Raw genomic sequence first — 56,666 nt, forward strand, 5'->3', positions numbered from 1 at the left:
GCCAGGCGGCGTCGCTGCCCAGCTCAAAGTGCTCACCGACATCGGCGGGTAAGGCCTCGCTCTGGCGCAGGGCGATCTGCAGGCCGGTCTGTTCCAAGCGCTTGCGCAAGCGGTTTTCGCTTGGGCCATCGCGGATGATTCGCAGGTTGCTGCTCGGGCCTTGCCGCAGCAGCAGGTCTTTGGCCGGTTTGCCGAAAGTGCGCACACCTTGATAGTCGAAGGCCAGGGCGGCGCGGTGCAGGGTTTGCTCGTGCATGCGGCCCTTGCGCCCGTCGAAGTGCATGCGCACCTGGCTGCCGAGAATCAGCAGCGGCTGCGGTTGCAGGCCTTCCAGGCGTTGTTCGGTAATGGTCGGCCCGCTGTTGGCGGTGGTGCTGCCGGGGTTGGCGGCCAGGGCGCTGTTGAGGGTCGAGCGGGGCGGCGGCAGGCCGGCCTGTTGCTGCGCCTCAAGGGTCAGCAGGGCGGCGACCACATGCTTGCAGTTGAACCTGACCGGGCAGCTGCACCGACCATCGACGCGCCAGCTGTCGGTTTGCGCATGCAGCTGAATATGCTGGCGATAGACCCGCCCGGCCGAGCCATCGCAGCAAGCCGAGAGGGTGCAGTTGTCGAGGCTCAGCAAGCGGCTGCGAGCTTGTTTGGCATAGCTCAAACCGCGCTGCCAATCGCCACTGCCGATGGTCGCGCACCAGTCCGCCTGGCGCAGCTGGAGAATATCCAGGGCCATCAGGGCTGCCTCATGGGGGCGTGCGCGAATGTGCTCATGACACTGCTGGCTGGCTGCAAAGCCGTCAATATTGCCACAGCAGCCTTTGAATTAGGCTATTTCCCGGTGATGTGTTGCCGGCGGTTTTTCGTAGGGTGGGTTAGCGGCGCGGGCGGTGGTTGCTTGCATCACCGCGCAAGCCGGACGCCGCGTAACCCACCATGCGGTTTGCCGGTCGAGCGCCATGGTGGGTTACGGCGCGGTCGGGTTTTGCGTTGTTGGCAGGTCGTGGTTCGCGCCTAACCCATTGCCCTACGCATGCCCGACTAATGCCAAGCGATACTGCCCAGGGGTGGCCTGAAAGCTGGCGCGAAAGCGGTTGCTGAAGTGGCTGGCGCTGGCAAAACCGCAGGCCAGGGCGATCTCGCCAACCGCCAGACGGCTGTGCCGCAGCAGTTGGGCGCCGCGCTGCAGGCGGCGGCTGAGTACATAGCGGTGCGGCGCCACCCCGAAACTTAAGCTGAACATGCGGGCGAAGTGATAGGGCGACAAGGCCACCGATTGCGCCAGCTGATCGATGCTCAGCGGCTGGTCGAGGTGCTGCTCGATGTAGTCGATCAGGCCCTTGCGCTGGTGCGCCGCCAGGCCGCCTTTCACCTGCAGGTCAAAGCGTCGGCCGCTGTGGCTGAGTAAGCTGTGGTCGAGTATGGCGTTGGCCAGGCTGGAACACAGCAGGCGTTCGGCCGGCTCGCGCCAGTCCAGCTGGGTGAGGGCGCGAAACCGCGCGCTTTGCAGCGGCTCGTCGATAAAGGTCCGCTCGCGCAGCTGTAACTCGCGGGGTTCTTTGTCGAGCAAGCGCAGCGCGCTGAGGGCGAACTGCTCGACGTCAAAATACAGGTGCATAAAGCGCAGCTCACCGTTCACCACCCAAGCCGACTGGTGTTCGGCGGGCAGGATGCAGAGCTTGTCGGGGGCGCCTTTGAGGCCTGGTTGATCACGCCTGAAAGTGCCCAAACCGCCGCCCAAATAGCAGCCGATGGTGTGATGGCCGGGGGTGCTGTAGCCGGTGGCGTCATGGGCGTTGGACCAGATGGCCGCAGCAATTCCATCGCCCATGGCCGCGCTGCGCTCGAGCTGGGCGCGCGAACGGCTGAGGGTTTGGAACACTTGGTAGTCGGCAAGCTCGGACATGCGGGTTCTTCGGTGACGTGGTGCTAAGCGCTAATGCTACGCCGCGCACCTGTTGATGCCAGCCCTGGGCGCAAAATAAGCGCAAGTTTATGCAAGTGCCCGGCAAGCGGTCGGGCCAGACTGCTGCTCTGTGTTAGGGAGCCTGAGCATGAACCTGTCGTTGTATGTGCTGACCGTACTGATTTGGGGTACCACCTGGATCGCCATCAAGCTGCAAATTGGCGAGGTAGCCCTGGCCGCGTCCATCACCTATCGCTTTGCCTTGGCGGCACTGGTGCTGTTTGCCGTGTTGCTGCTGAGCCGGCGTTTGCAGCGCCTCGACCGCCGCGCGCAACTGCTGTGCATGGCCCAGGGCTTGTGCCTGTTCAGCCTGAATTTTCTGTGTTTCTACACGGCCAGCCAGTGGATTCCCAGCGGCCTGATCGCCGTGGTGTTTTCCACCGCCACCCTGTGGAATGCCCTGAGTGCGCGCCTGGTGTTTCGCCGTCAGTTGGCCGCCAATGTACTGGCCGGTGGCGGCTTGGGGCTATTGGGGCTGGCCTTGTTATTTTGGCCGGAGCTGGCGGGCCACAGCGCCAGCCCTGAGACCTGGTTGGGCTTGGCCCTGGCGCTGCTCGGCACCCTGTGTTTTGCCGCTGGCAATCTGCTCTCCAGCCTGCAGCAACAGGCCGGCTTTCGCCCGCTGAGCACCAATGCCTGGGGCATGTTCTATGGCGCGTTGCTGCTGGGTGGTTATTGCCTGGTCAGTGGCACGCCGCTGAACTTTGAGTGGAACCAGCGCTACGTCGGCTCGCTGTTGTATCTGGCCATTCCCGGTTCGGTGATCGGTTTTACCGCCTACCTGACCCTGGTCGGCCGCCTCGGCCAGGAGCGCGCCGCCTATTGCACCGTGCTGTTCCCGCTGGTGGCGCTGAATATCTCGGCAGTGCTGGAAGGCTACCAATGGACGCCGCTGGCGCTGGGCGGCCTGGTGCTGGTGATGCTGGGGAATCTGCTGGTGTTTCGTCAGCCCAAGAATCTGTCCAAGGCCTACTACGCTCGGTGATGCTGGGTTCAAGGTGGCTCTGTATCCGGCACATGTTGCAAAGGACGTAACCTCTCGAGAAAGGGTTAGCCTTGACACGTGTGTTCTCTGCACCGGCCAATCGCGGATAAATCCGCTCCTACAGGGTTGGCCAGCCGATGAAGTTTCTCCTGGCAGCGGGTTTGTGTAGGAGCGGATTTATCCGCGAAGCAAGCGTCAGTACACGGACAATCGTGCAGGGTCACAACCGTTGTTTTTCCCATATACATCCGGGTTGCAAGCCAGAGACTACCGGGCTTGCGCTTTGCAACACATCACTGGGACATAGCCTACCAAAAAGCGCTGTTCAAGCCGTTTGCGTCAGTAGCCGGTTGGCGTAGTCCTGCGCCGGTAATGGCCGGGAGAAGTAGTAGCCCTGCAGCTCATCGCACGCCAGGCGTTGCAGCAGTTCGGCCTGTTCGCAGGTTTCCACCCCTTCGGCGATGACCGACAAATTCAGACTGTGGCCGATGCCGATGATGGCGCTGACCAGCGGTGCGTCGTGGTCGGCGGCGCTGAGTTTGCTGACGAAAGAGCGATCAATCTTCAGCTGGTCGACCGGAAACCGGTGCAGGTAGGACAGCGACGAATAGCCGGTGCCAAAGTCGTCCAGGCTGATTTTGATCCCCAGTTGGCGCAGGCCGATGAGGTTCAGATACACGGTTTCGCTCTCTTGCAGCAGCAAACCTTCGGTCACTTCCAGCTGCAGCAAATTAGCCGGCAGCGCGAACTCATCCAACAGGGCTTGCAGCTCGGCGAGCAACAACTCCCGGCCAAAATGCCCGGACGACAAATTGACCGCCACCGGCAGCGCCGGCACCTCGGCATCCAGCCACTGGCGCAGTTGGCTGCAGGCTTGGCGCAGCACGTATTGGTCGATACCGAGCATCAGGTTGCGCTGCTCGGCAAAGGGGATGAATTTATCCGGTGGCACCTGCCCCTGACCTTCGCGGTTCCAGCGGATCAGCGCTTCGGCGCCGATGATCCGTTGGCTGTCTGCCGCCACCTTGGGTTGGTAGTACAGTTCGAACTCCTGTTGTTCGGCGGCATGCCGCAGCGCCACTTCCAGGCGCATGACCTCGGCGGCAATCTCGCCCATGTCGGCGGTGTAGCACTGATAGTTATTGCGCCCGCGCGACTTGGCGCGGTACATGGCGATGTCGGCATTGCGCAACAGAGTCTCGGCGTCGAGGCCGTCGTCGGGGTACAGGCTGATGCCGATGCTCGGGCTGATGGTGAAGCTGGCGCCTTCGATGTGCAGGGGGGCGGCCATGGCTTGAATGATCTTGTCGGCGACCCGGATGGCCGACTCGCAGCCCTCGATTTGCGGCAGCAGCAAGACAAACTCATCGCCGCCCAGGCGCGCCACGGTGTCGGATTTACGCACCAGGTTTTGCAGGGTATTGCCGACAAATTTCAACAACTCATCGCCGACGATGTGGCCGAGGGTGTCGTTGATTTGCTTGAAGTGGTCGAGGTCGATAAACAGCAGAGCGCTCATCTGCGACTTGCGGGAATTGCTCAAAAGCACCTGCTGCAGACGGTCGGTCAACAGCATACGGTTGGCCAGGCCGGTGAGTGAGTCGTGGGTGGCCATGTGCAAAATACGTTGTTCAGCCAGCTTGCGTTCGGTGATGTCGATCTGCACACCGGTCAGGCGGGTGGGGTTGCCATTTCGATCGAAACCAATGTGACAAATGCACGACAGGAAATGCACCTCGCCATTGGCCCAGACCAGGCCATATTCAATTTCATAACGTGACAGCGGCCCATTGATGCCTTCACGGATAGCGTGCAGTACCCGTTTGCGGTCATCTGGTACGACCATGTCTAACCAGGCTCGCTCTGAGGCCTTGATGCTGAAAGGTTCAAGACCATAGAGGCGAAAGGTTTGCGCATCCCAGTAGGCTTGTTGGTTGCTGTGATCCCACTCCCAAACCCCTAGGCCGGCGACCTCGGTGGCAATCGACAGGCGATCCGACAAGCGCAGGCGCGCGGCTTCGGCGGTTTGGCGGTGTTGAACTTCCAGCTCCAGCTCACTGGCGCGGGCGGTGAGGGCTAAATCGCGGGCGCGGAGTTTTTCCACCATATGGGCAAAGTTGTTGGCCAGTTCGCCCAGTTCATCGCGCCGCTCGCTGGGTAATTTAACGTTCAGTTCGCCGGCGGCAATTGACTGCACGGCACTCTGTAATAGCCTCAACGGCTTGGCTACTTGGCGGCGAATAATCCAGGCCAGCAGCAGCAGTTCGATGGCCAGCCCGGCCAGGCCTGCGAGTAAAATAGAACCAGCCGAAGCAAAGGCTTTTTCGGCCAGTAAGGCCTTGGGGTAAACGCTGATCGAGTACCAGTTGGGGCCCTCGATGCGGCCAATCCCTAAGTAGTAATCACCGTCGCTGGATTCCGCCACGGAGGGCCAGCTGGTGCTGGCATAGGCTAGTTTTGCCGCGTCTTGCAGCAGTGGGTCGGCGAGTTTTGCAAGCTGCAGGCTGCCTTCGGAACTGCGGATTTTCTCCATTAGCTGCGGGTGGACCAATAAGCGGTTTTTCTCGTCGATGATCAGGTTAAAACTGCCGTTGCTCTGTTGCTCGCTGGTGCGCTTTACCAGCGCTTCAATCGAAATATCTTGCGAGACAGTGCCGACCCACTGACTGGCCTGATCGGCTGGGGTGATGGTGGAGAGCATCCAGATCGCGGCTTTATCGTCGAAATACACCTCGGTCCAGCTATTCAATCGTTGTGGATTGTTCTCCGGGGAAGAGTTGCGCACCGGCGGGTAATCAAAGTTATTGCTGTTGCTGTTGGACTCTTGGCCCCAGTTGACCGAGGGCGAGTACATGATCAGGGCGATGCCCGGCAGGTCGATATAGGCCGAGTAATAGCGCATGGTCATCGGCGCGCCCCATTCGCGCAGCAGCTTGAAGGCCACCAGCACCTGGCGGCGGATCTCGGTGGTTAGCGTCACTTGGCTGCGGATGTAAATCGAGGGCAGATGCTTGTAGTCGTCGAGTTCCGGGCGGACCCGAATCAGCCCGTCGGGGTAGCGCACAAACCAGTGTTCAAACTCGGCGCGGGGATCTTGCTCGGCGGTTTGCTTGAGGCGCAACAGGTATTCGTCGCGCAATAAATAGGTGTTTTGCTGGGCTTGTACGAAGGTCTCGGAGTCCAGCGCGGTGCGCGCCGAGACCTGATTGCTCAGTGCCTCCAGTGCCTGTTTACGCATGCTACTGATGCTGTACTGGTAGCTCAGCAAGGTTACCGCAATGATCGCCAGGGCAATCACCAGGCCGATCTGCACCTGAATGCGGCGGGCCAGGCTCATGGCGGTGCGGTTAAAAAACTTCGGCATGCATGGCCTCTCGGCGCGGTCAGTAGTCAGAGGGCAAGTTGCTTGCCGCTGTCGATAACCTAGCAGAGATCAGGCCAGTTTGTGCAGGCGACCAAGGTGAGCCCGCCGGCTTAGAGCATTCGGCGCCAGCATGGCGCTGGCGCCCACAGTTTAAAACCTAACGCTTGAACTCAAGGGTTTCGCCATCCTGCGGGATGCGTAAACGCGCGGCGATGCCGGCTTTGATCGCTGCGGCTTGCAGCTCGCTGCGGGTTACCGGGCAATGGCTGAGGGCTTCCAAGTGGTTGGCAACCACTATGCCCTTGGCCAGGCGGGCGAACTCGATGACCTCCTCGACGCCCATGATGATGTCGCCGCCGATATCGAGACTGGCATCACCGGCGGGGATCACCGACACATCCGGTTGCTGGCTGACGACAAAGTCGCGAATGGCGGCGGTCATGATGGTATCGCCGGACAGGTACAGGCTTGGCTCGCCGGGCATAGCAATCAGGTAGCCGACGCCGTGCTCCATGATTTTGCCGACCAAGCCTTCGCCATGGGTGCAGCGCACCGTTTTAATCGTGCCCGCGAAAAATGCGCTGGGGTTGTGATGATCCTCCGGCAACGGCTGCACATTCAGTCCGCGCTCGGCTAAATACGCCGCGTCGTGAGGGGTGCAAATAACCGGGATTTGCCGTTCGCGCAGCCATTTCTTTGCCGCCCGGTCGAGATGGTCGAAGTGGCCTTTCTGACAATGGGTGATCAAGCAGTGGGTCACCAGCGCCAGCTCATTTTCGGCCAGTGCCGGTAGCTCAACCGTTGGGTTGCGTTGCCGCCGACCATTGAATAGCCCCAGTGGTGGCAGAGCATCTTTGCGCGCCAACATGGGGTCGACCAAGATCCGGTAATCACCGATGTGCAGGATTAGGGTTGCATTGCGCAGTTGCGTGATTTTCATGCCATGCCTCGTTCATCATCAAAGTTCATCCCGCCTCGGCTCGAGGCTGGGGGCGAGTTTCACGGCGAATCATGGGCTGCAAAGACTCGCATGGGTGCTGGCGAAATCGACACTTATCATGGCAATATCGCCAGCCGAGCCAATTGCCGAAGCAAAGGTTAAAAATGACCATTAGGCGTATCGCGATTCTGGCCTACGACGGCTGCATGGGCACCGAAGTGTTCGCGGTGGTCGATGTGCTGCTGATCGCCAGCCACATTGCCCGCGAGTTTAACCATCCCGAGTCCGCCCCCTTTGCGTTGGAGGTGGTCGGCCTCGGCGGGCGCAGCGTTACCTGTGCGGGCGGGATTACCGTGGGGGTGAAAAAGCCCAGCGGCAAATACGATCTGCTGATCATTCCCGGTCCGCAAATCAGCGGCCGTGGGCAGTGGACCGCCACGCTTGCGCTGTTGGCGCGCGAGATTGGCTTTATTCAGAAGACCTTTGCCCGCGGTACACCCGTAGCCGCGGTCTGTATTGGCAGTTTTTTACTCGGCGAAGCGGGGCTGATTGCCGGGCGCAATGTCACCACCGCATGGTTGTTTGCGCCAGAGCTGGTCAGTCGCTACCCAACCGCCAAGGTCAGCCAGGAGGCGATTTTGCTTGAGGACGGCGCGGTGATTACCACGGGTGCGGTTAGCTCGGCTTTCGACTTGGCGCTGCATATCGTCAAGCGCCGCCTGGGCGCGCAAGTGGCCAGCGCCACGGCGCGGATTACCCTGTTGCAAAATTCGCGGCTCAGCCAAGCGCCCTATGTAGACGCCACGCTGATGCCCAAAAGCCTGCCGTCGTTTGCGCAAAGTGTCGCCCAGTGGCTGAGCGAGCGCTTGGCTGCGAGCTACGACCTGGAGCTGTTGGCGCAGGCCTTTCACGTCAGCTCGCGCACCCTGCTGCGGCGGGTCAAGGCCGAAACCGGGCAGTCGCCGCTGGCCTTGCTGCAGACGGCACGGGTGGAGAAAGCCAAGCAGTTATTAACCAATAGCACCTGGAGCATCGCGCGTATTACCGATGAAATCGGCTACCGCGACGTTGCCACCTTCACCCGTTTATTTGTCCGCCACGTCGGCGAAACCCCGGCCAAGTATCGGCGCCGTTGAGGCGTGCGCTGCGCGCCTCAAAATAGGCTATGTAGCCGTTATGTGTTGCAAGGGAGCTCACCTTTCGCGATAGGGAATTAGTCTTGATGCTTGTGCTGCCTGCACCGACCAATCGCGGATAAATCCGCTCCTACAGGGAGGCCGTCGATAAAATTATTGCAGGTGCCGGGCTTGTGTAGGAGCGGACTTGTCCGCGAAGCAAGCGCGGCACCTGCAATCCTGCAGGGCCACAGCCGTTCTTTTTCCCACCTTCATCTGGATCACAAAGCAGAGGCTACGGGGCTTGCACTTTGCAACACATAACTGGGACATAACCTCAAAACAATCCCAGCTGCCCGCCGATTAAGGTGGCGAAGTCGTCGCCCACGAACGGCAGGATGGCGTCCGCCACCGGCTGCAGTTGGCGCGTCAGGTAATGCTCGTAGTCGATGGCGGCCGTGCGCACCTCTAACGGCTCCGGGCCGGCGAGGGTGATCACGTAGCTGATCCAGCCGCCGTTCTGATACTGGCGCGGCCGGCCGTGGCGGTCGTTGTAGTCGTCGGCCAGGCGCGCGGCGCGCACATGGGGCGGCACGTTGCGCTGGTAGTCGGCAAGCGTGCGGCGCAGGCGCTTGCGGTAGATCAATAAGTCATCCAGCTCGCCGGCCAGGGTGCGGCTGACGAACTGGCGGATATAGGCCTGGTAAGGCTGACGCTGGAAAATCAGCAGGTACAGCTCGCGCTGAAACTGCTGGGCCAGTGGCGACCAGTCGCTGCGCACCGTTTCCAGGCCCTTGTAGACCATCTCCTGGCTGCCGTTGGGGCGGTTGACCAGGCCGGCGTAGCGCTTCTTGCTGCCTTGCTCGGCGCCGCGAATGGTCGGCATTAGAAAGCGGCAATAGTGGGTCTCGAACTGCAATTCCAGGGCGCTGTCCAGGCCGTACTCGGCCCGCAGATGTTCGCGCCACCACTGGTTGACCTTATCTACCAGCGCCCGGCCGATGCGCGCCGCGTCGTCCTCGCCATGGGCGTGTTTGAGCCAGACGAAGGTCGAGTCGGTATCGCCGTAAATCACCCCATAGCCCTCGGCCTCGATCAACTGGCGGGTGCGGTGCATGATTTCGTGGCCGCGCAGGGTGATGGACGAGGCCAGGCGCGTATCGAAAAACCGGCAACCGCTGGAGCCGAGCACGCCGTAGAAGGCATTCATAATGATCTTCAACGCCTGGGACAGCGGCGCGTTGCGCTCGCGTTTGGCGGTCTCGCGGCCCTGCCAGACCCGCTCGATAATCGCCGGCAAACAATGCTGGCTACGGGAGAACCGCGCGCCGCGAAAACCCGCCACCGAGTGCTCGTCGTCCGGCTGGCGCAGGCCCTCGACCAGCCCCACCGGGTCGATCAGAAAGGTGCGGATAATCGAGGGGTAGAGGCTCTTGTAGTCGAGCACCAGGACCGACTCGTACAGGCCGGGTCGGGAGTCCATGACGAAACCGCCGGGGCTGTTCTGCGCTGGCTTCTCGCCGAGGTTTGGCGCGACGAAGCCCTGGCGGTGCATCAGCGGTATATACAGGTGGGTAAAGGCCGCCACCGAACCGCCGCTGCGGTCGGCCGGCAGCCCGGTGACGGTGGCGCGTTCGAGCAGAAAGGTGAGGATTGAGGTAGCGGCGAAAACCCGTGTGACCAGCTCACAGTCCTTGAGGTTGTAACGGGCCAGGGCGGGTTTGTCTTCGACGAACATGCGGTCGATTTCATCCATGCGCTGGTACGGCGTGGCGATGTCCTTGCCTTCGCCGAGCAGGGTCTGGGCGACGTTTTCCAGGCTGAACGAGGGGAAACTCCAGGTCGCCTCGCGCAGTGCCTCGATGCCATCGATCAGCAGGCGCCCGGCGGCAGACGCGAAGTAATGCTGCTTGCGGGTGCCGTGCTCGCGCCACTGCATTTCCTCGCCGTCACGGCCCAGGCGCAAGGGGATGGCCAGCCGCCGGGCATGTTCATGCAGCACACGCAGGTCGAACTGCACCAGGTTCCAGCCGATGATCGCATCCGGGTCATGCTCGGCCAGCCACTGGTTGAGTTTGACCAGCAACTGACCGCGACTGTCGCAATACTCCAACTGAAAATCCTCGGCCGCCTCCTGGCCGTCGCTGCGCCCGAGCATATACACCTGGCGCTGACCGCAGCCTTCGATGGCGATGGAATACAGCTCGCCAAAGGCGTTGGTTTCGATATCCAGGGAGGCCAGTTTGAGCTGCGGGCGATAGTCCGGCGCCGGTTTGATCTGCGCCTCCAGCAGCAGGCCGCTGGCGTCCGGCGTGCCGGTGAAACTCACCGGCGCGGTAATAAAGCGCTCCATCAGGTAGCGTTCGGGCGGGCGGATGTCGGCTTCATAGACATCGACGCCGGCGCGGCGCAGGCGTTTGTCGAGGTCGATCAACTGCCGATGTTGCTGGCAATACAGGCCCAGCACCGGCCGCTGCTGAAAGTCGCGCAGCCCCAGCGGACGCAGTTCGACGCCCGGCTCATCCACCAGCAAAGCTTCGGCCTGGGCGCGCTGTGCCGCCGGGATAAAGGCCACCGAGGGTTGTGCGGGCAGGCGGATATGCCGCGGCCCATTATCGGTCGCTAGCCAAAACTCGATCTGCGTCCCCGCCGGCGTATCCCGCCAATGCCGGGTCAGGACAAAACCCTGCTGTAACTCCACCACTGCAACCCCAAGGCTTCGCTTCAAGGAGGCGATTGTACGTGGCATTGGTTGGATTGGTTGTGGGGGGCGTGGGCGGGGTGGCGGTTGTTGGGAATGGTTGGCCGCTCTCGACTCCAGTGCTCAGGCCTGGAGGTGGCTCCAGCGCGGTTGTCGGCTTTGCAAACCAAGACTCGTTCGCTGGATCGGCAATGGCCGAGCGTTATAAGATTTTGTGATTATTATATTTTGTTGATTTCGTCATGAGCTAATTGTTAGAGGGTGTGGTCGGTTTGTTGCTGATAGTTCTTCATTGCGATTCTTCGTTGTGTGTTTATGCTTTTTTAGTATGTGACGTGCAGGCAGTGTTGTTGTATTAAATTGATAATGGACGGCGGCAAACTGCATCTACTGTTTGCTGTTAATTATGTGACTGATGGAGATATAACTGAAGGTGCGCGGTGCCGGTGGGTTTGCGTGGGTTGCAGTCGATACAGTGGCAATTGCGCAGGTTGGGTCTAGTCCGGTGGGCATCGTCCGGTGAGTTAGCTGGGGTGTCCGTGGTTTCTAATGATCAGGCGGTTCTGGCCGGAGGTAGCAAGACACGCTTGGGTTAGCGAGGGAAAACGACATGTATGCGCCTGACGAATTACATATTTTGGCAGCGAGTGCAGGTCTGGATGATGATGAGATTACAGCGCTGTGGCAGCAGGCCCGCCAAGACGCGTTAGATGAGCTCGGCAGCAGCAGTCATCCGCAATATGATCACGAAACTAATCGACTCATGCTGCGCTCGATAGAGGATACGGCAACTGAAGATGTCCCCTTTAATTTAGTGCCCTGGGTTATGTTTGATATCCATATGGGCGCTTTATATGTTGGTGCTCGGCGCGGTATTAAGACGGTCGGTTGTTATATAAAAGAGCATTTGCCTGGCAAGCATGCTGCGTGATGCCCTTTACCCTGGTCTGCACGCGGCTCGCTGAGCAAGGTAAGCGTCCAACGGCCGAGGGCGGTTACTGCCAAGGGGGTAGGGGTATTCGCCGCAGAGAGCAACTCAGCGGCAAACGGTGGGCTGTTCGCTGTAAACGGTGGGCTGCTCGCTACGAATGGCGGACTGTTCGCTGCGCTCCTGAGTCCGCCCTACGTCCGCCCCACGCTCACTTTCCACTCCCCACTCGGGGACTACATTTTTTTGTTCCTAGGGTCGTCCGCCGGGTCGCGGAAATTGATCCCCCAGGGGCCCGTGCCGTGGAGCTGGAGCACGGTTTCCTGATCTCGACTGGCGGCGTACATCGACACGCCGGCGGGAATGATCAGGGTGTCACCCGGTTGATAGGCTTTGGCCTGGGCCGGATCGAAGCTGTCGCCGGTGGCGAAGTAGAAGGTGCCCGAGATCACGGTGACGCGTTCGGTAACAGGATGGGTATGCACGCCGATTTTGGTGTTTGCCGGCAGCTTCAAACGCAGGGTAAAAGGCTCGGCAGTTTTCAGGTCACCTTCAATCACGGCCATCATCGCACCGGGTCCGACCGCCGGAGCCGCGGCCCACTTGAGTGCGGATGGCGTGGCGACAATCAACCCCGTGTCTTCGGCCAGGGCGGGGGAGGCTAGGAAGGCTGCGCTGAGCAAGGCCAGCGAAACAGCCACAGCTTTGTGGGTGTTCATCATGGTTTCCTCATGTTTTTGGGAGGAGTGCAACAGAGGCAAACATGGCTTCCAGGCACAGGCGCAAAACCTGCGTGATCAAGCCATACAGATGACGGTAGTCGAATGTTGCGGCGCGGATATACCCATTGTGAACAGCGTTTATAACGCCTGCGTAGGGTGGAAAACCGCGCAGCGTTTTCCACCAATGGCCGAGCTGTACCCCTTCTCGCACAGCACGGCTGCGGTGCAATTGCATGGTTGTGTTATGTCTCCAATTGGATACACTGCAATCATGCTGTGATTCAGCAAACCGACACCTTTCAGGGCGCTACGTGATCTGCAAGCCAAGGCGGGCATCCTGCGGCGGCTTGGCCGCGCCCATGCGGGGAATTTGGGTGATGTGAAGTCTGTCGGGGATGGCGTGTCGGAAATGCGTGTTGATATTGGGCCGGGCTACCGGCTGTATTTCACCCGGCGCGGCGATGCGCTGATTTTACTGTTGTGTGGTGGCGATAAGTCGTCTCAGACACGCGACATTATGCTGGCCAAGCAGCTGGTAGGAGAGATTGAATGAAACCCGTGATCACTGAGTTTGATCCGTCGGATTACCTCGACAGCGACGCGATGATCGCCGAGTACCTATCTCAGGTGCTGGCTGCAGGTGACAGCGATGAACTGATTCGCGCCGTGGGCCATGTCGCCAAGGCACGCGGCATGGCACAGATAGCCAAGGATTCAGGGCTGGGCCGGGCCAGCCTCTACAAAGCCTTCGCCCCCGGTGCAAAACCGCGTTTTGACACAGTGGTCAAGGTGCTGCATGCGCTGGGTGTTGAACTGAATGCCCAGCCGGTTCATGGCTGAGATGATGTTTTGTTTTTGCAAGGACAATAAGCAAAGGGCAAGACCAGCACCATCTCAGAAAATCCCCGGGCTACCTTGCTACGATCTGCGCCCACCAAGGCGCCCGGCCAGCGCTAGCCAGGCCAACAGCGGATAGCAAAAATAATGCAGGCCGAAGATCACCAAAGCCATGGGGCTGGGGTCGTCTTTAAACGCCATTAGCGCCAGCAAGCCCAGGTAGAGCAAGGCCAGCACGCCGCCGTAGACGCCGAGCAGGCGCAGCCGTTCGCCGGGCATTGGGGCGCGGCGCTGTTGCGCGAAAAACCACAGGGCCATGCCGCCGGCGACTGTGGCGGCAATCAGCAGGGTGGTCAGCACGCCGCCGAGCTTGCTGAAGGTGCGCAGCAGCAGGTTGAGCACTATGACGGCGGCGACCCCGCTTAGGGCCAGGCGGCTTACGGGGACGCGGTTTGCTGTGGCGGGCTCGTTCATCGGCTGTGCTCCTACAGGCTGCGATTGAGGCCAAAGCGTTTTTTTAAGCCGGCTTGCAGCAGGCGCTTGGGGATCAGGGCGGCCATTAGCGGCAGGGCGCGGCTGCCGTTGCCGAGGCGCAGCAGGCCGGGGCGTTTTTTGCTTTGTACTGCGGCCAGTACCTGACGGGCAAAGTGCTCGGCGGGGGTGGGGTGATCTTGGGAGGCGTTGGCGCGGGCGCGGATGCCGTCGCGGATCGGCCACCAGGGTGAGGCTTCATCGATCAGTTGTTCGGCTTGCTGGCTGGCATTGGCGCCAAAGCTTGAGGCAATCGCCCCAGGCTGGACTTCCATGACCTCGATGGCGAAGGGCGCCAGCTCCATGCGCAACGCGTCGGACAGTGCATGCACGGCAGCTTTGGAGGCGCAGTAGGCGCCGGCGAACGGGGTGACCAGTACACCGGAGACGCTGCCGATATTGATCACCAAGCCACGGCTGCTGCGCAGCAGCGGGAATAGCGCGCGGGTGACGTCGACTATGGCGAATACGTTGGTCTCGAATTGGCGGCGCAGGGCGGGGGCGCCGCCATCCAGCAGCGGCCCCATGGCGCCGTAGCCGGCGTTGTTGATCAGCACATCGAGGCGCCCGGCTTCGAGTTGCAGGCGCATGGCCAATTGACTGACGGCCAGACTGTCGTTGACATCCAGGGCCACGCGGATAAAGCCGGCGGCGTTCAGCGCCGTAATGTCCTCGGCCTTGCGCGCGCTGGCCCAGACCTGATAGCCGGCCGCCTTGAAGGCATCGGCGAGGGCGCGGCCGATGCCGCTGGAGCAACCGGTAATCAAGGCGGTGGGCTGGGTCATAGGAAGTCCTGTTGGGTGATTGGGCGAAGGTCGGTGCCGATTGTTGCAGAAACCCCCGGTCAGTAGCGCAATGCCTGCATAAAATTGGCTGCGCGGACATTGGCGTGATGGGTATCGCTGCGCTCAACCCATCCTACGATTAGGAACCGAGCCGGGACTACAACGCAAAAAACGCCCGGCCCTTGGTAGGGGCGGGCGTTGCTTATTGCCAGGCTTTAACTGACCAGACTAAGGCTGGTTTGCAGTGGTTCGACGCTGCGGCCGTAGACGTCTTCCAGCCGCTCGATGTCGTCTTCGCCCAGGTAGCTACCCGATTGCACCTCGATGATTTCCAGTGGGATCTTGCCCGGGTTCGCCAGGCGGTGCACCGCGGTAATCGGGATGTAGGTGGACTGGTTTTCCGTGAGCAGGAAGGTCTTGTCGTTGCAGGTCACCTGCGCGGTGCCCGACACCACAATCCAGTGCTCGGCGCGGTGGTGGTGCATTTGCAGTGACAGCTGGGCACCGGGCTTGACCGTAATGTGTTTGACCTGGAAGCGGCCGCCCATGTCCACCGAGTCGTAGGAGCCCCACGGGCGATAGACCTCGCAATGGGTCTGGGTTTCAGTGCGGCCTTGCTCGTTGAGGGTGTTGACCAGCTGCTTGACCTCCTGCACCCGGTCCTTGTGAGCAATCATCATGGCGTCTTTGGTTTCCACCACCACGATGTCCTGCAGACCGATTACCGAGACCAGCTTGCCGTTGCCGTGCACCAGGCAGTTGAAACTGTCGCGCACCACCACGTCGCCCTGGGTGACGTTGCCGTTGCTGTCTTTCTCTTTTACATCCCACAGCGATGACCAGCAGCCGACATCGCTCCAGCCGGCGTCGAGGGGCACCACGCAGGCGCGTTGGGTTTTTTCCATTACCGCGCAGTCGATCGAATCATTTGGGCAGCACTCGAAGGTGGCCGCGTCGATGCTGATCTGTTCGCCGTCGTACTTGCTGCGTTCCAGCGCCAGCAGGCAGGTGTCGTAGATGTCCGGTTCGTGTTTCTTCAGCTCATCGAGAAAGCGGCTGGCGCGGAACAAAAACATGCCGCTGTTCCAGAAGTAATCGCCGGACTTAACAAACTCGGCGGCCTTTTGCGCATCGGGTTTCTCGATGAATTTAGCGACCCGGCTGATGCCTTCCGGCAGCAATGCATCGGCGGCGGACTTGATATAGCCATAACCGGTTTCCGGCTTGTTGGCCGGTACGCCGAACAGCACCAGCTCGCCATTTTCGGCGGCGATGGTAGCCAGCGCCAGGGCGCGCTGGAAAGCTTTGTGATCTTCCAGTACATGGTCGGCCGGCAGCACCAGCAGCAACTCGTCGCGGTCTTCGTTGAGCAGCTTCATCGCCGCAATGGCCACTGCTGGCGCGGTGTTGCGACCAAAGGGCTCAAGCACTATGGCCTGGGTCTCAAGCTTGAGGGCGCCGAGTTGTTCCTCAACGATAAAGCGGTGCTCGATGTTGCAGACAATCACCGGTGGTTGCACGCCGTCGAAGTTCAGGCGTTCGATGGTTTGCTGGAACAGGGTGTGATCGCCAGTCAGGGCGAGGAACTGCTTAGGGAACTGTTTACGCGACAGGGGCCAAAGCCGTGAGCCGCTACCGCCTGACAAAATAATTGGAATCATGCTGTATCTCCTGGGTAGTGCGTAAGGTCGAGGTTTACGTGCTACTGCTGCTGCTCGAAGGTTCGGCGCAGCTTGGTTGTCTGTGCCAGCGCTGGCGCTGGGCTATGTCTTGGTTATGTGTCGCAGGCCCTGTTTCGTAGGGTGGGCTGAAGCCCACCCTAGCGATCCGCCTGTGGTTATTGGGTTGCGGCTGGGCGCTTGACCCACACCGGGGAAAACTTGCCAGCCGAGCCGGTGACGTACAGGCACACCGCCTCACCGCGCGCCAGGCTGACGGGTTTTAGGTCGGCGACTTTTTCGGTGCCGCTAAACAAGGCCAATTTGACATTCAACGGGTTGATCTCCCGCTCGCCACGGCCCAGGGCTTTCACGTTGTCGACCACCGGAGTCTTGCCATCGGCGGTCTTCAGGCTCAGCTCGCTGTCGGTCAGGTTTTGTACCCGTAGCAGGGCTTTTTGCTTGTTCTTGAATGGCGGCTCTTCCACCAACTTGGGTGGGCTGCCGGGTAGGTTGACCAGGGTGTAGTACTGATCGGCGTTGAGCTTGACGGTCAGGCTTTGCGTGCCGAGTTTGGCGCTGTAGTCGCCACCGGGCAGGAAGCTGAAGTCGCTGCTGCCCAGGGGGCCGACATCGCTGAGTTGGGTGTTGCCGACGCTGGCGCTGACTTCCTGATTGCCGGCGTTATACAGCCGCACGAAGGCCGAGCCCTTGGGTGCGCTGGGGCCGTAGAGGGCGGCTTCATCGGCCTGGACGTGCGCGGCCAGCAAGCCAATCACTAAGAAGGCGCAGGTTTTGCGGATTGTGCGGCTGCCGCTGGCAGGGGTGATGGATTGCTTCATCTTGATGTGCTCCATGGAATTTAAGGCGTCGCCTGGATCGGCGTATGGGGTTTAGGGTTGGCGCTGGCGAGGCTTTCACCAGTGTCGCTTGAGGTTTTCAGTTGGCTGAGCCACTGCTGATCGAATTCGCTGAGGTCGCTGCTCATCGGCAGATAGCGCTCCGGGAACTCCCAGATCACCAGCTGCGGCGGTGAGTCTTTGAGGCCTGCGCTTTGCAGGTACTTGAGCATCGGCAACAACGGCCCGTGACCGTCCTCGGCGTAGTTGAGAACGTCGCTCCCCAGGGCCTGGCGCAACGCACCGAGAAAGTTCCAGCGTGGGTTGGCGCTGTAGCTGGTACCGACCAGCGCCACCGGCACTTGGCTGTCGCTGAACAGCTCGCCGTCGCCCGCCGCCGGCGTGGTCTGTTGCGCCGCGGTGCTGCGCTGTTGCAACTGGTCGGGGGCTGGCAGCAGGTTGCTGAACAGCGGGTCGAGGGGTAAGAAGCGCGTCAGATCACCGTTGTACGCCTCGCTGGGCTGGTTCTCGGTGGTAAAGCGCTGTGGCTCGCCGCTGATCGGCATGTGCTGCTGGATCGCCAGGCTCAGGTTCTGCGCCACCACCTCGGCGCCATGGGGCGTCCAGTGGGTGTCGGTGCGCAAAAACACCGCTTCCCGTTGCTTCTCCTCGGTCAGGGCCGCGAGCAGATCCGGGGCGAAAATCCCTGCGTCTGCGGCGCCCTGGTGAAACTGCTGATACAGCTGTTGCTGCAGGGCTACCGGTGGGGAACCGGCGATAAACTCAGGATAGAGCCGCGCCTTGGCGGGAATAATCGCCAGCACCAACTGCACCCCTTGGCGGGCCAGGTGGTTGCGCACGCCCTGAATCAACTGCCAGTTTTCCTGCAGATGTTGGGCGCTGTTGGCGACCGGTTTGAACTCCTCATCGCTGAATAACCACTGCTCACGGCCGAGCACCACGCCGGGGCGGCCCTCGTTAAACAGTTGGTAATCCAGTGCGGCCCAGAGATTGGTGCCGAGGCGTTTGATCGGGAATTTCTCGTCGTAGTGGGTTTCTGCCGCCTTGCTCCATTTGCCGTTGAGCACGCTGGTGTCGGCGGCAGTCGAGAAGCTGCGAAAGCTGCCCAGCGACCAGCCGCCCAAGCCCAGCAGCAGGCTGAGGAACAGGCCGATATAGAGGATGCGCAATGTTCGAGTCATGGTCGTCCCCAGTTAAAATTGGAAGTACAGGAAGGGTGAAAAGCTCTGCGCCGAGAGCTTCAGGATCGAGGCCACGAACAGCAGCAACACCAGGCTGCGCATGGCATAGCGCGGCCAGTCGGCAACCCAGTAGGCTGGCTGCACTTGTGCCTCGATGCCGACGCTGTAGCCGGGCAGGTGCAGGCTGTCGGGCGCATCGCCAGGCAACGCTTTGATCAGGCCCGGTTGGCCGGTGCCAGGGCCGTCGGCCAGCAGCGGTTGCTCGGCGTTGCCAGCGGCCGGTTTGAGTGCCGGGCGGTTGGCGTAGAAATCCCGCAGGCCAAAGAACGCCAGCGTGGCGTAGGCCAGCCCCAGGGTCGCCACTTGTAAACCGGTGAGCTGGGCGCTGTTGAGTTCCGACAGCTGCCAGTCGCCAAAACCAAACATGGCGCCATACATGCGGCCGGCGACGTGCAGGTTCTCGGCGCGGAAAATCACCCAGCCCATCACCACCAGCAGGAAGGTGAAGGCCCAGCGCAGCAGGTTGAAACTGCGCGGTGCGGTGTTGATGCCGATGGCTTTTTCAATCGCCAACCAGATGCCATGCCAGGCGCCCCAGACGATGTAGGTGATATTGGCGCCGTGCCACAGACCGCCGAGCAGCATGGTCAGGAACAGGTTGCGGTAGGTGCTGAGGGTGCCGCCGCGGTTGCCGCCCAGGGTGATGTACAGGTAGTCGCGCAACCAGGTTGACAGGCTGATATGCCAGCGGCGCCAGAACTCGGTGATCGACTGGCTGATATAGGGCTGCTTGAAGTTCTCCATAAAGCGGAAACCCATCATCAGGCCCAAGCCGATGGCCATGTCGCTGTAACCGGAAAAATCAAAATACAGCTGCGCGGTGTAGGCCAGCGCCCCGAGCCAGGCGTCACCCGTGGTCGGGTCTTGCAGGGCGAAGCAGCGGTCGGCGACCACCGCCAGGGTGTCGGCGATAAACACCTTCTTGATAAAACCCTGCATAAAGCGCGTGGCGCCTTCGGAGAACTTATCAACGGTGTGGGTGCGGTTATTGAACTGCTCGGCCAGGTCGCGAAAGCGCAGCACGGGGCCGGCGATCAGGTGCGGGAAGATCGCCACAAAGGCGGCAAAATCGATCAGGTTGCGGGTCGCCGGGGTATCGCCACGGTAGACGTCGATGATGTAGCTGATCGACTCGAAGATGTAGAACGAGATACCAATCGGCAGCAATACGTGGGTCAGGATAAACGGCTCAAGCCCCATGGAGGTCATGGCCGCGTTGATGTTCTCGACGCCGAAGTTGGCGTACTTGAAGTAACCGAGAATGCTCAGATCGACCGCCACCCCCAGCAGCAGCCAGCGCTGCGCCGGTTTGGTTCGCACCCCGGCGGCACCGACTTTTAGGCCGATCCAGTAGTTCCACAGAGTGACGGCGATAAACAGCGCCAGAAAGTCCACCCGCCACCAGGCGTAGAACAGGTAACTGGCCAGCAGCAGCAGCAAGTTGCGATAGCGTTGCCCGCTCAAATAGTACAGGCCGAGGAAAATCGGCAAGAACAAGAACAGGAACACGTTGGATGAAAAAACCATCCGTCTCTCTCCATTGAGTTTCTACAGTTAGGGACTCGCAAGCCCCCCCTTTCCCCCCGTACTAAACCGGGGGGTTGTATTGCGTTTACTGCCGCTTTTTGTAGGAGGGGCTTTAGCCGCGATGCCTTGCGCTGTGTCAGTGAGCACTGTGGGTCGCGGCTAAAGCCCCTCCTACAAGGGCAAACTCAACTGCCTTTGCCCTTGTCATGAGCCGGGTCATAGACCTTGGTCAGGTCGCCGCCGAGGCGGAAGGTCTTGAACGGCTGCATCGACTGCTTCCACTCCAGGGTTTGCGTCGAGCAGCGGTAGAGCGTGCAGTAGGGTTCCAACCAGGCGTATTTGCTGTCGATCTGCAGGTCGTCCATGTCCTGGTCTTGCGCGGCCTTAGCGTTGAACTCGTCTTCATCCTCGACCCCGGTCAGCACCCGTTCGGCCAGACGGCGCAAGGCCTCGCGGTTTTCCTGGGTCAGATCGACGTGGTTGGCCTTGGCGAAACTGGCGATCATCGCCAGCGGTGGCAGGGCGTAGTTGTGATAGGCGAGGGCGCGTTGCTGGCGCTTGAGTTCATTGGGCAAATAACCCTCGGTGTCGACTTGGTTGGCGCCGATGCGGAACTGCTCAACCGACCAGTCGAACAGGTCGCGACGGTTGGTCGCCACCGCAGTCGCCATCACCGACCAGGCTGCCCAGTAGGAGTGGTTGTTGATTTTCAGCAGCGGCAGGCGGCTCCAGTCTTGCACCGTCTGATCGGCCAGTTTGTTGAACCAGGCTTCGATCACTTGGCTTTGCTGCGGATAGGCCGCCAGCGGTTTTGACTCGGAGAACTTCAACCGCAGGTAGGCCGAGGCCATGCTGCCCAGCGCCCATTTACGGATCGACTTGCCGGTGTGGTTGTACTCGGTGGAGAGCAGCGCATCGGCCTCGGCCCAGCTGCTTAGCCACTGCATCGTGCATTGCAGATCTTCGGGGCGGCCGTCACGCATGTACTGCATGACCTGCTTGCTGATGCCTTTTTCCAAGGTGGTGATATTGGCGGTGGCATCGCGAAAAGCTTTTTCCGAGTCTTTATTGAGGGTGGCGCGGGCCTTGCCTGAGCCTTCGTATTTGCTGCGAAACACCAGTTTGTCGGTGTAGGGCGCAGGTGTCGGCGCGCAGGTGTCGGCTTTGGTTTCGCTGCGTTTTTCGATGGCGGCGTAGTAACCCGCCGGTGGCACCAGGTTATCGGCGCTGGCGCTGCCGGCGAACAGCAGGGCACTCAGCAGACTGGGGTAAACCAGCCGGTTTAACGCATGGGTGGTGTTCATAAATCTGTGCCTCCCTCGGCCTTGGCCGTGAGGTGTTTAGCCGCGGTGGATGGTCGCTTGCACAGCGTGGCTTTGACGCTGAGATTGGCAGGCATCTCTTCGGGGCTATGGATTTCCATCGCGAGCAGGTTGAGTTCTGCCCAGTCAGGATCGTTGCGCAGCTGGAAGACGTAGCGACCGCCGCTGTCGACGGCTTTGCTTTGCTCGATTTTGAAATTTTCCCGGCGGCCATTGAGGTACCAGAGGGTGGCGTTCAGCTGCTTGACCGAGGGATCACTGAAGGTCAGGTCGACCTGATACTGACTGCCGCGCAGGTCCAGCAGTTGTTGCTTGCCGTTGACCAGCACCTCGTTTGCCCCGTTGTGCAATTTCACGCTGTTTTGCAGGGCGGCGGGGCGGCCTTCGCAGCCGTTGTCGAGCAGCGGCATGGCCTGGCGATAGAAGCTGGTTTGCGCCATGTCGTAGTGGGTGGCGAACTCCCAAACGATGACTTTCGGCGGATGCTTGGCAAACTCCGGGCTGCCCAGGTATTGCAGCAGCGAGCTGTCGAAGCCGCCGCCACTGAGGGCGTTATTCAGCACGGCGGCGCCGCTGTATTGCTGCAAAAAGCCGGCAAAGTTGTACGCCGGGCCGCTGTTGCTGGTGCCGACCAGGGTCACTTGCGGCAAGCTTTCATCGCCGAACAGATCGCCATCGCCGCCACTCTCGCCGACTGCCTCGGTTTCGAAACGGTCGACGTATTCCGGCGCATAGCTGTTGCCACACAGTTGCATGGCGGTTTTGTGAAAGGTGCCGAGTTTGGACAGCAGGCCGACGCGTTTGCTGGCGAACTCTTGCTTGGGGATGTCACTAAAGCCGGGAATCTGTTTGAGCGTCGCCGCGCTGATTTTGGCCGTGCGTTCGGCGCCGTACGGGGTCCAGTGGTGGTCGCCTTTGAAGTAATAGGCGTGCTGCTGGTGCTCATCAAACAGCGGGCTGAAGTCTGGGGTCCAGATCCCGGCTTTGCGCAGCTGGGCAATGGTCGCCAGGTAGTTCTTCTTGGCTAGCTCAAAGTCGAAGCTGTCGCGCTCGGCGGCGCTGAGTTTGTCTCGGTTGATCAGGCCACGGGTGGGCTGGTACACCACCATCAACTCGATGCCTTTGCGTTTAAGGCCGTCGCGCAACAACTTGAGCTGCTGATAGCCCTCGGCCGTGGTGCCGAAATCGGTGCGCAGGTCGTAGGTGCTGCGAAACAACCAATCGCCCTGGGCTTGCACCAGGTGGGTGAAAAACTCCAGGTACTTGGTGTCGTAGCGGCTGTTGTCGGCGGCGGTCGGGCACAGTGGGCGGGCGCCGTTGATTTGGTACTGCGGCGCGGTGGGCAGCTGTGCGGCCTGTACACCGCAGCTGACGCCGCTTAACAGGGCGGCAGCCAGTGCGCTTTGACGCAGGGTCGAGCGCGGTACTTGTAGGCTCATGAAATTGCTGCTCCTCATTCGTGTAGCTCCACCTGGCTTTCTACCGGGTCGATCAGTACGGCTTTTTGCTGGCGCACCAGCAGGTCGAGAATTTCGTCTTGTTTGTCGCCCAGAATCCCGGCGAAGGTGATGCCGGAGGTCTTGCTCGGGGCGAGCATGGCCACCCGGTACAGCTCAACGCTTAACGGTGAGTCAATGGACAGGGGGCCGGAACCGTTACCGGCCAACTTGCCGCCGACCACGATCATCGAGACCTTGGTGTCGAAGGGGTCGAGGTCGACATCGCGGTCGGTGTTGCTCAGGTCTTTGATGTGACCATAGACCCCGACCAGTTGGTTGCCGGCCGCGAGGTTCTCGTACAGGCGAATATTCACGCTGTTGCGCAGGCGAATACCGTGGCGTTGGTTGCCGATCACCTGGTTGCCCCAGAGCAGATTGTTGGAGCTTTCGTACAGGGTGATGCCATCGGAATGGTTGTTGTAAACCTGGTTGTAAGCCACCAGGTTGTTCACGCTGTTACGGTCGATAACGATGCCGGAGAGCTTGTTGTCGTAGACCCGGTTATTGAAAATCCAGCTGTTGTCGACCTCGCGGGAAATAATAATGCCGTGCTTCTTCTTGGTGCCGTGCACGGTGTTGTCGGCAATGATCAGCCGCTGCGACCGGTCGTGGGGGTCGATGCCGTAGACCAGGTTGTCGCGGTAGGTATTGCCCTTGACCACCACATCCTCGGCCTCGTAGCAGTAGAAGCCGTACCACATGTCGACGAACTCGGAGTCGATCAGCCAGGCGCTCGGCGGCTTGCGCTGCATTTGCTTGGCCATGTGCGGGGTGTACTGGGAAATACTCACCCCGTAGGACTTACTGGTGCTGTAGCCAAAGCTCGCCAGTTTGCTGTTGACGATATAGGTCTCGGTGCCGCCCCAGGACAGCAGGAACGGGCGAAACGCATCGGCCTTGAGAAACGTTGCCGGGCCGTTGGCGGCCTCGCGCCAGGCGGTCACCTTGGTGTCGGTAATAAACAGTTTGCCGTCGTTGACGATAAAGCTGCCGCGCTCCTCCGACAGGCGCAGCTCTTCGGTGTCCTTGTCCACATGTAGGGTGGCGCCGCGCGCCACCACAATCGGCAAGCGCGCCAGATACACGCCCGGCGCGGTTTCGCTGAAGTACTGCTTGGGCAGTTGCTTGGCCAGTTGACGCAGGTTGACGTAGCCGCCCTCGATAAAGATCGCCTGGGGGATGCCCCGTTGCCGATTGACCCATTCGGCCATGCGGTTGTTGCCGCCGATAAACTCCTTCAAGGCGTCCTGTTGCAGCATGCGCCGCACCTTTACCTGGCCCTGCACCTTGCGGTCGAGCTTGGCGTTGACCGCCGCGGCGGTGTAGCCGCGCAGGTCCGGCAGGGTCGGTGCGGGCAGGTGCAGCGGCGCGATGGGGGCGCTGGTAACCGTATAGCTCTTGGCTTGCAGCAGTTCCTTGGTGGCTTTTACCGGTGCACCGGCCGGGGCTTGCACGCTGGCCGGCAGCGCTTGCGCGCTGAGGCCAGTGGCCTGGGTCGCCAACCACAATGCGCCAGTCAGCAGCAGTGCCAGCTTGCGGCCCGGCAGCGTGGACGGATGGGTAGGTAGGTCTGCCATGTCAGTCATTCTCCATAGGCCCGGCGAGTGCGCGGCGCATCAAAAGCGCCAGATCACGTCGACAAAGGCTTGGTGCATATAGCTGTCGACGTTTTTGCCATAGGCATCGCCGGGCTTGAACACACCGCCGCGAAAGCGCACCAGCGCCGCCGGTTCATCAATCGCCTGGCTCATCGAGGCAGGCAGCAGGCCTTGCTGGAAGTACTTGGTGAGGACCAGATCGACTTCCTGGCCGATGTCTTTTTCACCATCGACCAGGGCTGCGTTGATGCCGCTGCTGCCGATCGGTTGCTGGTCGTCGACCCGCGAGAAGTTTTGGTAAATCAAGCTGGCGTCATACTCGTCACGCAGCTGCCAGGAGCCGAACAGGGTGGCGGCCTGGAGGTTGCTCAACTCGCCGCGAAAGGCTTCGCCGAAACGCTGCACGCGGGTGCGGGTGCCGGTGTAGTTGGAGCGGTTGCTTTCCAGACCGGTCTGCTGGAAGTTGGCGCCGCCGTCCGAGCCGCCGCCACTGCCGCGGGCAAAGGCGCCGCCGATTTTCCATTGTTCATCGAGGTTCCAGCGCAGGCCCAAGTCGGTGCCCCAGGCATTTACATCGCTGTTTTGCGCGCCGTTGGCGTAGCTCTGTTCACCGACCGTGGTGGTGGTCAGGCGATCACGCTCACCGCTCAGCCAGGTGGCGCTGGCCCAGTAATTGAGTGGGTTCTGATTGCGCGGGTTGTAGGCGTCGCTGTTGACCTGCAGGCCCAGCCAGGTGAGGTCGCCGGTGCTGGTTTTATCCAGTGGGGTGACCTCTTCGCCAGGCGCCAGCAACTTGCCGTCGTCGCGGCTGTGATGGGCATTCAGGCCGACCCAGTGGCCAGGAGTCCATTGGGTGGCGATGTCGCCGAACAGGTGCCGGCGATCTTTATCTTGCGGGGCCAGTTCGTCGAGGTCGGTGCGGTAATCGCTAAAACGTTCGGCGACGCCGAGGTTGGCGCGCAGCAAGCTGGTATCGAAGGTCCAGTTCAGGGCTTCGATATTGGTGTCGCGCCACATGCCATCGTCGTTGTGCAGGCGTTGCCGACCGAGGCGCAATTCCTCGCCCGGGTAGGCGGTTAAGCCGGAGTAACCGACCCAGAATTCACGCATGGCCAGGTAGCTTTTCTCGGGTTTGCGGCTGTCGTCGTCGCTGTTGGCGGCTTCGCTGTTGACGTCGGTCAGTTGCAGGGTGTCGGTTTCGATGATGTCCGAGGCGGTCACCACCTGGCCCATGGCATAGGCACTCCAGTCGCCACTTTTGCCGTAAGCCCAAGGCCGCACGTCGAGGCCGATACCCTGCACGTCGCCCCCGTCGCGGGTGCCCAGATCGACGTCATCTTGCGACTGGGCGGTGATTTTCACGTCCAGGCCAAAGTTCTTCTCGCCGTTGGGCTCAGCCCATACTGGCTGAACCGCTAGCAGCGTCGCGCTAAGGCCTAAGCCTGCATGCATCCAGTAATTGAGTTTCATAATGCTTCCTGACTAATTGAATTGGGCATGGCATGCGGTGGTGCGCTGGCGACCAGGCTCAGGCCGCGCAGTTGCTGCTCGGCCTGCAACAGGCGTTGGGCCTGGGGCAGGGCGGCGGGCGGCAGTTGCTGGGCGATCTGGGCGGCCAGTTCCTGGGCTTGCGGCGTGCCCTTGAGCACCGCCAGTTGGCTGAAGACATAGGCATTGACCGGGTCCGGCTGAAAACCGCGACCGGCCGAGAACATCTGCGCGAGGGCAAAGTCGGCGCTGCTCTGACCGCCGCGGGCGGCGATTAGCAAGTGCTGCAAGGCCCGCTGCGGGTCAACTTGGCCCAGATAACCACGGCGGTATAGCTGGCCGAGGTAATAGTTGGCGTTGGTTTCGCTGGCGGCGGCCTTGAGCAGATGTTGCTCGGCTTTTTGTGGATCTTGTGGCAGTAACTTGCCTTCGTAATAGAGCTTGCCCAGCAACAGTTCGGCCCGTGGTTGGGCTGCTTCGCGGCCGTTTTTCAGGTACTTGAGCAACTGGTCGATGTCGCCCAGAACCGGGTAGTCATACAGCAGTTGCGCCAGGCTGACCCAGGCGGCGGGGTAGCTGGGGGCGATTTGCTCCAGCAACTGTTGCGCAGCCTTTTCGTCGGGCTTGCCCAACTCGGGATCGGCCAGTACCTGGGCGACGCTTTCCAGCCGCTGGGCCGGTACTGTGCCAGCCTGATAGGCACTCTGCAGCTGTTGCAGCAGGGCCGCTTGTGGCTCGGTTTGGCCGCGTTTTTGGTACACGGTGGCGAGTTCTGCGTAGCAAATATCTTGCGTGCTCAAGGCGGCTTTACAGATGCGCTCGATCTCGGGCAAATGCTGGTCGTAGCTGCCTTGGCTGCGATAGAGCAACAGCTGGGCCAGCTCCGCCTGGGGATAACCGGCGGCGCGCCATTGGCTGATCCGTTGCTGCGGATCGACCTTGGCAAAACGCTGCGGGTATTGCAGATAGAGCAGCGTCAGCGGCAGCAGGCTGCCCTGTTCGCCGCGGGTCATGGCCTGCTCCAGACGCTCTTGGGCTTCTTGTAACTCGGCGTCAGTGGCGTTCGGTTTGCCCGCCAGTAACTTACCCAAGCGTGCCGCCGCCCGTGGCGACTGATCCGCCGCCTGGCGATAGGTGGCTTCGGCTTGCGGCACTAAGGCCGGGTCGCCGCTGTTGAGCTGGATATCCGCCAGGCCGACTTGGGCATCGGTGTAACCCAGGGCGGCCAGTTGCCGATAGTTCTGTTCGGCAGTGACGCTGTCGCCGTTTTGCAAGGCTTCATTGGCCAGTCGCTGATCCGGCAAGCCGGCGCAACCGGCCAGGCTCAGCGCGGCGACCAGCAGCAGAACTTGCGATGGTGGGGTCGCCATTGGCTGGCGCGCCTTCGGGATACGCATGGCTTAGAGTCCTGCGGCCAAGGCTTTGTCGATCAGCCAATCGAGGGATGGCCCGCGATCACTGCTGACTTCCACGGGACGGCCGGCGAGGGCGCTGTCGAGTGGCTGCTCGGGTTTAATCTGCACGCGAATGTCGCCGGACAGGCTGTCGTTATCGTTCAAGCTGCTGCTGACAATCTTGCCGCGCCGCGCCTCGGTTTCACCGGCGACCACGAAGCTGACGCTGGCGCCGGGCTTGATTTCGTTGAACTTGGCGTAGGGGAAGCGCGCTTCGATGCTGGCCTGGCTGTCACGCGCCAGCAGTTGGAAGATCACCTCGCCCTTGTTGGCATACTGCCCATCGGCCACCAGTTGCTGGCCCACGGTGCAATCGCAGGGGCTGGTCAGGGTGCCTTTGAGCTGGGTGCCGAACAGGCTTTCGATCTTGCTCGGGTCCAGTTGTTCTTCATTCAGATTGCCCTTGAGCATCTCCAGCATCGAGGCGCTAAAGGTGGCGATGGGCGCGCCTTTGGCCACCTGACCGTCGGCGCCGACCAGGCTCTGTACGGTGCCCTCACGGGGCATGGTCACTTGCATGCCGGCTACCCGCACCACGCCAGACTGGGCGTGGGTGACGAAGTACAGGCCGTAGACCGATTTGAAAATAAACCCGAAGGCCAGCAGCCCAACCACAAACAGCGCCAGGCTAAAGGTTACCGCACGCAATCGGGCGATGGCGCCCATGCCACCGGCGGCTTTGCCTTTGCGCGCCTTGGTGAAATTTTCCCGCTGCAGGGTGCTTAGCAGTTCGCCGACGGTGATCAGCTCGCCACTCAGGTGAGCGGTGATCAGGTGGCGCAGGGTGGTGATGTCGCGCGGCTGCAGATTGTGGAACTGGCAGCCGACGCGGTTGTGCTCGATCTCGACCGAACAGACCTGAAACGCCACATCGATGCTCAGGCTGAGGTTGTCGATCAGAAACAGCAGTCTGCCTTTCTGATGCTCGCCAACCCGCGCCGGCAGCTTACCGGCGGCAAAGCTGAAGCCACCGGCGGAGATGTCCAGCAGGTTGTATTCGAGCACTTCGCGATTGCTGCCGCTGAAGCGGATTTTGGCCGGTAGTTTGACTCGGGCGTGTTGGCGCTGGGCTTCTGATTCATGCACAACATTGAGATTGACGGCGGTATTCATGCTGTTATTCCTGGGCAATTTTTGACGAATTCCATTCATGGCGACTTACACCAGCAGCAACAGCGTGGCGATAAACACACTGGCGGCAGAGAAGGTCATGGTTCGGGACGACCAGGTGTTGAACCAGCGCTGAAAGCTGGCCAGGTCGCGATTGAGCTTGGTCGGCTGGCGGGTCCAGGACTGCTGGTCGAGGCGGAAGAACACATAGATCTTCACCATCGCACCGACTATCTGGTTGTAATAAAGAATTACCGGGTAAGCCGGGCCGATGCGGTGGCCGCTGAGGGACAACAACAGCGTCAGCACCAGCCGCGTAGTACCGATCCACAGCAGGTAGATCAGCAGAAAAGCGATGCTGTACTTGATGCTGGCGATGATCGCCACCGTCAGGCCGAGCAGGCAGGTCCACATCGATACCCGTTGGTCGAACAACACCAGGCTGGTGAACATCCCCAGGCGTTTGACCCCCAGTTGCATGGCCCGCGCGTTCTGCCGCAGGTTGTTGCCGTACCAGCGAAACATCAGTTTGCGACTGGCCTTGATAAAGCTCTTTTCCGGCGGATGCTCGATGGTGAAGATCGCTGTATCCGGTACGTAAAAGGTGTCGTAGCCCAGACGCATCAAGCTGTACCAGCTGGACTTGTCATCGCCGGTGAGGAAGTTGAAACGCCCCAGTCGCCAGTGCTCCATGGAGTCGCTTTCGACGTCGGCGATAAAGCCCGGATTGGTGATCACTGGCGCGCGGAATACCGACATCCGCCCGGTCAGGGTCAGCACCCGCTTGGACAGCCCCATCGAACACATATTGAGGTGGCGCTGGGCGAAGCGCAGCTTGTGCCACTCGCTCATGACGTAGCTGCCGCGCACCTCGCAGAACTCGTTGGTGGTCAGACCGCCGACATTCGGGAAGAGTTTGAAGTAGGGCACAGTTTTGCGGACTATGCCGGCTTGCAGCACGCTGTCGCCGTCGATCACCGCGACCACCGCATCGGCGTCCGGTAGCAGCCGGGAAATGGCGCGAAAACCGTGGGCCAAGCCATCGCGTTTGCCGGTGCCGGCAATCCGCACAAAATCCAGGGTCACATGGGCCGGTGGTTGGTATTTCTCCCACAGGCTCTTGACCAAAAACTCATCGGACAGCTCAACAATCGAGCACACCACTGTGGTTGGGTAACCGCAGTCGATGGCTTCACGGATCACCGATTGGTAAACCTGCGCCGTGGTCAGTGCATCGATGCGAAAACTGGTCACCATCAAAAACACATGGGAAGGGTCGGCCGCTTTGCCGAGTTTTTTTGCCTTGCGACGGTAGTGCGGAAACACCACATAGAGAAACAGCATGCCGCGCAGAAAGTGCGTGGCGCCCATCGAGTAGCGCCAAATGCCCACGGCGCCGATCAGTAGGAGGAAGTCCTTCGACTCCGGGTCGAAGACTGTGCTGGGCAACGCCAGGGCAATCCCCATCAACAAACTGAGGTACAACAGCCAGCCGGCGGCTTCAGCGAAAACCTGCTTGAGCCTGTCCATTGGTGTCTTTATTTCCTTGAGTTGGGCATGCCGGCTGAGCACCTCGGCGCCTGTGGTGCAGGCGCAGATGTCGAGGTGCTCAGTCGGGGTTATGGCTGGGGCGGCTGTTTGGCCGGCAAATTGCCGGCCAAACACTGCTTACCAGCAGATGCCTTCGGTGGCGCCGCGGGTGGTGTGCGGCATAAAGCCGACCAGGTCGACCACTTGTTTGCCATCCGGGACCTGTTGGGCGAGGATGCGGAACTTCTCGTCGCGATTGCCCAGTACGATGATGTCCGAGTCATTTACCACTTGCTCGAAGTTGCTGTTGAGCAGCGACGACACGTGGGGGATTTTCGACTCGATGTACTCTTTGTTGGCCCCGTAGACCCGCGCATATTCGACGTTGCTGTCGTAAATGCTCAGCTCGTAGCCCTTGCCGATCAGCATTTCGGCCAGCTCCACCAGAGGGCTTTCGCGCAGGTCGTCGGTGCCGGCTTTGAAGCTCAGGCCGAGCAGGGCGACTTTGCGTTTGGCGTGGCTGGCGATGATGTCGAAGGCGTTTTGCACCTGGGCCACGTTGCTGCGCATTAGCGAGTTGAGCATCGGTGCATCGACGTCCAGGGAGCCGGCGCGGTAGGTCAGGGCGCGCACGTCCTTGGGCAGGCAGGAGCCACCAAAGGCGAAACCAGGGCGCATGTAGTACTGCGACAGGTTGAGGGTTTTGTCCTGGCAGACCACATCCATCACTTCGCGACCATCCACACCCACCGCCTTGGCGATGTTGCCGATCTCGTTGGCGAAGGTCACTTTGGCGGCGTGCCAGACGTTGCAGGTGTACTTGATCAGCTCGGCAACGGCGATGTCCTTGCGGATCACCGGCGCATCCAGCTCCTCATAAATCGCCTGCAGCAGGTCGCCGGAAGCTTGGTCCAGTTCGCCGATCACGGTCATGGGCGGCTGGTCGTAGTCGGCAATGGCGGTGCTTTCACGGAGGAATTCCGGGTTAACCGCAACGCCGAAGTCGAGCCCGGCTTGCTTGCCGGAGCAGGCTTCGAGAATCGGGATCACCACGTTCTTGACGGTGCCCGGCAGCACGGTGCTGCGGATCACCACAGTGTGACGTTCGGTCTTGGTGCGCAGCACCTGGCCAATTTCCCGGCACACCGCTTCGATGTAATTGAGTTCCAGATCGCCATTTTTCTTGCTCGGGGTGCCGACGCAAATAAACGACACTTCGGTATCGCGGACTGCTTCGGCGAAATCGGTAGTGCCGCGCAATAAGCCGGTGCTAATACCTTTCTTTAATAGGGCCTCTAATCCGGGTTCAACAATCGGTGATTTACCGGCGTTGATCATGTCGATTTTGCTCGCGGAAACATCCACGCCGACCACCTGGTGGCCGCGCGAAGACAAACAGCCGGCACATACGGCGCCGACATAACCCAAGCCAAAAATACTAATACGCATTGCGCTCTCCCTGATTCAGTTGTCATATTGGTAATGCTGTTGAACTGTTTGGCGCGTCCTCTAGTACCTGCTGCAATATTGCCGGGGTCGAACACAGGCGTACTAGTGGCGTGCCGCTAATATAAGTGGGTATATGGCTTTGACTGTTGAGTTGAATAACCGGTGTGCCTCAGGGTTATTCACTGGTTGAGCTTGATGCCTCTAGAATGCTGCTTTGGGTGGCATTCAGAGCTGCTCCGGTCGGTTTCTAGGGTTAAATGGCACGACTTTAAGACACCGTGAAAAACGTCTGCAATTCGTTGCGGAGGATTTTTACGGTGTACTTAAAGTCACTGCTAAAGTGCTTGTCAGTTCATAGGAGGGGCGTTAGCAAGAATAAGTTCAGGTTTAGGGTGATATTTGTGAATTAAGTTGAAATTATTCCTGTGGTCAGATAGTTGATAAATAATTGAACTTTCTAGATTCTTGATTTCTGCTCTAGGATTATTGTTTGCTTCTGGCCAAGTGCCACTGCTTAGTTGCTGCCTAAGTTTCAGAGGTGAAAAGTCTGAAATTATGCCGGCTTGTTTTGGGCGACGGCGCTGTGCGGCGGGGGCTGTAGGCGGAAGTTGCCGAATTATAATTGGCGAATGCGGGCGCTGCTTGCGGCGGTTATCGGCGCCTGAACTCATAGAATATGTGCGGGGGCTGGCGGTGTCGCTGGGTACTGGGTGGCGCGCAGAATAATGCCACCCGTAGGCTGACGAGCGGCATCGAGAAGGGACTATCAGTCCTGCGGGTGGTCGCGCAAAAACACCAGATTGTCCGGCGTGGACTGTGCAATCGAGTAGCCATAGCCCTGGCTGCTGAAATCTTTTAGTGCGTCTGGGCTGCGCAGACGCTCTTTGATCACGTAACGGGCCATCATCCCGCGGGCTTTTTTCGCGTAGAAACTGATGATTTTGTACTGGCCGTTTTTCAGGTCTTTGAACTCGGTGTTAATTACCCGGGCATTCAGAGCTTTAAGCTTTACCGCGCTGAAGTATTCGTTCGAGGCGAGGTTTAACAGAATGTTGTCGCCTTGGGCGAGCAGCGCCTGGTTGAGGTAGCCACTGATACGTTCGGCCCAGAACTCATAGAGATTTTTACCCCGTGGGTTGACCAGCTTGGTGCCCATTTCCAGGCGGTAGGGCTGCATCAGGTCCAGCGGGCGCAGCAGGCCGTAGAGGCCCGACAGCATGCGCAGGTGTTGTTGGGCGTGGTCGAAGTCGGCTTCGCTAAAGTCTTCGGCATTTAGTCCGGTATAGACGTCGCCCTTGAAGGCCAGCAGCGCTTGCTTGGCGTTCTGTGGGGTGAAGTCCGGCGTCCAGCTGCCAAAGCGCACGGCATTCAGCCCGGCGAGTTTGTCCGACAGGCTCATCAAGCTGCCAATCTGCGCCGGCGTCAGCTCACGCAGCTGCTCAATCAGCAGGCTTGAGTGCTCAAGATGCTCGGGCAGGGTGAAGCGCGCAGTCGCCGGCGGCGTCTCGTAGTCGAGGGTCTTGGCGGGGGAAATTACCATCAGCATAAACGCGGCTCCTTGATTCGAGCGGCGATTCTAGCAGCCTGGCGGGCTTAGGCGTCCGTAGGCGGGCAGGCCTAAGTCTGCCGGCGCCGCTAGCCATGGGTGCGGGTGCGGCGAAATTTGCGCCGCCGCCCATTGATCTCAGCGGCCTTCGGCTATAGTGGCGCGCGCACTGAGCCGCCTGTCGCCCAGTGGCGCACCTTTTAAATCCCCATGACAAGGAGGTCGCAATGACTGCGTCCCTATACCGTTTTGCCGCCAGCCTGCTCTTCAGCTCCGTGGCCATGCTGGCCCAGGCCGAGCAGCTGTCCATCGAAGTGCTCAGCGCTGTGGTCAAGGACCAGAAAATTGCCGATGCCCAGGTGTTGTTGCAGAAAAATGGCGCTCAGACTCAGGTTGGCAGCACCAACGGCCAGGGCCAGGTCAGCCTGACCAGCGCCTTCGCCGACGATGCCGACAGCCTGCTGATTATCAAAAAAACCGGCTACTCCAACTTGGTCAGCAAGTGCCCGTGCAAGGGCCTGACCTACGCCATCAGCCCGGTGATGCAGAACCTCGACGGCATGCGCGTGGTGCTCACCTGGGGGCAAACCCCGGCGGACCTGGACTCGCATATCGCCTATCCGGGCAACCATATTTACTTCGAGGCCAAAGATGGCCTGGATGCCAACCTCGACGTGGATGACACCGACAGTTTCGGCCCGGAAACCATCACTCTGGAGAAGAAGCGCTTCGGTGAGACTTACGTGTATGCCGTGCACGATTTCACCAACAGCGAAAACCCTGGGGCCAATGACTTGTCCAACAGTCAAGCCAAGGTGTTTGTCTATGTCGGCCAATCCTTGGTGCGCACCTATTATGTGCCGCAGAACCAGACCGGCAACCTCTGGACGGTGTTTCGCATCACCGGCGCCGGTGAGTTTCAGGACATCAATAGTTTTGCTGGTATCAGCGCTGAGAGCGTCGCGCTCGGTGGTGTTTTGCAGCCGTTGCAAGACGATGCTCGGCTGATCAATGCCCAAACCGCAAGCCCGGCGGCACAAGGCGCGGCCAAGGCCCTGAACGTTAAAGGCGAGGCGGCTTACCATGCCGGCAACCTGGAGCAGGCGATCGGCTTCTTCGTTCAGGCGATTGAGCTGAATAACGCTTACGGTCAGGCCTACAGCAACCTTGGTTTGGCCTATCAGAAGGCCGGGCGCACAGCTGAGGCGATCTGGGCTAACCGCAAGGCCATCGCCCTGGCCAGCGGCGCAACGGCGGCCACCGTGCGGGCCAGCTCTTACTACAACATCGCGCGCATCTACGAGGCCGCCGGGCAACTGGACGATGCCCTGGGGCAGTACCAGCTGGCCAAGCAGCAAAAAGCCAATCCGGTGTACGACAAGGCGATCGAGCGACTGAGCAAATAGTCGTTACTTAGCTAATTCAGCTACACAGCGCGCGCCTTGTTAGGCGCGTTGTTGTTTCAGGGGGAACCCCATGATGTTTCGAGTTTTACTCTTGGCTGTCGGCCTGCTGGCCAGTGCGGTGTACGCCGCCGGGCCGCAGACCATGGCCACCGTGGATAGAGCCAGTTGGCCGCAACAGCTAAACAGTCCAGCGGCCTTCGATACCGCTTCACGGGCAGAAATACTGATGTTCGCCAAGGCGCTGCTGGTCAGTGAAAGCCGTGATGAGGCGGCTTTGAAACAGCAACTGGGGATTAAACAGATCAGTCTGAATTCGCTGCAGACGGTGCGTCAGCGCTTCTGGGCGCGGCTGCTGCAGAACTACCAACGGGCGCAGCTCAGTTGCCGCCAGGACACGGCATTTTGTCCGCCGGTGACCGACCTGACCACGCTGCGCCAGCAGGCGAGTCAGTTATTGATCGCGCCGCCGTTCGCCGCCTGGGCGCAGTCGAGCGCGGACTTTCATCGCAGTTATCTGAATGAGCAACTGCGCCTCGCGGCCTTGTTCCCCAAAGTCAGCAGCGAAATCGCGCTGTTCTCAGACCTTGAGCATAACGGCGACGAACTGGCTGATCGGCAGTTTTTATTGAGCTTCGACGACGGTCCAACCGCCAGCCATGGCAACAGCGACCGGCTGCTGACGACCCTGGCTGAGCAAAAGTTAACCGGGATTTTCTATGTGCTGGGCAGCAGCGTGCAGGCGCGCTTGCAGAAGACTTCCGCGGCGGCTCTGCAAGGCTTGTATGCCGGCCAATGCGTCGGGCTGCATGGCTGGCAGCACGAGTCCCACAGCCAGTGGAGTGAATGGCAGGGCTCGGTGAGCCGCAGCAACGCCTTGCTGCGACAAAGCCTGCCGGACAGCTACGTAGCCTGGTTTCGGCCGCCCTATGGTCAGCGTTTAGCCGATAGCGGCGGGTTCTTTCAGCAGCAAGGCTTGCAGGTCGGGCTGTGGAATATCGACTCGCAAGACTGGAGCAATAAAGTCAGCGCCGATGCCGCCGGACAGCGCGTTCTCACCTTGATGTTGTTGTGGCGCCGTGGGGTGATTCTGTTCCACGACATCCATAGCAAGGCGCCCGTGGCGGTGCCTTGGTTAGTGCAGGCCACTCGGGGCAGTGGCCTGCGTTGGCAGGACTGTCATGACTATCGCTAGGGCAGTGGCCTGAGCTGGCAAGACTGTCACGACTATCGCTAGCAACCGCGCTGAGCCGGCGCAGCACGCGGCCTGCAGTCTGTTGCGCGGTCAGGGCCAGTAAAATATCTGTCAAAACTCTGCAATGCCGCTATTCGTGTCATCAAATTTGCGCTATCAATTAGTTAGACCGTCGAACCCGGCAACACCGGTGGCGGTCGTGGTGCGCCCTACCGCTTGGGCTGTTCGTCAGCTCCGCCGCGCGCTCGGCCTTGCTCTGGTTTGCTCTGTCTCGTGGCTTTGTCGCGAACACGACGGTCTTTCTGCGGCGCAGTGCATTTTTGGCACTGCGTTCTCTGGCCCTAGCAAGAAGGTGACCGAGTATGGACAACCACGGACGCGTCAGCCCCACAGCGCCAACTCTCTACGCCCTCGATACCAACGTGCTGATTCACGACCCGAATGCCTTGCTGAATTTTCAGGAGCACCACGTCGCTATTCCAATGACGGTATTGGAGGAGTTGGACAAACTGAAAACCGGCAAGCAGGGCGTGGCGGCGGAATGTCGCCAGGCGATTCGTTTGATCGACAAGATTCTCGGCGGCGCCAAGCCTGAAGACGTCGAGCGCGGCGTGCCGATCCAGCGGGAAAAAAGCGGGCCTTGCGGGTTTTTGTCGATTTTGATGAGCAAGCACGCGGGGCCGCTGACCGGTTTGCCAGAGGACCTCAACGACAACAAAATCATCAACCAGTTGGTCGAACTGCAAGCCGCCCGCGCTGGTGTGGCCGTGGTGCTGGTGACCAAAGACATCAACATGCGCCTGAAGGCGCGGGCCTGCGGGATTGAAGCCGAGGACTATCACACCGATCAGTTGGTCGATGATATCTCACTGCTGCCCAAGGGCTATCACAACCTCAGTGGCTCGTTCTGGGACCGGGTCAGCAAGGTCGATACCCGTCAGGATCACGGCCGCACCTGGCACCTGGTGCAGTTGATCGATAACTTGCCGTCGGTGCATATCAATGAATTCATCATTGATGAACAGGGCTTCGTCGGCTGGATCAAGGGTATTAAAGGTGCGGAGATTTTGATTCTCGATTTGCATCAAGAGCCCTTGTTGCATCAGGAAGCCTGGGGCCTAAGACCGCGGGATATTTATCAGAGTCTGGCGCTGTATGCCTTGCTCGACCCGGATATTCACCTGGTCAATCTGACCGGTGCGGCGGGCTCGGGCAAGACCATTCTGGCCCTAGCGGCGGCTATCGAGCAGACCATGGTCAGCAAGCGTTACCGGCGCATTATCGCCACCCGCAGCGTGCAGGGGCTGGATCAGGAAATTGGTTTTCTGCCCGGCACCGAGGCGGAGAAGATGGAGCCTTGGCTCGGCGCCATCACCGATAACCTCGAAGCGCTGCATATGGATGACGAGAACACCCACGGCAGTGTCGACTACATTCTGCAAAAAGTGCCGCTGCAGTTTAAGTCGCTCAACTACATTCGTGGACGCAGCTTTCAGCAGAGCCTGATCCTCATCGATGAATGCCAGAACCTCACCCCGCACCAGATGAAAACCATCATCACCCGCGCCGGCACCGGCTCTAAAGTGGTGTGTCTGGGCAACTTGGCGCAGATCGATACGCCCTATCTGTCGGCGCCCAGCTCGGGGCTGACGTACCTGACCGAGCGCTTCAAAGACTTCCCCCATGGCGTACATATCACCTTGCAAGGGGTGCCGCGCTCAGTATTGGCCGAGTTTGCTGAAGCTAATATGTGAGGGGTGAAATAGGCCGCGGGTATGTCATTGCGCGAGCTGCTCGGCGTGTGATCCACAGGGATGTGGGTATGCCGGCTCCTTCGGGCTAACCGGAATATTGCGCAGGAGCGATCAGGAAATCTCATACGCTGATTGTGGTTAATGCTGGCGGTTTGAGTCGCGTGCTTGAGAGGGAATATAAACAATAGAGCGACGGATGATTAAGCGGGAGGGCATTGTATTGCTGACAATAGCGGTGGTGAATTTTACTAATAAAAAAGGAGAGCCGAGGCTCTCCTTTGTACTAAGCAATAGTTACTTAGCAGGTGCAGCTTCAGGCGCTGGAGCCACTTCAGTAGCTGGGGCGGTGGCAGGAGCAGCCGGAGCTTCGGTTGCAGCTGGGGCGGCAGTAGGTGCTGCTTCTTTCTTGTCGCAGCCAGCAAACGCCAAGGTGCTGAGGATAAGGGCGGAAATAGCGATATTTTTAATTTGCATAATCGTTCTCTTTGCGTAAGTGAAGTGGACTAGTTATGACGCTAGTGTACTTGGCGATAAACGCACGCCAAAATTATAGGCCAAGTTAGACTGCATGCACAGTAGCAGTTAAATCTTTGGATTGCATTGTTTTTGTTTGGGGTTGGCGCACTTATAAAATTTATTGCTTGTGATAAAACTATCTCGAAGTGCTGTTGTCCATAGTCATTAATGATTTTTATATTGCTGCTGGATTCATACAATAAGTGCAATGCGCGATTTATTATCATTAATGCCCGCCGGCGATTGCGCTGTGCCGGTGTGGCCATTTACCGCAGCGCAGCGGCGTAGAGGATTGTCGTCTGTGTGTGCCCATCGCCTGGTTCGAGGGGTAGAATTGTCGCTCCTAACTCGGAGCAAGCCTGTGCTGACTCATCTTGATTCCCAAGGCCACGCCAATATGGTCGACGTCACCGACAAGTCGGCGACCTTTCGTGAGGCGGTGGCCGAAGCGCTCGTGCGTATGCGCCCCGAAACCTTGCAATTGATAGTGCAGGGCGGTCACCCCAAGGGCGATGTGTTCGCGGTGGCGCGGATAGCCGGCATTCAGGCGGCCAAAAAAACCTCCGATCTCATCCCGCTGTGCCACCCGCTGCTGCTGACCGGCGTTAAGGTTGAACTGGTCGCGCAGGGTTTGGATGCCGTGCGGATTACCGCCCGCTGCAAGTTGGCCGGGCAGACCGGTGTGGAAATGGAGGCCTTGACCGCCGCCAGCATCGCCGCCCTGACTATTTATGATATGTGCAAGGCGGTTGATCGCGGCATGGTCATTGAGTCGATACGGTTGCTGGAAAAGCTCGGCGGCAAGAGCGGCCACTATCAACTGGATACCAGCAGCGAGTTGATGACCAACAGCGCGGAGGCAGAATAATGATTCAGGTGCAGTATTTTGCCCGCTACCGCGAGGCGTTGGGGATTGACGGTGAGCAGTTGAGTTGGGTCAGCGAGCTGGCCACGCTGGATGATGTGCGGCTGTTATTGCTGGCTCGTGGTGGCGTCTGGGCCTTGTTGGCCGAGCAAAATCTGATGTGTGCACGCAACCAGGAGCTTTGCAGCCTGAGCGAGCCGCTGACAGATGGTGACGAAGTGGCGTTTTTCCCCACTGTCACTGGAGGTTAAGACGATGCGCATTCGCGTACAGGTTGAGGCGTTCGATCCAGGCGCCGAGTTGAATGCGTTGCACGCGGCGAATGTCGGGATTGGCGCAGCGCTGGGCTTTGTCGGCTACGTTCGCGACTTTAACGAGGGGCGAGAAGTGGCCGGAATGTTTCTTGAACATTATCCCGGTATGACTGAAAAGGCCCTGGCGAAAATCGCCGCCGAGGCCGAACAGCGTTGGCCGTTGCTGCGTTTGGAGATTTTGCACCGGATTGGCCAATTGCAGCCGGGCGAGCCGATAGTTTTTGTCGGCACCGCCAGCGCCCACCGCCAGGCCGCGTTCGATGCCTGCAACTTCGTGATGGACTACCTGAAAACCCGAGCGCCGTTCTGGAAGCAAGAGCAAGGCGGCGATGGCCCGCGTTGGGTTGAGGGGCGCTGTAGCGACAAAGATGCCGCCCAGCGCTGGGACAAACCGTAGGGTGGGTTAGCGGCTCTACGCAGATGCAAAACCCACCGGGCAGTCCGTGCGCCGCGTAACCCACCACGCTGATTCGGGTGGATGGGTGAAGGTCATCCACCCGAGTCCTGGTCAGTGCTTGCGTGGCACCGCGATCAGCAGTTCAGTCGGCGGTTGTTCGCAGTTGATCTTGTGCCCCAGTAGTGCCTCGATCGGCGGCAGGGCATAGGCATCGTCCTCACCGGCGAAGCTGATCGAGGTGCCGCTGGCGCCGGCACGGCCGGTGCGACCGATGCGGTGCACATAGTCGTCGGGGGTCTCGGGCAGGGTGAAGTTGATCACGTGGCTGATGCCGTCAACGTGAATGCCCCGCCCGGCCACGTCGGTGGCGACCATCACACAAATCCGCCCTTCGCGGAAATCTTCCAACGCCTTGATGCGCTTGTGCTGCGGCACGTCGCCAGACATCTGCACGGCGCTGATGCCGTCGCGAGTCAGGCGCTCTTCGATGCGCCGCACTTCGTCTTTGCGGTTGGCGAACACCATCACCCGCGTCCAGTTGTTCTGTTTGATCAGGTTGTAGAGCAGCTTGTACTTGTCGCTGCCGGCCACGGCATACACATGCTGCTCAACACTGGCGTTGGCCAGGCCAGTGGCTTCGATCTCGACTATGGCCGGGTCGGTGGTCCATTGTTTGGCCAGGCTCATCACCTCTTCGGTGAAGGTGGCGGAGAACAGCAGGGTCTGCCGCTCATCCTTGTTCGGAGTCTGGCGGATGATCTGCCGTACCTGCGGGATAAAGCCCATGTCGAGCATGCGGTCGGCCTCGTCGAGGACCATCACCTCAACCATGTCCAGGTGCACTTCGCCGCGCTGGTTGAAGTCGAGCAGGCGACCTGGAGTTGCCACCAGAATGTCGCAAAAGCACGACTCGAGGCGCTTGAGTTGCTTGTCGAAATCCATCCCGCCGACAAAGGACATCACATTCAGACCGGTGTATTTGGTCAGGTTGGCGGCATCGCTGGCAATTTGCACCACCAGCTCGCGAGTTGGCGCGATGATCAATGCCCGTGGCTCGCCCATGTAACGCTCTTTCGGCGGTGGGGTATTGAGCAACTGGGTAATGATCGAGACCAGGAACGCGGCGGTTTTACCGGTGCCGGTTTGGGCCCGGCCGATGGCGTCTTTGCCGGCCAGGGTGTAGCCCAACACCTGGGCTTGAATCGGCGTGCAGTAAGGGAAGCCGAGGTCTTGAATGGCATGCATCAACTCGGGGGCCAGCTTGAAGTCGTGAAAGCGGGTCTTGCCCTCGGCCGGCTCAACCACAAAATCCTCAAGCTTCCAGGTGTCGATGACTTTGATCGGGCGTTCACGGCGCGGATTGGCCGGTTTGGCCGGCGCGCTGGCGTTGCTCAGATGCTGCTCTGCGCTGCTCTCGACGGCGCTGGCGCTGGACGCTGCAGTTGCGCGGGGTTTACGTGGGCGGCTGGGCTGTGGCTCACGGGCCGCCTGGGCAATCACCGGAGAAGTTGGCGCAACAACTGCAGCTGGCAGTGGAGTTGGGCCTTTGCCAAAGATTTTCTTGAGTGCTTTGAGCAAGGTGATCTCATCAATTGATTAAGGAATGAACGCCTGCAGTGTAAAGCAAGATGCTTGCGCGGCGAAGTGCCACACCAGCGTGGATTGGCTGGCGGCGCTGCAGCGAGTTGGTCGGCGTGAAGTATTGAGCGGTGAGCGCGATTAAGCGTCGAGCTGCTGTTCAGCGAGGTTGGGCGGGCTTGCTGTTGGTACGGAATAACTGCGAGGGTTTAGCGGTGGGCACGCTTGGGGCGTTCGGCGGATTGCCGCGCCCCGGCGCTGTAGAGCTTAGGCCTGGTTGCTTGGCTCGGCGCTGTCGTCGGCGGCAGTCTCGGCAGTTGCATCGGCATCCGCGTCAGTGCTGCTTTCAAGGTCGTCAGCGGGCAATTGCTCACCATCGGGATTGGCTTTGCGCAGGCGCTTTTCGGCCATTTTTTCTTCTTGCTTCTTCTTCTTGGCGATTTCTTTCTGGCGTTTTTCGAACGAGTAATTGGGCTTGGCCATGTTTAATCCTGCTGTGTGTATTCAAGGTGTATTCAAGGGGCGAGGCACAAGCTTGGGCATAAACGGCAAAGCCTGCGCTAAAGTCGCCAGTATGCCCTGTTCTTGGTGGCGACGGGTTACTCCGGCAGATTCGCCAGCAGCAGTCGCAGCACATTGCCGCCCATGATAGCGGCAATCTCTTGCTGGTTAAAACCAGCTTTGAGCAGGCCTTCGGTCAGCTGGGCAAGGCCGGTGACGTCAAAGGGCGCATGGATGCTGCCGTCAAAATCGGAACCCAGGCCAACATGCTCGACACCAATCTTATCGCTGGTATAGCGAATGGCCCGAACTATGGCGGCCACCGAGGTGTCGCAGACTGCAGTGTCCCAATAACCGATGCCAATCACCCCGCCGGTGGCGGCAATCCGCTGCAAGTGGGCGTCACTTAAATTACGGGTGCCGGGGCAGGTGCCTTCCACGCCCGTGTGGGAGACCAGCAGCGGGCGGGTGGCCATGGCCAGTACGTCGTCAATCAAGGGCCGCGAGGCATGGGCCAGGTCGATCAATATGTGTTTTTCTTCCAGACGCTGGATCACCTGGCGACCAAAGGGGGTGAGCCCGCCCTTGTTGATGCCATGGGCGGAGCCGCCGACTTCGTTATCAAAAAAATGCGTCAGTCCGGTAATGCGAAAGCCGGCGTCGTAGAGCCGGTCGATGTTGCCCAGTTGGCCTTCCAGTGGGTGCAGGCCTTCGGTGGCCAGCACTGCGGCCAAGCGCTCGGGTTGTTGCTGGCGTTCAACGATGAAGCGCTCCAGCTCTGATTTGCGTTGAATCAGCAGCAGTTTGCCGTCACTGGCGGCCACCGCCTGGTGCAGCTTTTCACTCTGGTAGAGCGCCCGCTCCAGCAGGCTGGTCCAGGTTTTGCGCGGCCAGCGCTGGGCCATCACCAGCAGGGTAATGTTGTCGCTGTCGGCGCCGTTGCGCTCGTAATTAAGCCCGCGCGGGGTTTTGGTCACTGTGGAGAACACTTGCAAGGCGACGTTAGCTTGCAGCAGACGCGGCAGATCGGAGTGGCCGTAGTCGAGGCGTTTAAGCAGATCACGTTGCCAGAGCAGGGCATCGTCGTGCATGTCGGCGATAAACAGGCTGTTATGCAACGCTTGCGCCACGCTGCTGGCCGGGTAGGGCGCCGGGCTGGCGGCGCTGTTCATGTGCCAGTCGAGCACTTTCGGCAAGCTGAAAAAGATCGTGGCGCCAAGCAGCAGTAGAGCACTCAGGCTGAGGACGATTTTACGCATGGGAGTGGCTCCGATTATTCTTATGTCGGGCACTCTAACAGGCCGTTGAAAAACTACCTACGTTGCCGATACCGCGTTAAAAACAGGCTCACAGCCACAGGCTGAACGCGCTTTAGCGCGGCCCCGAAGGGGTGAGCAACGCGAATCAAATGCTCATTTACAGCACGTAAACTCCGCTTTTGACTCGCTGTGCTCGCCCTGCGGGCCAGCCTGCGGCTGTTACTGCGCTTCGCTACGTTGCGCCTGTTTTGACTGCGCTTCGCTTGCCCTACGGGCCAACCTTCGGTTGTTACTCGGCTGCGTTGCGTCTTGTCTCGGTTGCCTCGCCTACATTTTTCAACGGCCTGTTAAGCGCAACCGGTTAGCCGCGCAAACTTAGCCGCATAGGCAGTTGCGGCCTTGTTGTTTGGCCTGATAGAGCGCGCTATCGGCGCGTGCGATGAGGTTTTCCAGGCTGTCGCGCGGGTGCAGTTGGGCCAGGCCGATCGATACTGTGACGCCCGGCAGCGGGCCAATCGGTGAGTAAAACGCAGGAATTTGTTGCAGGCTTTCGCGCAAGCGCTGGCCAATGCGGCGGCCTTCGTCGGTGGCAATGTCAGGCAGCAGAATTACAAACTCCTCACCGCCATAACGGATCATGCTGTCTTTGGGGCGCAGTTGGTTACGCAGCGTATGGGCAACCAGACTCAAGGCGTAGTCGCCGGCCAGATGGCCGTGTTGGTCGTTGTAGTTTTTGAACCGGTCAACATCTAACATCAGCATCGACAGGGGGTGTTCATTGAAGGCGCAGCGGGTGCTTTCACGCTCAAATACATGCTCCAGCCAGCGGCGGTTGTAGCAGCCGGTGAGGGTGTCGAGATTGGCGTGCTGTTCGCTGTCGAGAATGCTTTGGTTGCCTTGGCGTACGCGCTGGCAGAGCAACTCCAAGAGGTTCTGCGTCAGTTGCGGTGAGCAGCTAAGCAGGCTGCTCAGGGTTTTGCGTGGCAGACGCAGCACCCGTGCTCGACTCATGGCCAGTACATAGGCAGAGGGTGTCTGGTTGTCGATAAAGCTGACTTCGCCGGCGCAATCTCCGGGCTCCAGGGTGCTGACTGGGTGGTTGTCGAGCGAGCCGAGGTAGACCTTGAGTTGGCCTTCAAGCAGTAAGTACAGGTATTGGTTGCGTTTAAAGGGCGAGAGCAGAATCTCGCCGGGCTGGTATTCGCAGAGTCGAAAGCTTTTCAGCAGCTGACTCAGGCTGCTGACGGCAACATTCTGGAACAACCGCAGCTGCATAACCTGTTGCAGGTCGGGCTGCTGCTGCATGGCTCTCATCGGGTTGGCGACGTGCGCGGGCGACTAAAAAGCACGGGCATAGCAAACTTCCCTGTCTATGGGGTATTTGCGCTGACCATAGTTGCGAGTTCGGTATATGACAAATTCGCGTATGGGCTAATCCGACCGATGGTCAAGTTTGGACTTGCCAGTCATGCCGCGCCGCGGGCGGCTGTTGGGCGGCGCAGCATGAGCGCTTCAGCGTAATACAGTGGCCAGCCAGGTGCCGATGTCTTGGATTTCTTCGCTCAGCACTTCATGGCTCATCGGGTAGTCCTGCCAGGTGACCGGCACGCCTTGGCTGAGTAAATAATCGTGGGCGGAGCGGCCCATGGCGGGCAGCACCACATCATCGAAACGGCCATGCAGGCAATACACCGGCAGTTGTTTTTTATCGGCCGGCAGTTGCAGCTCTTCGCTGAAGGTCGGTGCATAGGTCGACAGCGCCAATACCCCGCCGAGTGGCCCGGTCCAGCGCAGAAACGCGGTGTGCAGTACCACTGCGCCGCCTTGGGAGAAACCGGCGAGAATGATCCGTGCCGGATTGATGCCGCTGTCGCGTTGCGCCTCGATCAGTTGGATGATTTGCTGGGTTGAGGCTTCCAGTTGCTCGCGATTGATTGCCCGTGCCGGGCTCATGGCCAGGATGTCGTACCAGCTGGGCATGGCGTAGCCGCCATTGATGGTCACAGCACGGGTCGGCGCTTGCGGCAAGACAAAGCGGGTGCTCGGCAACCGTTGCTGTAAGGCCTCGGCCACCGGCATAAAGTCGTAACGGTCGGCGCCCAAGCCGTGCAGCCAAATGACGCAGGCATCGGCGGCGTGTGTGGGCTGAAGTATCAGTGGTTCGTGCATGAGCGGTTCCAGTGGGGTGCGAGCGCCCTCAGACCGGGCGTGGATTCGCCGCGGGCTTGGCGAGTCTGTGAAGAAACTGTCGCAAGGTTACAAGTTTTGCTCTTGACCTGCCGGAATGTTGCTTTCTTGGATGGGTTGGTGCGGATCTTGCTGTTTCTCGCTGCCTGATCGCAAAACCCAGCGGCGGTAACACTGCGATTTTTTGGGCGCTGCCACAGGCAAAAAAAACCGACGCAAGCTTCCTCTGTAGATTCGTCAAGCGTCCTAGGTTGGCGCGCAAGCGAACGAGATGATCTCTCTGCAATCCATTTAACCAATGGGCGAGGGTGAAGTTTTGGCTGAGAGGACTTTCGCCAACTAGACTCACTCCTTAGGTCTGCACCCCGGTTGACTCTGCTGCTATCGAGCGGGTTGAGCGTGCCTCATAAGGGTACGGCGGTAGGGCCGAGACTCCAAACACAACAACAACGACTGGAGGTTTTACTAATGAAGATGATGAAATCCACCCTGGCTGTGCTGACCGCGGCAGCGGTGCTCGGCGTCAGCAGCTTCGCTCAGGCAGGCGCAACCCTGGATGCGGTGAAGAAAAAAGGCTTCGTGCAGTGCGGTATTAGTGATGGCTTGCCGGGTTTCTCCTACGCTGACGCCAAGGGCAACTACCTGGGCATCGACGTGGATGTTTGTCGTGCGGTGGCCGCCGCAGTGTTCGGCGATGCCAGCAAGGTCAAGTTCAGCCCGCTGACGGCCAAGGAGCGCTTCACGGCGTTGCAGTCTGGTGAAGTCGACATTCTATCGCGCAACAGCACCTGGACCAGCTCGCGTGATGCGGCCATGGGTCTGAGCTTTACTGGCGTGACCTATTACGACGGCCAAGGTTTCCTGGTGAACAAAAAACTGGGTGTCTCCAGTGCCAAGGAACTCGATGGCGCCACCGTCTGCATTCAGGCCGGCACCACCACCGAACTGAACCTCTCCGACTACTTTCGCGCCAATGGCCTGAAGTACACCCCCATCACCTACGATACTTCCGATGAGAGCGCCAAATCGGTGGAAGCCGGTCGTTGCGACGTGCTGACCTCCGACCAATCGCAACTCTATGCGCAGCGCATCAAGCTGGCCGCGCCGGATCAGTACGTGGTGCTGCCGGAAGTGATCTCCAAAGAGCCGCTGGGCCCGGCGGTGCGTCAGGGTGATGATGAGTGGTTCAAAATCGTGCGTTGGACGCTGTTCGCTCAATTAAACGCCGAAGAGCTGGGCATCACCTCGAAGAACGTCGTGGACATGGCCAAAACCACTAAGAACCCGGATATCGCCCGCCTGCTCGGCACTGAGGGTGAGTTTGGCAAGGATCTGAAGCTGCCGAAAGATTGGGCAGTACAGATCGTCAAACAAGTCGGTAACTACGCGGAAATCTTCGATCGCAACGTCGGTGCCGGCAGCGACCTGAAGATCGAACGTGGCATCAATGCTCTGTGGAACAAAGGTGGTCTGCAATACGCACCGCCGGTGCGCTGACCATCTGCGGCGGCGCTGCGGTTCTGCAGCGTCGCTTGTTCTTGATTCCGTGAACCCTGCGCCCGCACTTGCGGGCGTGGGGCTTCCAAGAGGGCTGTTATGCAAACTACTGCTAATGTCCCGCGTCCTCGGGGTTCGGTGTGGACCGATCCGCAAGTCCGCGCGTGGCTATTCCAGATTCTTACCGTTATCGCCGTCGTGGCGTTCGGCTGGTACCTGTTCAACAACACGCAACAAAACCTGGCCGCACGAGGGATTATTTCCGGTTTTGACTTCCTGAATAACAGTGCCGGTTTCGGTATTGCGCAACACCTGATCAGCTACACGGAAAGCGATACCTACGCCCGGGTGTTCGTCATCGGTTTGTTCAACACCTTGCTGGTGTCGGTCATCGGCATCGTCTGTGCGACCATTCTCGGCTTTATCATTGGCATCGCGCGGCTGTCGTCGAACTGGCTGATCAGTACGCTCGCCACGGTCTATATCGAGACCTTTCGCAATATTCCACCGCTGCTACAGATCTTCTTCTGGTATTTCGCGGTGATGCTGCCCCTGCCGGGGCCGCGGCAGAGCATAAGCTTGGGCGACAGCGTGTTCCTCAGCAACCGCGGCTTGAACATGCCGTCACCGACGGTTGCCGAGGGGCTTTGGCCGTTCTTGCTGGCTCTCGCGCTCGCGGTGGTCGCGGTCATTTTCCTGGTTCGCTGGGGCAAGGTGCGGCGCGAAGAGCGGGGTGCGGGCTTCCCGGTTCTGTGGATCAGCCTGGCGCTGCTGAGCGTGATTCCGGGGTTGAGCGTTTTAGCCTTCGGTGACCCGTTCCACTGGACCGTTCCGGTGTTGCAAGGTTTCAACTTCCGCGGCGGTTGGGTGATGATTCCCGAGTTGATGGCGCTGCTGCTGGCGCTGACGATCTACACCGCCGCCTTTATTGCCGAGATCGTGCGTTCCGGTATTCAGTCGGTCAGCCATGGCCAGACCGAAGCCGCACGCTCCCTGGGGCTGCGACCCGGCTCGACGTTGCGCTTGGTGATAGTCCCGCAAGCACTGCGGGTGATCATTCCGCCGTTGACCAGCCAGTACCTGAACTTGGCCAAGAACTCCTCGCTGGCCGCCGGTATCGGTTACCCGGACATGGTGTCGCTGTTTGCCGGCACGGTGCTCAACCAGACCGGACAGGCGATCGAGGTGATTGCCATTACCATGAGTGTGTACCTGGCTATCAGCATCAGCATTTCAATGGTGATGAACTGGTACAACAAGCGCATGGCGCTGGTGGAGAGATAGGCGCATGACAACCCATACCTTTCAACCGGATTTACCGCCGCCACGCTTGAGTGTCGGCGTACTTGGCTGGGTACGCGCCCATCTGCTCTCCAGTTGGTTCAACACCCTGCTGACGCTCTTGGCCATCTACCTGGTTTGGCTGATCGTCCCGCCACTGCTGCAGTGGGCGTTTATCCAAGCCGACTGGAGCGGCACCACCCGCGCCGACTGCACCGGCGAGGGCGCCTGCTGGGTGTTTATCCAGCAGCGTTTCGGCCAGTTCATGTACGGTTTCTACCCCTCCGAGCTGCGTTGGCGCGTTGATCTCAGCGCTTGGCTGGCAATCCTCGGCGCGGCGCCGCTGTTTATCCCGGCGATGCCGCGCAAAGCTGTCTATGGGCTGTGCTTCCTGGTCATATATCCGCTGCTGGCCTACTGGCTGTTGCACGGCGGCTTCTTTGGCCTGAGCACGGTAGAGACCAGCCAATGGGGCGGGCTGATGCTGACCCTGGTGATTGCCACCGTGGGCATCGCCGGGGCATTGCCGCTGGGCATCTTGCTGGCACTTGGACGGCGTTCGGACATGCCGGCGATCCGCGTGCTGTGCGTCACCTTCATCGAGTTCTGGCGCGGTGTGCCGTTGATCACCGTGCTGTTTATGTCCTCGGTGATGCTGCCGTTGTTTCTCCCGGAGGGCTTGAGCTTCGACAAGCTGATGCGCGCACTGATTGGTGTGATCCTGTTCCAGTCGGCGTATGTCGCGGAGGTGGTGCGTGGTGGCATGCAAGCGATTCCCAAGGGGCAGTACGAAGCCGCTGCCGCCATCGGCCTGGGCTACTGGCGGATGATGGGTCTGGTGATTTTGCCGCAGGCGCTCAAGCTGGTGATTCCGGGCATCGTCAACACCTTTATCGCCCTGTTCAAGGACACTAGTCTGGTGATCATCATCGGTCTGTTCGACCTGTTGAACAGCATCAAACAGGCCACCACCGACCCCGCCTGGCTGGGCATGGCCACCGAGGGCTATGTGTTCGCCGCCCTGGTTTTTTGGATCTTCTGTTTCGGTATGTCCCGCTACTCCATGCATTTGGAGCGTAAGTTGGACCGAGGCCACAAGCGTTAGGAGTTAACCCATGAGTGAAGCGATCAAACAGCCGGCCAGCGCGGTGCCGGGCATGATTCAAATGCAGGGCGTACACAAGTGGTACGGCCAGTTCCACGTGCTGAAAGACATCAACCTGAATGTGCAGTCGGGTGAGCGCATCGTGCTCTGCGGCCCGTCCGGTTCGGGCAAGTCCACCACCATTCGCTGCCTCAACCGCCTGGAAGAACACCAGCAGGGGCGCATCGTGGTGAATGGCACCGAACTGACCGGCGACCTCAAACACATCGAGGCGATCCGCAGCGAAGTGGGCATGGTCTTCCAGCACTTCAATCTGTTCCCGCACCTCACTGTGCTGCAAAACTGCACCCTGTCGCCCATGTGGGTGCGCAAGATGCCCAAGCGCAAGGCCGAAGAAATTGCCATGCACTTTCTTGAACGGGTGAAAATTCCGGAGCAGGCCCTCAAGTACCCGGGGCAACTCTCCGGCGGTCAGCAGCAGCGTGTAGCCATCGCCCGGGCGCTGTGCATGCAGCCGAAGATCATGCTGTTCGATGAACCGACCTCGGCCCTCGACCCGGAAATGGTCAAGGAGGTGCTGGACACCATGGTCAGTCTGGCTCAGGACGGCATGACTATGCTCTGCGTGACCCACGAGATGGGCTTTGCCCGCACCGTGGCGAACCGGGTGATCTTTATGGACAAGGGCGAGATCATCGAAGAGGCGCCGCCTCACGAGTTCTTCGACAGCCCGCAGAACGAGCGGACCAAGCTGTTCCTCAGTCAGATCCTGCACTGAGGAGCGCTGGGTTGAAAAAGCGAGCCAAAACAGGCTAATGCCGATCAGTTAAACCCTATCGCTTGACCTTTGGCCGCAACAAATCAAAATCCGATGCCTGTACTGGTATCGGATTTTTTTATGCGTCTCGCTCGGGCACTGGAGCTGACTCACAACATCGCCTCCACCCAGCTCCATTAGTGGGCTGGATTTATTGCTTGATCCCGCTTTGGTCGAGCAGGCGCTGGAGCACGCTGGCGTAGCGACTTTGCGCAAGCCGTTTGTGCGGCGCTGATGCGCAGTCGTTGCAGTCAGCTTTGCCGCTAACGGCGCGCTTACGTCAACAGAACCTAGCAGCCTGTCGGATTTGACCGTTCGTAGCGAGGGAAAGGCCGGTTTGAGGCAGTTTTTGCGTTCTTTTGAGGCGAATAGTCATTCTATTCAACGAGAAAGAGCGCAGAAAATGACCAAGTCCGGCTTTTCCGCAGTAGAACAGCGTTAAGTCCGACAGGCTGCTAGGCTGCCGGCTTAGCTATTGGTCTGTTCAAAACAGCCGGCGGCGCGATTTTTTTGTACCTTACCGGCCTCGAAAATTCGTCCGCTCATGGCGATATACACGCCGTCGCTCAAACATTGCAAAGCGCCTATGGCCACGCCGAGGTTGAACGGCGCGTCGGTGCTGCGCATGCGTGCGGGCTGCATGGCGCCGGTAAAGAGGATCACCTTGCCAGGGATGTCTTTCAGCACGTCAGCGGTCAAGGTCATGGTGTCGGTGCCGTGGATGATGACTATGTGCCGGGCCGGGCAGGCGGCGACTTTGGCGCGGATCAGCTGGCGGTCTTCGTCGGTCAGCTCCAGGCTGTCTTTTTTCAGCAGGCTCTCAAGCTTGAAGGCAAAGGTTACCGCGGCTTCACGGAGAATCTCGCCGGCCATCGGCTCGCCGATCTGAAAGTCCGACAGGGCGTCGTAATAGACCTTGTCGAAGGTGCCGCCAGTGGTAAATAGCTGAATATTCATGAAGGGTTGTCCTGATGCCAATAGGGTCGGCGCTGGGCCGTAGCTTGGATTATCTCTGTTAAGCTGCGCCGCGCCAAATTACCTGGTTTTAGCGATGCCAAAACTCCCCGTCGTGGTCCCTAATGTCAGTTGCGAGCCTGTGCCAGCCGCGACCAAACCCTGGTTTGTGTACCTGGTGCGCGCGGTCAATGGCGCCCTGTATTGCGGCATCAGTGACGACCCGCAGCGGCGTTTTGCGCAGCATCAAAACGGCAAGGGCGCACGGTTTTTTTACTCAAGCCCGGCGCAGGCCTTGGTCTACGTGGAGGCCTGCGCCGACAAAGCTGCCGCGCTGCGCGAAGAGCGCGGCATCAAGCAGCTGAAGAAGTCCGCTAAGGAAGCGCTGGTGGCCAGCTACCGCCTTATCGAGGGCGCTGATGCTCAGTCATCAGCGCCGATGTCGGGTTACCCACGCGGCTAGGCCGCACCGACGGACGGGGGTAAGCTCGGGGCTGAATTGAGCAACCATCGCGGAGCCCGTTATGCATGATCTGATTTTGCACCATTACCCGAATTCGCCGTTTGCCGAGAAAGTCCGTCTGCTGCTGGGCTTTAAACAACTGTCCTGGCATTCGGTGCTGATCCCATCGGTGATGCCCAAGCCCGATCTGACGGCGCTGACCGGCGGCTACCGCAAGACTCCGGTGTTGCAAGTGGGCGCCGATATCTACTGTGATACCGCGCTTATCGCTCGGCGCTTGGAAGCCGAAAAAGCCACTCCGGCGCTATTCCCCGAAGGGCAGGAATTTAATGTCGCCAGCCTCGCGCAATGGGCCGACTCGGTGGTGTTTCAGCATGCGGTGAGCCTGGTGTTTCAGCCGGAATCCATGGCCCTGCGCTTTGGCAACTTGCCACCGGCGGCGATCAAGGGCTTTATGGCTGATCGTGCTGGGCTGTTCAGCGGCGGTACGGCCAGCCGTTTACCTTTGACCCAGGCCAAGCAGCAATGGCCAACCCTGATGGCTCGATTGCAGCAGCAATTGTCCCGCGAAGCCGGTGATTTTTTGTTTGGTGAGGCCTCGCTGGCGGACTTTGCCATGGCCCATTCGCTGTGGTTCCTCAGGGCCACGCCGGTCACCGCGCCATTGGTGGATGATTACCCGCTAGTGGCTGCCTGGCTGGACCGGGTGCTGGGTTTCGGCCATGGCTCAATGGTGCAGATGGAGTCTGCGGCGGCCATCGATATCGCTCGTCAGGCCACGCCGGCGGCTTTGCCGGATGAGCCGTTCAATGCAATTGAGGGCTTTGCGCTCGGTCAGCAGGTGGCGATTGCCGCGACCGATTACGGCGTCGATCCGGTGGTCGGCGAGCTGCTGTTTGCCGGCTCTGAGGAGTTGATAGTGCGCCGTGAAGACCCGCGTGCCGGCATTGTGCATGTGCACTTTCCACGCTTTGGTTTTAGTCTGACGGCGGTTTGATGCGGGCTTGATCTTTGCCGCGGGGCCCGCCTGGCGCGCTCCACGGCCTGTTAGCTTGGCTGCAGTCGCGCCAGTACGGCGGGCAGGCGCTTCGGCGCCTTGATCCGCAACTGTTTATTGACATTGAACCGACCAAATACCACTTCAATATCACCGGCCTCGACGGCAAACAACGGCGCCAGAAACGCCAGCATATGGTCGGTGGCCCGGCGCGGCCAGACGGCTAATCTCGCCGAGCCTGCCGCTTGTTCGTTGCAGTTGTGCTGATGCCTAGGTACGACACAAGCTGTGGCGGATGTTCAGCGTGCTGGCAGTTTGCCCATAGCGGCAGCCACTCGTCGTACGGCTGCCGATGCGACTGAAATCAGGCCATTCCTGACTAAACTACTCAACAGTTCTTGTTGTGTCGGTAATGCGGCGTCAAATATTTGTTTGTTGTGAATTGGAGCCGCCGAGCTTGTCGGTGCTCTGGAGGTCACATGGATGAAGGGCCCACGTTGTCATCCCGGTTCACTTGGTTGCCACTGCTGGTGGCCTTGCTGCTGTTTACTGGCTTAGGTGGCCTGGTTAGTTGGCAATGGTATGTGCTGCAAGCCAGTGATCGGCTGGGCAGCGAGCAGGACTTCGAGCTGGCGGTGGATGATATTGTTCAGCGCATCAGTGATCGGATGCGCGCCCACGAAGTGTTATTGCGCGGCATGGCGGGCTTGTTTGCCAACAGTACTGAGGTCTCGCGGCAGGCGGCCAGCCAGTTGCGACAGAGTTATCCCGACATCCAGGCGTTGGGTTGGGCGCGCTACCTGCCCCAGCAACAACTGCCGGTTTTTCTTGAGCGGCAACGGCAAGCGACGGGTACTGAGCTGCAAGTCTTCCCCCCAGGTATTCGCGATGATTACCTAATAGTCACCTATCTGGCCCCGGCCGCTGTGCCGAGTTTGAGCGTGCCAGGTTTCGCTATTCGCAGTGAGCCGCTGCGCCGTCAGGCAGTGGAGCAGGCTCATGACAGTGGTAGGGCGTTGCTGTGAACTCGGGCTGCGAGTTACTGCGGCCCGTGATGGGGTGGAGGCGCTGGCCTGTAGCCAGCAGGCGCGGTTTGCGCTGATCTTGATGGACATGGTCATGCCGAACATGGATGGCTACACCGCCACTCGTCTGCTTAAGCAAGAACATGGCTGTGTCGTTCCTATCATTGCTTTAACGGCCCATGCGATGAAGGGGGATCGGGAGAAATGCCTCGTCGCAGGCGCTGACGATTACCTGGCCAAACCGGTCGCTCGCCAAGAGCTGCTTAATCTACTCTATCGCTGGCTGAACAGTCCGGGAGGTGGCAGTCATGCCCCTGCAGAATGAAGCCGTACAGAATGCCCCAACCTTGCTGGTGGTGGATGACCGCGAGGAAAACCTGATTGCCATGCAGGCATTACTGGAAAACGGTGCCTGGCAGGTGCGCAGCGCGGGCTCCGGTGAGGCGGCGCTGCGTTGCCTGTTGGAGAATGACGTCGAGTTAGTGCTGCTGGATGTGCAGATGCCAGAGATGGACGGCTTCGAAGTCGCGCGTTTGATGCGCGGCAGTCCGCGCACCCGGTATACACCGATCATCTTTCTCTCGGCCATCGCGCAAACCCAGCATGCGTTGCTCAAGGGCTACGCCAGCGGGGCGGTGGACTTCATCCTTAAACCCTTTGATCCGCAGGTGTTGCGGCACAAAATTCGCTCCTTGTTGGTATACGAACAGAGCCGTCGTGAGCTGCAGAAGCTGAGTCTCGAACTAGAGCGGGCCAAGGCCTTCAACGCCTCGGTATTGGCCAATGCCGCCGAAGGCATCCTGGTGGTGGGCGAGGAAGGCTGCATCCAATTTGCCAATCCGGCGGTGGCGCAGATGCTGCGAGGCGAGGTAGCGGATCTGGAGGGCACGGCATTGCTGCCGTACTTGCAGCGCAAGGACTTGCCGCAACAGTGGCATGGCAGCGAGTTCTATCGTTATTGGCAGCGTGGCGAAACCCGCCGGGTTCACGATATTAGCCTGCGCACCTTTACCGGTGAGTTGCTGCCAGTGGCCTTGTCTTTTTCGCCCTTGTCGAACCTGCCGCGTTCGATGGTGGTGATGGTGCTGGATATGTCGGTGGAGCGCGCCCTGCATGCGCAGCTGGAGTCCCAGGCGATCACCGATCCGCTCACCGGGCTACTTAATCGCCGCGGCTTTCACCAGGCGCTGGAGTCGTTGTTGGCGCGGGTGGTGCGCAGCGGCAAGCGCATCGCCGTGCTGTACCTGGATCTGGACGGTTTCAAACGAATTAACGACTCCCTCGGGCATGTGGCTGGTGATCATGTGCTGCAGCATGTGGCCGAGCAGTTACGCACTGGGTTGCGTCCCTACGACATCTTGGCGCGGGTGGGCGGCGACGAATTTACCGTGCTACTTGACTCGCTGGATCAACCAGAATATGCCGCCAAGGTGGCCGAAAAGCTGATCGAGATGATCTCGGTACGTCACAGCATTGATGGCGTTGAGGTCACGCTGGGGGTCAGCATTGGGATTGCCAGTTTTCCCGAGTGTGGCCAAGATATTGAGGGCTTGCTGCGCGCCGCCGACATGGCGATGTATGAAGCCAAGCGCGCCGGGCGCCAGCAATACCGGTTCTTTTCGCCGGAAATGAATGGTCGCGCCCGCTCCCGGTTGATGCTTGAAGAAAGCCTGCGGCAGGCCATCGAACGGAACAACTTTGAGTTGGTCTATCAACCGCAAATCTATTTGGAAACGGGCCGACTGCGGGGGTTTGAAGCGCTGCTGCGCTGGCAGCATCCGACTAGTGGCACCGTGTCGCCGGCGGTGTTTATTCCCTTGCTGGAAGAAACCCGGCTGATCAATCGGGTTGGCAACTGGGTGTTTGAAACCGGCATCAGCCATTTCCTGGCCTGGCCGCTGAATTATCGTCAGCAGTTGGTGCTTAGTTTAAATGTCAGCCCGGTGCAGTTCAGCATGCCCAATCTGGTCGACGACTTACGGCGGATGCTCGAACAACGGCAAATGGCTCCGGCTCAGTTGGAAGTCGAGGTGACCGAAAGTGCACTGATGCAAAACCTCGATACCACCCGTGAGCAGTTGCGCCAGTTACGTCAGTTGGGCGTGCGGGTGGCGATTGATGACTTCGGCACCGGTTATTCCTCGTTGGCTTATTTGCGCCATTTTGAGCTGGATACCCTGAAGATTGATCGCCTGTTTATTAGCAACATGCTCGACTCCAGTCGCGATGCGGCCATCGTCAGCAGCATCATCGAACTGGGCCGCAACCTCGGTCTGGAGGTGATTGCCGAAGGGGTGGAAACCGTCGAGCAGTGCGACTGGCTGCGGGCTCACGGTTGTGCCTTGATGCAGGGTTTTCTGGTGGCACCTGGCTTGCCATTACAGCAGGCCGGGGGTTTTCCCTTGCAGCTCGACTGGAGTCGCTTGCCTTATCAAAGTTAGTCGCTGCTTGGCTGTCAGTGCGGGGCGATAGCGCTGGTATATACGCTGAACTCGCTGATTTTTGAATTTAATATAGGTGGGTGATTAAACTAGTGGGGCTGTGCGGGTGTTGGTGAGATCATGTGTTTGATAAGTGCAGGTTTAAAACATTTCCAGTTCGCCACTGTCCTCGTTAATCGGTTTTAAGTTGTCTAGATAAGTTGAGTCCATAATGTGTAATAAGCTTTTATCTTTGAGGATGGCGATCATTGGAAACAATAAATTTAAATTGCTTTGTTGGTTGTGTAAGTTGCTGTTGGCTTTTTGCATTGAACTTAAGTTGAGTCCTTCCATGCCGATAATGTCGTCAACCAGAATTGCCAGCTGACGGGTCGTTCCAGTTTGGAAGGTTATTATATTGTGCACACCAGTTTCAGTGGCGGGCTGCATCTGGGCGCGCTTGCGCAGGTCAATCACCGGCAAGGTCTGATTGGCCAGTGAGGTGATACCGGCGTAAATATCGTCTTGATTTGAAACTTGAATTATTTTTAATTTTTGCCGATAGACATTAAGTATGTCGTGGCAGTCGATGCCAATCTTGATTTTGCCAATTAGAGCGATCAAATACTCTGTATTCATTAAAGTAACTGGCCTCGACGGTCTGATGCGACGCTGTTGCTTTCATAAAAGCTAGCATTTGCTTTGTATTTGTCAAGGTTGCTGAGCTTGCTAGTGGTTGATTATATGATCGGGGTCAATATTTGTGTGGCTGTTTTTTGCTAATTAAAGTTGACGATTGTTGGTTGTGTTAAATATTTCGAAAAAACATATGTAGCCAACTTGGCGCCGTTCAGTGCAATAGCTAACCAAGAGATCCGCTTTAAGTTGCCGCCAGGCTTAGTCGCTCAGCAGTGGCGGCATCGGGCAGTCGAGGGTGTCGGCGACGGCGCGCATCAGCTCGGCCTCGGCGGCGTTGATGCGGCCGTCGTGG

Annotated in this window: 51 protein-coding genes and 1 pseudogene (2 of these 52 cut by a window edge); 21 read left to right on the forward strand and 31 right to left on the reverse strand. The window is 59.5% G+C overall.

What is annotated here, in order from left to right; genetic code table 11:
* On the reverse strand, nt 1–727 hold the 5' end (the start) of the coding sequence (locus Q8R10_RS10425) for a DEAD/DEAH box helicase (RefSeq protein WP_305653497.1). The gene continues 1,961 nt to the left of window position 1, outside the view; the window shows 727 of its 2,688 coding nt (coding positions 1–727); it begins with the start codon at nt 725–727; its stop codon lies off the left edge, out of view.
* Nucleotides 728–1,018: 291 nt separating this feature from the next.
* Nucleotides 1,019–1,897: an AraC family transcriptional regulator gene (locus tag Q8R10_RS10430; protein ID WP_305653499.1), complete on the reverse strand. Its 879-nt coding sequence runs from the start codon at nt 1,895–1,897 to the stop codon at nt 1,019–1,021.
* 148 nt (nt 1,898–2,045) lie between these two features.
* On the opposite strand from Q8R10_RS10430, the gene Q8R10_RS10435 reads away from it, so the two are divergent.
* Nucleotides 2,046–2,942 carry a DMT family transporter gene (locus tag Q8R10_RS10435; protein WP_305653501.1) on the forward strand — a complete coding sequence of 299 codons (897 nt, stop codon included), beginning with the start codon at nt 2,046–2,048 and terminating at the stop codon, nt 2,940–2,942.
* A 325-nt stretch (nt 2,943–3,267) separates the two neighbouring features.
* Here Q8R10_RS10435 and Q8R10_RS10440 read toward each other — a convergent pair whose 3' ends face one another.
* Complete coding sequence (locus tag Q8R10_RS10440; RefSeq protein WP_305653502.1) at nt 3,268–6,306, reverse strand: EAL domain-containing protein; 3,039 nt, start codon at nt 6,304–6,306, stop codon at nt 3,268–3,270.
* A 157-nt stretch (nt 6,307–6,463) separates the two neighbouring features.
* On the reverse strand, nt 6,464–7,246 hold the full coding sequence (locus Q8R10_RS10445; protein ID WP_305653504.1) for an MBL fold metallo-hydrolase: 783 nt from the start codon (nt 7,244–7,246) through the stop codon (nt 6,464–6,466).
* Between the two features lie 164 nt (nt 7,247–7,410).
* Here Q8R10_RS10445 and Q8R10_RS10450 point away from each other — a divergent pair, with 164 nt between their 5' ends.
* On the forward strand, nt 7,411–8,382 hold the full coding sequence (locus Q8R10_RS10450; RefSeq protein ID WP_305653505.1) for a GlxA family transcriptional regulator: 972 nt from the start codon (nt 7,411–7,413) through the stop codon (nt 8,380–8,382).
* A gap of 316 nt (nt 8,383–8,698) precedes the next feature.
* Here the strand turns inward: Q8R10_RS10450 and Q8R10_RS10455 are convergent, their stop codons facing one another.
* Nucleotides 8,699–11,062, reverse strand: a complete 2,364-nt coding sequence (locus tag Q8R10_RS10455) for a DNA polymerase II (protein WP_305653637.1) — start codon at nt 11,060–11,062, stop codon at nt 8,699–8,701.
* Nucleotides 11,063–11,672: 610 nt separating this feature from the next.
* Here Q8R10_RS10455 and Q8R10_RS10460 point away from each other — a divergent pair.
* On the forward strand, nt 11,673–11,993 hold the full coding sequence (locus Q8R10_RS10460; protein WP_305653507.1) for a hypothetical protein: 321 nt from the start codon (nt 11,673–11,675) through the stop codon (nt 11,991–11,993).
* Between the two features lie 233 nt (nt 11,994–12,226).
* Here Q8R10_RS10460 and Q8R10_RS10465 read toward each other — a convergent pair whose 3' ends face one another.
* On the reverse strand, nt 12,227–12,709 hold the full coding sequence (locus Q8R10_RS10465; RefSeq protein ID WP_305653639.1) for a cupin domain-containing protein: 483 nt from the start codon (nt 12,707–12,709) through the stop codon (nt 12,227–12,229).
* A 10-nt stretch (nt 12,710–12,719) separates the two neighbouring features.
* Nucleotides 12,720–12,947 carry a hypothetical protein gene (locus Q8R10_RS10470; RefSeq protein ID WP_305653508.1) on the reverse strand — a complete coding sequence of 76 codons (228 nt, stop codon included), beginning with the start codon at nt 12,945–12,947 and terminating at the stop codon, nt 12,720–12,722.
* Nucleotides 12,948–13,016: 69 nt separating this feature from the next.
* Between Q8R10_RS10470 and Q8R10_RS10475 the strand changes: the two are divergent.
* Both Q8R10_RS10475 and Q8R10_RS10480 read left to right on the forward strand, forming a co-directional pair.
* A pseudogene (locus Q8R10_RS10475) lies at nt 13,017–13,265 on the forward strand (type II toxin-antitoxin system RelE/ParE family toxin); the annotation flags it as partial.
* Nucleotides 13,262–13,552: an addiction module antidote protein gene (locus Q8R10_RS10480; RefSeq protein ID WP_305653510.1), complete on the forward strand. Its 291-nt coding sequence runs from the start codon at nt 13,262–13,264 to the stop codon at nt 13,550–13,552. The pseudogene Q8R10_RS10475 and the gene Q8R10_RS10480, both read left to right, overlap by 4 nt.
* 78 nt (nt 13,553–13,630) lie before the next feature.
* Here the strand turns inward: Q8R10_RS10480 and Q8R10_RS10485 are convergent, their stop codons facing one another.
* From Q8R10_RS10485 to yaaA, 15 genes are all read right to left on the reverse strand, one after another.
* Nucleotides 13,631–14,023, reverse strand: coding sequence for a hypothetical protein (locus Q8R10_RS10485; RefSeq protein WP_305653512.1), 393 nt, complete (start codon nt 14,021–14,023; stop codon nt 13,631–13,633).
* A gap of 11 nt (nt 14,024–14,034) precedes the next feature.
* A complete protein-coding gene (locus Q8R10_RS10490; protein ID WP_305653514.1) occupies nt 14,035–14,865 on the reverse strand; it encodes an SDR family oxidoreductase in 831 nt (276 codons plus the stop codon).
* Between the two features lie 215 nt (nt 14,866–15,080).
* Nucleotides 15,081–16,526 carry a mannose-1-phosphate guanylyltransferase/mannose-6-phosphate isomerase gene (locus Q8R10_RS10495; RefSeq protein WP_305653516.1) on the reverse strand — a complete coding sequence of 482 codons (1,446 nt, stop codon included), beginning with the start codon at nt 16,524–16,526 and terminating at the stop codon, nt 15,081–15,083.
* Nucleotides 16,527–16,702: 176 nt separating this feature from the next.
* Nucleotides 16,703–17,353, reverse strand: a complete 651-nt coding sequence (locus Q8R10_RS10500; protein WP_371133322.1) for an alginate O-acetyltransferase AlgF — start codon at nt 17,351–17,353, stop codon at nt 16,703–16,705.
* Nucleotides 17,354–17,385: 32 nt separating this feature from the next.
* Nucleotides 17,386–18,564, reverse strand: a complete 1,179-nt coding sequence (locus tag Q8R10_RS10505) for an alginate O-acetyltransferase (RefSeq protein WP_305653520.1) — start codon at nt 18,562–18,564, stop codon at nt 17,386–17,388.
* 12 nt (nt 18,565–18,576) lie between these two features.
* Entirely contained in the window at nt 18,577–20,151 is a 1,575-nt protein-coding gene (locus Q8R10_RS10510) for an MBOAT family protein (RefSeq protein ID WP_305653522.1), read from the reverse strand.
* 185 nt (nt 20,152–20,336) lie between these two features.
* Nucleotides 20,337–21,455 carry a mannuronate-specific alginate lyase gene (locus tag Q8R10_RS10515; protein WP_305653523.1) on the reverse strand — a complete coding sequence of 373 codons (1,119 nt, stop codon included), beginning with the start codon at nt 21,453–21,455 and terminating at the stop codon, nt 20,337–20,339.
* Nucleotides 21,452–22,912: an alginate O-acetyltransferase gene (locus Q8R10_RS10520; RefSeq protein ID WP_305653524.1), complete on the reverse strand. Its 1,461-nt coding sequence runs from the start codon at nt 22,910–22,912 to the stop codon at nt 21,452–21,454. The genes Q8R10_RS10515 and Q8R10_RS10520 overlap by 4 nt, the downstream gene beginning before the upstream one ends.
* A gap of 14 nt (nt 22,913–22,926) precedes the next feature.
* Nucleotides 22,927–24,549, reverse strand: coding sequence for a mannuronan 5-epimerase AlgG (algG, locus tag Q8R10_RS10525; protein ID WP_305653525.1), 1,623 nt, complete (start codon nt 24,547–24,549; stop codon nt 22,927–22,929).
* Nucleotides 24,550–24,588: 39 nt separating this feature from the next.
* Entirely contained in the window at nt 24,589–26,040 is a 1,452-nt protein-coding gene (locus tag Q8R10_RS10530; RefSeq protein ID WP_305653526.1) for an alginate export family protein, read from the reverse strand.
* Entirely contained in the window at nt 26,037–27,455 is a 1,419-nt protein-coding gene (algK, locus tag Q8R10_RS10535) for an alginate biosynthesis TPR repeat lipoprotein AlgK (protein WP_371133317.1), read from the reverse strand. The genes Q8R10_RS10530 and algK overlap by 4 nt, the downstream gene beginning before the upstream one ends.
* 3 nt (nt 27,456–27,458) lie before the next feature.
* Nucleotides 27,459–28,625: an alginate biosynthesis protein Alg44 gene (locus tag Q8R10_RS10540; protein WP_305653528.1), complete on the reverse strand. Its 1,167-nt coding sequence runs from the start codon at nt 28,623–28,625 to the stop codon at nt 27,459–27,461.
* Nucleotides 28,626–28,670: 45 nt separating this feature from the next.
* Nucleotides 28,671–30,152 (reverse strand): mannuronan synthase, encoded by a 1,482-nt coding sequence (alg8, locus tag Q8R10_RS10545; protein ID WP_305653530.1) that lies wholly within the window; start codon nt 30,150–30,152, stop codon nt 28,671–28,673.
* 138 nt (nt 30,153–30,290) lie between these two features.
* Nucleotides 30,291–31,601, reverse strand: a complete 1,311-nt coding sequence (locus Q8R10_RS10550; RefSeq protein WP_305653532.1) for a nucleotide sugar dehydrogenase — start codon at nt 31,599–31,601, stop codon at nt 30,291–30,293.
* Between the two features lie 766 nt (nt 31,602–32,367).
* Nucleotides 32,368–33,147, reverse strand: a complete 780-nt coding sequence (yaaA, locus tag Q8R10_RS10555; RefSeq protein WP_305653534.1) for a peroxide stress protein YaaA — start codon at nt 33,145–33,147, stop codon at nt 32,368–32,370.
* A gap of 281 nt (nt 33,148–33,428) precedes the next feature.
* Between yaaA and Q8R10_RS10560 the strand changes: the two genes are divergently transcribed.
* From Q8R10_RS10560 to moaE, 7 genes are all read left to right on the forward strand, one after another.
* Nucleotides 33,429–34,553 carry a hypothetical protein gene (locus Q8R10_RS10560; protein ID WP_305653645.1) on the forward strand — a complete coding sequence of 375 codons (1,125 nt, stop codon included), beginning with the start codon at nt 33,429–33,431 and terminating at the stop codon, nt 34,551–34,553.
* Between the two features lie 70 nt (nt 34,554–34,623).
* Nucleotides 34,624–35,745, forward strand: coding sequence for a polysaccharide deacetylase family protein (locus Q8R10_RS10565; protein WP_371133318.1), 1,122 nt, complete (start codon nt 34,624–34,626; stop codon nt 35,743–35,745).
* 362 nt (nt 35,746–36,107) lie between these two features.
* Nucleotides 36,108–37,499 carry a PhoH family protein gene (locus Q8R10_RS10570; RefSeq protein ID WP_305653535.1) on the forward strand — a complete coding sequence of 464 codons (1,392 nt, stop codon included), beginning with the start codon at nt 36,108–36,110 and terminating at the stop codon, nt 37,497–37,499.
* Between the two features lie 196 nt (nt 37,500–37,695).
* On the forward strand, nt 37,696–37,992 hold the full coding sequence (locus tag Q8R10_RS10575; RefSeq protein ID WP_305653537.1) for a hypothetical protein: 297 nt from the start codon (nt 37,696–37,698) through the stop codon (nt 37,990–37,992).
* Nucleotides 37,993–38,376: 384 nt separating this feature from the next.
* Nucleotides 38,377–38,883, forward strand: coding sequence for a cyclic pyranopterin monophosphate synthase MoaC (gene moaC, locus Q8R10_RS10580; protein ID WP_305653539.1), 507 nt, complete (start codon nt 38,377–38,379; stop codon nt 38,881–38,883).
* Nucleotides 38,883–39,131: a MoaD/ThiS family protein gene (locus Q8R10_RS10585; RefSeq protein WP_305653541.1), complete on the forward strand. Its 249-nt coding sequence runs from the start codon at nt 38,883–38,885 to the stop codon at nt 39,129–39,131. Before moaC ends, Q8R10_RS10585 begins: the two co-directional genes overlap by 1 nt.
* Before the next feature lie 4 nt (nt 39,132–39,135).
* Complete coding sequence (gene moaE, locus Q8R10_RS10590) at nt 39,136–39,591, forward strand: molybdopterin synthase catalytic subunit MoaE (protein WP_305653542.1); 456 nt, start codon at nt 39,136–39,138, stop codon at nt 39,589–39,591.
* A 111-nt stretch (nt 39,592–39,702) separates the two neighbouring features.
* Here moaE and rhlB read toward each other — a convergent pair whose 3' ends face one another.
* The 5 genes from rhlB to Q8R10_RS10615 form a co-directional block, all read right to left on the reverse strand.
* Nucleotides 39,703–41,091 carry an ATP-dependent RNA helicase RhlB gene (rhlB, locus tag Q8R10_RS10595; protein WP_371133323.1) on the reverse strand — a complete coding sequence of 463 codons (1,389 nt, stop codon included), beginning with the start codon at nt 41,089–41,091 and terminating at the stop codon, nt 39,703–39,705.
* Between the two features lie 345 nt (nt 41,092–41,436).
* On the reverse strand, nt 41,437–41,652 hold the full coding sequence (locus Q8R10_RS10600) for a hypothetical protein (protein ID WP_305653545.1): 216 nt from the start codon (nt 41,650–41,652) through the stop codon (nt 41,437–41,439).
* A 116-nt stretch (nt 41,653–41,768) separates the two neighbouring features.
* Nucleotides 41,769–42,929: a dipeptidase gene (locus tag Q8R10_RS10605; protein WP_305653547.1), complete on the reverse strand. Its 1,161-nt coding sequence runs from the start codon at nt 42,927–42,929 to the stop codon at nt 41,769–41,771.
* Between the two features lie 375 nt (nt 42,930–43,304).
* Nucleotides 43,305–44,243 carry a GGDEF domain-containing protein gene (locus Q8R10_RS10610; protein WP_305653549.1) on the reverse strand — a complete coding sequence of 313 codons (939 nt, stop codon included), beginning with the start codon at nt 44,241–44,243 and terminating at the stop codon, nt 43,305–43,307.
* A 198-nt stretch (nt 44,244–44,441) separates the two neighbouring features.
* On the reverse strand, nt 44,442–45,098 hold the full coding sequence (locus Q8R10_RS10615) for an alpha/beta hydrolase (RefSeq protein ID WP_305653551.1): 657 nt from the start codon (nt 45,096–45,098) through the stop codon (nt 44,442–44,444).
* Nucleotides 45,099–45,584: 486 nt separating this feature from the next.
* Here Q8R10_RS10615 and Q8R10_RS10620 point away from each other — a divergent pair, with 486 nt between their 5' ends.
* From Q8R10_RS10620 to Q8R10_RS10635, 4 genes are all read left to right on the forward strand, one after another.
* Nucleotides 45,585–46,613 carry an amino acid ABC transporter substrate-binding protein gene (locus Q8R10_RS10620; protein ID WP_305653553.1) on the forward strand — a complete coding sequence of 343 codons (1,029 nt, stop codon included), beginning with the start codon at nt 45,585–45,587 and terminating at the stop codon, nt 46,611–46,613.
* Between the two features lie 99 nt (nt 46,614–46,712).
* On the forward strand, nt 46,713–47,897 hold the full coding sequence (locus Q8R10_RS10625) for an amino acid ABC transporter permease (RefSeq protein WP_305653555.1): 1,185 nt from the start codon (nt 46,713–46,715) through the stop codon (nt 47,895–47,897).
* A 4-nt stretch (nt 47,898–47,901) separates the two neighbouring features.
* Nucleotides 47,902–48,999: an amino acid ABC transporter permease gene (locus tag Q8R10_RS10630; protein ID WP_305653557.1), complete on the forward strand. Its 1,098-nt coding sequence runs from the start codon at nt 47,902–47,904 to the stop codon at nt 48,997–48,999.
* 10 nt (nt 49,000–49,009) lie between these two features.
* Nucleotides 49,010–49,777 (forward strand): amino acid ABC transporter ATP-binding protein, encoded by a 768-nt coding sequence (locus tag Q8R10_RS10635; protein ID WP_305653559.1) that lies wholly within the window; start codon nt 49,010–49,012, stop codon nt 49,775–49,777.
* Nucleotides 49,778–50,284: 507 nt separating this feature from the next.
* On the opposite strand, the gene Q8R10_RS10640 is transcribed toward Q8R10_RS10635, so the two are convergent.
* Complete coding sequence (locus tag Q8R10_RS10640) at nt 50,285–50,773, reverse strand: asparaginase domain-containing protein (protein ID WP_305653560.1); 489 nt, start codon at nt 50,771–50,773, stop codon at nt 50,285–50,287.
* A 94-nt stretch (nt 50,774–50,867) separates the two neighbouring features.
* On the opposite strand from Q8R10_RS10640, the gene Q8R10_RS10645 reads away from it, so the two are divergent.
* Nucleotides 50,868–51,233 (forward strand): GIY-YIG nuclease family protein, encoded by a 366-nt coding sequence (locus Q8R10_RS10645; RefSeq protein ID WP_305653562.1) that lies wholly within the window; start codon nt 50,868–50,870, stop codon nt 51,231–51,233.
* A 61-nt stretch (nt 51,234–51,294) separates the two neighbouring features.
* Nucleotides 51,295–52,230 carry a glutathione S-transferase family protein gene (locus tag Q8R10_RS10650; protein ID WP_305653564.1) on the forward strand — a complete coding sequence of 312 codons (936 nt, stop codon included), beginning with the start codon at nt 51,295–51,297 and terminating at the stop codon, nt 52,228–52,230.
* A gap of 50 nt (nt 52,231–52,280) precedes the next feature.
* On the opposite strand, the gene Q8R10_RS10655 is transcribed toward Q8R10_RS10650, so the two are convergent.
* A complete protein-coding gene (locus tag Q8R10_RS10655) occupies nt 52,281–52,424 on the reverse strand; it encodes a hypothetical protein (RefSeq protein WP_305653566.1) in 144 nt (47 codons plus the stop codon).
* Between the two features lie 285 nt (nt 52,425–52,709).
* Between Q8R10_RS10655 and Q8R10_RS10660 the strand changes: the two genes are divergently transcribed.
* Genes Q8R10_RS10660 through Q8R10_RS10670 form a run of 3 tightly spaced genes read left to right on the forward strand, consistent with a single transcriptional unit; the run spans nt 52,710 to nt 55,696 of the window.
* Nucleotides 52,710–53,255, forward strand: coding sequence for a CHASE domain-containing protein (locus Q8R10_RS10660; RefSeq protein ID WP_305653568.1), 546 nt, complete (start codon nt 52,710–52,712; stop codon nt 53,253–53,255).
* Nucleotides 53,230–53,580, forward strand: coding sequence for a response regulator (locus Q8R10_RS10665; protein ID WP_305653570.1), 351 nt, complete (start codon nt 53,230–53,232; stop codon nt 53,578–53,580). The genes Q8R10_RS10660 and Q8R10_RS10665 overlap by 26 nt, the downstream gene beginning before the upstream one ends.
* Nucleotides 53,564–55,696 (forward strand): bifunctional diguanylate cyclase/phosphodiesterase, encoded by a 2,133-nt coding sequence (locus Q8R10_RS10670; protein WP_305653572.1) that lies wholly within the window; start codon nt 53,564–53,566, stop codon nt 55,694–55,696. Before Q8R10_RS10665 ends, Q8R10_RS10670 begins: the two co-directional genes overlap by 17 nt.
* 141 nt (nt 55,697–55,837) lie before the next feature.
* Here the strand turns inward: Q8R10_RS10670 and Q8R10_RS10675 are convergent, their stop codons facing one another.
* Nucleotides 55,838–56,314, reverse strand: a complete 477-nt coding sequence (locus Q8R10_RS10675) for a chemotaxis protein CheW (protein ID WP_305653574.1) — start codon at nt 56,312–56,314, stop codon at nt 55,838–55,840.
* 258 nt (nt 56,315–56,572) lie between these two features.
* Nucleotides 56,573–56,666, reverse strand: the 3' portion of a protein-coding gene (locus tag Q8R10_RS10680; protein WP_305653575.1) for a M48 family metallopeptidase. The gene runs 1,841 nt beyond the window's last position; only the last 94 of its 1,935 coding nucleotides appear in the window; its start codon lies beyond the right edge, outside the window; it ends in the stop codon at nt 56,573–56,575.

The organism is Pseudomonas sp., from assembly GCF_030698175.1.
In the GTDB taxonomy this organism is placed as follows: domain Bacteria; phylum Pseudomonadota; class Gammaproteobacteria; order Pseudomonadales; family Pseudomonadaceae; genus Aquipseudomonas.

Coding starts and splice junctions, on each gene's coding strand:
- algK (WP_371133317.1), bottom strand. CDS start 27,455: ATGCGTATCCCGAAGGCGCGCCAGCCAATGGCGACCCCACCATCGCAA.
- Q8R10_RS10445 (WP_305653504.1), bottom strand. CDS start 7,246: ATGAAAATCACGCAACTGCGCAATGCAACCCTAATCCTGCACATCGGT.
- Q8R10_RS10540 (WP_305653528.1), bottom strand. CDS start 28,625: ATGAATACCGCCGTCAATCTCAATGTTGTGCATGAATCAGAAGCCCAG.
- algG (WP_305653525.1), bottom strand. CDS start 24,549: ATGGCAGACCTACCTACCCATCCGTCCACGCTGCCGGGCCGCAAGCTG.
- Q8R10_RS10565 (WP_371133318.1), top strand. CDS start 34,624: ATGATGTTTCGAGTTTTACTCTTGGCTGTCGGCCTGCTGGCCAGTGCG.
- Q8R10_RS10490 (WP_305653514.1), bottom strand. CDS start 14,865: ATGACCCAGCCCACCGCCTTGATTACCGGTTGCTCCAGCGGCATCGGC.
- Q8R10_RS10665 (WP_305653570.1), top strand. CDS start 53,230: ATGACAGTGGTAGGGCGTTGCTGTGAACTCGGGCTGCGAGTTACTGCG.
- Q8R10_RS10560 (WP_305653645.1), top strand. CDS start 33,429: ATGCTGGCCCAGGCCGAGCAGCTGTCCATCGAAGTGCTCAGCGCTGTG.
- Q8R10_RS10670 (WP_305653572.1), top strand. CDS start 53,564: ATGCCCCTGCAGAATGAAGCCGTACAGAATGCCCCAACCTTGCTGGTG.
- yaaA (WP_305653534.1), bottom strand. CDS start 33,147: ATGCTGATGGTAATTTCCCCCGCCAAGACCCTCGACTACGAGACGCCG.
- Q8R10_RS10470 (WP_305653508.1), bottom strand. CDS start 12,947: ATGCAATTGCACCGCAGCCGTGCTGTGCGAGAAGGGGTACAGCTCGGC.
- Q8R10_RS10610 (WP_305653549.1), bottom strand. CDS start 44,243: ATGAGAGCCATGCAGCAGCAGCCCGACCTGCAACAGGTTATGCAGCTG.
- Q8R10_RS10570 (WP_305653535.1), top strand. CDS start 36,108: ATGGACAACCACGGACGCGTCAGCCCCACAGCGCCAACTCTCTACGCC.
- Q8R10_RS10530 (WP_305653526.1), bottom strand. CDS start 26,040: ATGAAACTCAATTACTGGATGCATGCAGGCTTAGGCCTTAGCGCGACG.
- Q8R10_RS10495 (WP_305653516.1), bottom strand. CDS start 16,526: ATGATTCCAATTATTTTGTCAGGCGGTAGCGGCTCACGGCTTTGGCCC.
- Q8R10_RS10650 (WP_305653564.1), top strand. CDS start 51,295: ATGCATGATCTGATTTTGCACCATTACCCGAATTCGCCGTTTGCCGAG.
- Q8R10_RS10460 (WP_305653507.1), top strand. CDS start 11,673: ATGTATGCGCCTGACGAATTACATATTTTGGCAGCGAGTGCAGGTCTG.
- Q8R10_RS10645 (WP_305653562.1), top strand. CDS start 50,868: ATGCCAAAACTCCCCGTCGTGGTCCCTAATGTCAGTTGCGAGCCTGTG.
- Q8R10_RS10465 (WP_305653639.1), bottom strand. CDS start 12,709: ATGAACACCCACAAAGCTGTGGCTGTTTCGCTGGCCTTGCTCAGCGCA.
- Q8R10_RS10520 (WP_305653524.1), bottom strand. CDS start 22,912: ATGAGCCTACAAGTACCGCGCTCGACCCTGCGTCAAAGCGCACTGGCT.
- moaE (WP_305653542.1), top strand. CDS start 39,136: ATGCGCATTCGCGTACAGGTTGAGGCGTTCGATCCAGGCGCCGAGTTG.
- Q8R10_RS10635 (WP_305653559.1), top strand. CDS start 49,010: ATGAGTGAAGCGATCAAACAGCCGGCCAGCGCGGTGCCGGGCATGATT.
- Q8R10_RS10625 (WP_305653555.1), top strand. CDS start 46,713: ATGCAAACTACTGCTAATGTCCCGCGTCCTCGGGGTTCGGTGTGGACC.
- Q8R10_RS10450 (WP_305653505.1), top strand. CDS start 7,411: ATGACCATTAGGCGTATCGCGATTCTGGCCTACGACGGCTGCATGGGC.
- Q8R10_RS10615 (WP_305653551.1), bottom strand. CDS start 45,098: ATGCACGAACCACTGATACTTCAGCCCACACACGCCGCCGATGCCTGC.
- Q8R10_RS10515 (WP_305653523.1), bottom strand. CDS start 21,455: ATGAACACCACCCATGCGTTAAACCGGCTGGTTTACCCCAGTCTGCTG.
- Q8R10_RS10660 (WP_305653568.1), top strand. CDS start 52,710: ATGGATGAAGGGCCCACGTTGTCATCCCGGTTCACTTGGTTGCCACTG.
- Q8R10_RS10605 (WP_305653547.1), bottom strand. CDS start 42,929: ATGCGTAAAATCGTCCTCAGCCTGAGTGCTCTACTGCTGCTTGGCGCC.
- Q8R10_RS10505 (WP_305653520.1), bottom strand. CDS start 18,564: ATGACTCGAACATTGCGCATCCTCTATATCGGCCTGTTCCTCAGCCTG.
- Q8R10_RS10600 (WP_305653545.1), bottom strand. CDS start 41,652: ATGGCCAAGCCCAATTACTCGTTCGAAAAACGCCAGAAAGAAATCGCC.
- Q8R10_RS10430 (WP_305653499.1), bottom strand. CDS start 1,897: ATGTCCGAGCTTGCCGACTACCAAGTGTTCCAAACCCTCAGCCGTTCG.
- Q8R10_RS10485 (WP_305653512.1), bottom strand. CDS start 14,023: ATGAACGAGCCCGCCACAGCAAACCGCGTCCCCGTAAGCCGCCTGGCC.
- Q8R10_RS10585 (WP_305653541.1), top strand. CDS start 38,883: ATGATTCAGGTGCAGTATTTTGCCCGCTACCGCGAGGCGTTGGGGATT.
- Q8R10_RS10440 (WP_305653502.1), bottom strand. CDS start 6,306: ATGCCGAAGTTTTTTAACCGCACCGCCATGAGCCTGGCCCGCCGCATT.
- Q8R10_RS10675 (WP_305653574.1), bottom strand. CDS start 56,314: ATGAATACAGAGTATTTGATCGCTCTAATTGGCAAAATCAAGATTGGC.
- Q8R10_RS10620 (WP_305653553.1), top strand. CDS start 45,585: ATGAAGATGATGAAATCCACCCTGGCTGTGCTGACCGCGGCAGCGGTG.
- Q8R10_RS10630 (WP_305653557.1), top strand. CDS start 47,902: ATGACAACCCATACCTTTCAACCGGATTTACCGCCGCCACGCTTGAGT.
- Q8R10_RS10655 (WP_305653566.1), bottom strand. CDS start 52,424: ATGCTGGCGTTTCTGGCGCCGTTGTTTGCCGTCGAGGCCGGTGATATT.
- Q8R10_RS10575 (WP_305653537.1), top strand. CDS start 37,696: ATGATTAAGCGGGAGGGCATTGTATTGCTGACAATAGCGGTGGTGAAT.
- alg8 (WP_305653530.1), bottom strand. CDS start 30,152: ATGGACAGGCTCAAGCAGGTTTTCGCTGAAGCCGCCGGCTGGCTGTTG.
- Q8R10_RS10510 (WP_305653522.1), bottom strand. CDS start 20,151: ATGGTTTTTTCATCCAACGTGTTCCTGTTCTTGTTCTTGCCGATTTTC.
- Q8R10_RS10480 (WP_305653510.1), top strand. CDS start 13,262: ATGAAACCCGTGATCACTGAGTTTGATCCGTCGGATTACCTCGACAGC.
- Q8R10_RS10550 (WP_305653532.1), bottom strand. CDS start 31,601: ATGCGTATTAGTATTTTTGGCTTGGGTTATGTCGGCGCCGTATGTGCC.
- Q8R10_RS10640 (WP_305653560.1), bottom strand. CDS start 50,773: ATGAATATTCAGCTATTTACCACTGGCGGCACCTTCGACAAGGTCTAT.
- Q8R10_RS10435 (WP_305653501.1), top strand. CDS start 2,046: ATGAACCTGTCGTTGTATGTGCTGACCGTACTGATTTGGGGTACCACC.